General features: G+C 47.2%; 59 protein-coding genes and 1 pseudogene (1 of these 60 running past the window's edge). 29 read left to right on the top strand and 31 right to left on the bottom strand.

The window, feature by feature from the left end; genetic code table 11:
- The 9 genes from serC to M0R47_RS10105 form a co-directional block, all read right to left on the bottom strand.
- Positions 1-187, bottom strand: partial view of a 3-phosphoserine/phosphohydroxythreonine transaminase gene (gene serC, locus M0R47_RS10145; protein ID WP_292553966.1) — the 5' portion only. The gene continues 893 nt to the left of window position 1, outside the view; the window shows 187 of its 1,080 coding nt (coding positions 1-187); its start codon is at positions 185-187; its stop codon lies beyond the left edge, outside the window.
- Entirely contained in the window at positions 187-2,817 is a 2,631-nt protein-coding gene (gene gyrA, locus M0R47_RS10140) for a DNA gyrase subunit A (protein WP_292553965.1), read from the bottom strand. Before gyrA ends, serC begins: the two co-directional genes overlap by 1 nt.
- Positions 2,818-3,057: 240 nt before the next feature.
- A complete protein-coding gene (locus M0R47_RS10135) occupies positions 3,058-3,777 on the bottom strand; it encodes a dienelactone hydrolase family protein (RefSeq protein WP_292553962.1) in 720 nt (239 codons plus the stop codon).
- A gap of 11 nt (positions 3,778-3,788) precedes the next feature.
- On the bottom strand, positions 3,789-4,274 hold the full coding sequence (locus M0R47_RS10130; RefSeq protein WP_292553960.1) for a low molecular weight protein-tyrosine-phosphatase: 486 nt from the start codon (positions 4,272-4,274) through the stop codon (positions 3,789-3,791).
- Between the two features lie 109 nt (positions 4,275-4,383).
- Entirely contained in the window at positions 4,384-4,743 is a 360-nt protein-coding gene (locus tag M0R47_RS10125; RefSeq protein ID WP_292553957.1) for a hypothetical protein, read from the bottom strand.
- 22 nt (positions 4,744-4,765) lie between these two features.
- The gene (locus M0R47_RS10120; RefSeq protein WP_292553955.1) at positions 4,766-5,344 is read right to left on the bottom strand and encodes an HdeD family acid-resistance protein; all 579 of its coding nucleotides are present in this window, start codon (positions 5,342-5,344) and stop codon (positions 4,766-4,768) included.
- A 284-nt stretch (positions 5,345-5,628) separates the two neighbouring features.
- On the bottom strand, positions 5,629-7,821 hold the full coding sequence (locus M0R47_RS10115; protein ID WP_292553953.1) for a pentapeptide repeat-containing protein: 2,193 nt from the start codon (positions 7,819-7,821) through the stop codon (positions 5,629-5,631).
- Between the two features lie 568 nt (positions 7,822-8,389).
- The gene (locus M0R47_RS10110; protein ID WP_292553950.1) at positions 8,390-8,851 is read right to left on the bottom strand and encodes a hypothetical protein; all 462 of its coding nucleotides are present in this window, start codon (positions 8,849-8,851) and stop codon (positions 8,390-8,392) included.
- 228 nt (positions 8,852-9,079) lie between these two features.
- Entirely contained in the window at positions 9,080-9,619 is a 540-nt protein-coding gene (locus M0R47_RS10105; protein WP_292553948.1) for a hypothetical protein, read from the bottom strand.
- Positions 9,620-9,952: 333 nt separating this feature from the next.
- Between M0R47_RS10105 and M0R47_RS10100 the strand changes: the two genes are divergently transcribed.
- The 10 genes from M0R47_RS10100 to M0R47_RS10055 all read left to right on the top strand — a co-directional run bounded on the left by M0R47_RS10100 (position 9,953) and on the right by M0R47_RS10055 (position 19,670).
- The gene (locus tag M0R47_RS10100) at positions 9,953-11,590 is read left to right on the top strand and encodes a multicopper oxidase domain-containing protein (RefSeq protein ID WP_292553946.1); all 1,638 of its coding nucleotides are present in this window, start codon (positions 9,953-9,955) and stop codon (positions 11,588-11,590) included.
- On the top strand, positions 11,587-12,243 hold the full coding sequence (locus tag M0R47_RS10095; RefSeq protein ID WP_292553944.1) for a cupredoxin domain-containing protein: 657 nt from the start codon (positions 11,587-11,589) through the stop codon (positions 12,241-12,243). The genes M0R47_RS10100 and M0R47_RS10095 overlap by 4 nt, the downstream gene beginning before the upstream one ends.
- A 73-nt stretch (positions 12,244-12,316) precedes the next feature.
- On the top strand, positions 12,317-12,589 hold the full coding sequence (locus M0R47_RS10090) for a hypothetical protein (RefSeq protein ID WP_292553941.1): 273 nt from the start codon (positions 12,317-12,319) through the stop codon (positions 12,587-12,589).
- Between the two features lie 91 nt (positions 12,590-12,680).
- Complete coding sequence (locus M0R47_RS10085; RefSeq protein ID WP_292553938.1) at positions 12,681-13,661, top strand: exo-beta-1,3-glucanase; 981 nt, start codon at positions 12,681-12,683, stop codon at positions 13,659-13,661.
- Positions 13,662-13,980: 319 nt separating this feature from the next.
- Complete coding sequence (locus tag M0R47_RS10080) at positions 13,981-15,174, top strand: D-alanyl-D-alanine carboxypeptidase family protein (RefSeq protein ID WP_292553936.1); 1,194 nt, start codon at positions 13,981-13,983, stop codon at positions 15,172-15,174.
- A 532-nt stretch (positions 15,175-15,706) separates the two neighbouring features.
- The gene (locus tag M0R47_RS10075; RefSeq protein WP_292553935.1) at positions 15,707-16,327 is read left to right on the top strand and encodes a chemotaxis protein CheB; all 621 of its coding nucleotides are present in this window, start codon (positions 15,707-15,709) and stop codon (positions 16,325-16,327) included.
- A gap of 602 nt (positions 16,328-16,929) precedes the next feature.
- Complete coding sequence (locus M0R47_RS10070; protein ID WP_292553932.1) at positions 16,930-17,223, top strand: hypothetical protein; 294 nt, start codon at positions 16,930-16,932, stop codon at positions 17,221-17,223.
- A gap of 209 nt (positions 17,224-17,432) precedes the next feature.
- Entirely contained in the window at positions 17,433-18,764 is a 1,332-nt protein-coding gene (locus M0R47_RS10065; RefSeq protein WP_292553929.1) for a J domain-containing protein, read from the top strand.
- Positions 18,765-18,820: 56 nt separating this feature from the next.
- Positions 18,821-19,324 (top strand): siphovirus Gp157 family protein, encoded by a 504-nt coding sequence (locus M0R47_RS10060; RefSeq protein WP_292553926.1) that lies wholly within the window; start codon positions 18,821-18,823, stop codon positions 19,322-19,324.
- A gap of 103 nt (positions 19,325-19,427) precedes the next feature.
- Positions 19,428-19,670: a helix-turn-helix transcriptional regulator gene (locus tag M0R47_RS10055; protein ID WP_292553923.1), complete on the top strand. Its 243-nt coding sequence runs from the start codon at positions 19,428-19,430 to the stop codon at positions 19,668-19,670.
- A gap of 160 nt (positions 19,671-19,830) precedes the next feature.
- Here M0R47_RS10055 and M0R47_RS10050 read toward each other — a convergent pair whose 3' ends face one another.
- Entirely contained in the window at positions 19,831-20,406 is a 576-nt protein-coding gene (locus tag M0R47_RS10050; RefSeq protein ID WP_292553920.1) for an SRPBCC family protein, read from the bottom strand.
- Between the two features lie 146 nt (positions 20,407-20,552).
- Complete coding sequence (locus tag M0R47_RS10045) at positions 20,553-20,927, bottom strand: group 1 truncated hemoglobin (protein WP_292553918.1); 375 nt, start codon at positions 20,925-20,927, stop codon at positions 20,553-20,555.
- Positions 20,928-21,122: 195 nt separating this feature from the next.
- Here M0R47_RS10045 and M0R47_RS10040 point away from each other — a divergent pair, with 195 nt between their 5' ends.
- The 6 genes and pseudogenes from M0R47_RS10040 to pntB all read left to right on the top strand — a co-directional run bounded on the left by M0R47_RS10040 (position 21,123) and on the right by pntB (position 26,965).
- Positions 21,123-21,602 carry an Rrf2 family transcriptional regulator gene (locus tag M0R47_RS10040; protein ID WP_292553915.1) on the top strand — a complete coding sequence of 160 codons (480 nt, stop codon included), beginning with the start codon at positions 21,123-21,125 and terminating at the stop codon, positions 21,600-21,602.
- Positions 21,603-21,933: 331 nt separating this feature from the next.
- Positions 21,934-22,032: pseudogene (locus M0R47_RS10035) on the top strand (transposase); the annotation flags it as partial.
- Positions 22,033-22,176: 144 nt separating this feature from the next.
- A complete protein-coding gene (locus tag M0R47_RS10030; protein ID WP_292553913.1) occupies positions 22,177-22,749 on the top strand; it encodes a hypothetical protein in 573 nt (190 codons plus the stop codon).
- 181 nt (positions 22,750-22,930) lie between these two features.
- Positions 22,931-23,263: a hypothetical protein gene (locus tag M0R47_RS10025; protein ID WP_292553911.1), complete on the top strand. Its 333-nt coding sequence runs from the start codon at positions 22,931-22,933 to the stop codon at positions 23,261-23,263.
- A 735-nt stretch (positions 23,264-23,998) separates the two neighbouring features.
- The gene (locus tag M0R47_RS10020) at positions 23,999-25,564 is read left to right on the top strand and encodes a Re/Si-specific NAD(P)(+) transhydrogenase subunit alpha (protein ID WP_292553909.1); all 1,566 of its coding nucleotides are present in this window, start codon (positions 23,999-24,001) and stop codon (positions 25,562-25,564) included.
- 12 nt (positions 25,565-25,576) lie between these two features.
- Positions 25,577-26,965, top strand: coding sequence for a Re/Si-specific NAD(P)(+) transhydrogenase subunit beta (pntB, locus tag M0R47_RS10015; RefSeq protein ID WP_292553906.1), 1,389 nt, complete (start codon positions 25,577-25,579; stop codon positions 26,963-26,965).
- 50 nt (positions 26,966-27,015) lie between these two features.
- Here the strand turns inward: pntB and M0R47_RS10010 are convergent, their stop codons facing one another.
- From M0R47_RS10010 to M0R47_RS09995, 4 genes are all read right to left on the bottom strand, one after another.
- The gene (locus tag M0R47_RS10010) at positions 27,016-28,131 is read right to left on the bottom strand and encodes a sensor domain-containing diguanylate cyclase (RefSeq protein WP_292553904.1); all 1,116 of its coding nucleotides are present in this window, start codon (positions 28,129-28,131) and stop codon (positions 27,016-27,018) included.
- 196 nt (positions 28,132-28,327) lie between these two features.
- On the bottom strand, positions 28,328-28,882 hold the full coding sequence (locus tag M0R47_RS10005) for a MarR family winged helix-turn-helix transcriptional regulator (RefSeq protein WP_292553901.1): 555 nt from the start codon (positions 28,880-28,882) through the stop codon (positions 28,328-28,330).
- Between the two features lie 92 nt (positions 28,883-28,974).
- Positions 28,975-30,039 carry a hydantoinase/oxoprolinase family protein gene (locus M0R47_RS10000; protein WP_292553898.1) on the bottom strand — a complete coding sequence of 355 codons (1,065 nt, stop codon included), beginning with the start codon at positions 30,037-30,039 and terminating at the stop codon, positions 28,975-28,977.
- Positions 30,029-31,078: an ATP-grasp domain-containing protein gene (locus M0R47_RS09995; protein ID WP_292553988.1), complete on the bottom strand. Its 1,050-nt coding sequence runs from the start codon at positions 31,076-31,078 to the stop codon at positions 30,029-30,031. Before M0R47_RS09995 ends, M0R47_RS10000 begins: the two co-directional genes overlap by 11 nt.
- Positions 31,079-31,139: 61 nt before the next feature.
- Between M0R47_RS09995 and M0R47_RS09990 the strand changes: the two genes are divergently transcribed.
- The gene (locus tag M0R47_RS09990; protein WP_292553895.1) at positions 31,140-31,826 is read left to right on the top strand and encodes a HisA/HisF-related TIM barrel protein; all 687 of its coding nucleotides are present in this window, start codon (positions 31,140-31,142) and stop codon (positions 31,824-31,826) included.
- A gap of 101 nt (positions 31,827-31,927) precedes the next feature.
- On the opposite strand, the gene fae is transcribed toward M0R47_RS09990, so the two are convergent.
- The 9 genes from fae to M0R47_RS09945 form a co-directional block, all read right to left on the bottom strand.
- Entirely contained in the window at positions 31,928-32,437 is a 510-nt protein-coding gene (gene fae / locus M0R47_RS09985) for a formaldehyde-activating enzyme (protein ID WP_292553893.1), read from the bottom strand.
- A gap of 117 nt (positions 32,438-32,554) precedes the next feature.
- Positions 32,555-33,406 (bottom strand): triphosphoribosyl-dephospho-CoA synthase, encoded by an 852-nt coding sequence (locus tag M0R47_RS09980; protein ID WP_292553891.1) that lies wholly within the window; start codon positions 33,404-33,406, stop codon positions 32,555-32,557.
- Complete coding sequence (locus M0R47_RS09975) at positions 33,403-34,308, bottom strand: RimK family alpha-L-glutamate ligase (RefSeq protein ID WP_292553888.1); 906 nt, start codon at positions 34,306-34,308, stop codon at positions 33,403-33,405. Before M0R47_RS09975 ends, M0R47_RS09980 begins: the two co-directional genes overlap by 4 nt.
- Positions 34,309-34,310: 2 nt before the next feature.
- Positions 34,311-35,348, bottom strand: a complete 1,038-nt coding sequence (gene mch, locus M0R47_RS09970) for a methenyltetrahydromethanopterin cyclohydrolase (RefSeq protein WP_292553885.1) — start codon at positions 35,346-35,348, stop codon at positions 34,311-34,313.
- Positions 35,326-36,465, bottom strand: a complete 1,140-nt coding sequence (locus tag M0R47_RS09965; RefSeq protein ID WP_292553883.1) for an ATP-grasp domain-containing protein — start codon at positions 36,463-36,465, stop codon at positions 35,326-35,328. The genes mch and M0R47_RS09965 overlap by 23 nt, the downstream gene beginning before the upstream one ends.
- A gap of 11 nt (positions 36,466-36,476) precedes the next feature.
- Complete coding sequence (locus tag M0R47_RS09960; RefSeq protein ID WP_366513190.1) at positions 36,477-37,439, bottom strand: beta-ribofuranosylaminobenzene 5'-phosphate synthase family protein; 963 nt, start codon at positions 37,437-37,439, stop codon at positions 36,477-36,479.
- A 67-nt stretch (positions 37,440-37,506) separates the two neighbouring features.
- A complete protein-coding gene (locus M0R47_RS09955) occupies positions 37,507-38,169 on the bottom strand; it encodes an HAD family phosphatase (RefSeq protein ID WP_292553880.1) in 663 nt (220 codons plus the stop codon).
- A complete protein-coding gene (locus M0R47_RS09950; RefSeq protein ID WP_292553878.1) occupies positions 38,157-39,092 on the bottom strand; it encodes a nucleotidyltransferase domain-containing protein in 936 nt (311 codons plus the stop codon). Before M0R47_RS09950 ends, M0R47_RS09955 begins: the two co-directional genes overlap by 13 nt.
- 71 nt (positions 39,093-39,163) lie before the next feature.
- The gene (locus tag M0R47_RS09945) at positions 39,164-39,886 is read right to left on the bottom strand and encodes a DUF5765 domain-containing protein (RefSeq protein WP_292553875.1); all 723 of its coding nucleotides are present in this window, start codon (positions 39,884-39,886) and stop codon (positions 39,164-39,166) included.
- A gap of 502 nt (positions 39,887-40,388) precedes the next feature.
- On the opposite strand from M0R47_RS09945, the gene M0R47_RS09940 reads away from it, so the two are divergent.
- From M0R47_RS09940 to M0R47_RS09920, 5 genes are all read left to right on the top strand, one after another.
- Positions 40,389-42,053 carry a Na+/H+ antiporter gene (locus M0R47_RS09940; RefSeq protein ID WP_292553872.1) on the top strand — a complete coding sequence of 555 codons (1,665 nt, stop codon included), beginning with the start codon at positions 40,389-40,391 and terminating at the stop codon, positions 42,051-42,053.
- Positions 42,054-42,495: 442 nt separating this feature from the next.
- Positions 42,496-42,621, top strand: a complete 126-nt coding sequence (locus M0R47_RS09935; protein WP_292553869.1) for a hypothetical protein — start codon at positions 42,496-42,498, stop codon at positions 42,619-42,621.
- A complete protein-coding gene (locus M0R47_RS09930; RefSeq protein ID WP_292553867.1) occupies positions 42,614-43,291 on the top strand; it encodes a CbtA family protein in 678 nt (225 codons plus the stop codon). The genes M0R47_RS09935 and M0R47_RS09930 overlap by 8 nt, the downstream gene beginning before the upstream one ends.
- 2 nt (positions 43,292-43,293) lie before the next feature.
- Positions 43,294-43,596: a ferredoxin gene (locus tag M0R47_RS09925; protein ID WP_292553864.1), complete on the top strand. Its 303-nt coding sequence runs from the start codon at positions 43,294-43,296 to the stop codon at positions 43,594-43,596.
- A gap of 122 nt (positions 43,597-43,718) precedes the next feature.
- Entirely contained in the window at positions 43,719-45,047 is a 1,329-nt protein-coding gene (locus M0R47_RS09920; RefSeq protein WP_292553861.1) for a cobyrinate a,c-diamide synthase, read from the top strand.
- 42 nt (positions 45,048-45,089) lie between these two features.
- On the opposite strand, the gene M0R47_RS09915 is transcribed toward M0R47_RS09920, so the two are convergent.
- Positions 45,090-46,478, bottom strand: coding sequence for an OFA family MFS transporter (locus M0R47_RS09915; RefSeq protein WP_292553858.1), 1,389 nt, complete (start codon positions 46,476-46,478; stop codon positions 45,090-45,092).
- Between the two features lie 165 nt (positions 46,479-46,643).
- Here M0R47_RS09915 and M0R47_RS09910 point away from each other — a divergent pair, with 165 nt between their 5' ends.
- Positions 46,644-46,913 carry a DUF4160 domain-containing protein gene (locus tag M0R47_RS09910; protein ID WP_292553856.1) on the top strand — a complete coding sequence of 90 codons (270 nt, stop codon included), beginning with the start codon at positions 46,644-46,646 and terminating at the stop codon, positions 46,911-46,913.
- A gap of 8 nt (positions 46,914-46,921) precedes the next feature.
- Entirely contained in the window at positions 46,922-47,161 is a 240-nt protein-coding gene (locus M0R47_RS09905) for a DUF2442 domain-containing protein (protein ID WP_292553853.1), read from the top strand.
- Positions 47,162-47,167: 6 nt separating this feature from the next.
- Here the strand turns inward: M0R47_RS09905 and M0R47_RS09900 are convergent, their stop codons facing one another.
- The 6 genes from M0R47_RS09900 to M0R47_RS09875 all read right to left on the bottom strand — a co-directional run bounded on the left by M0R47_RS09900 (position 47,168) and on the right by M0R47_RS09875 (position 53,449).
- On the bottom strand, positions 47,168-49,228 hold the full coding sequence (locus M0R47_RS09900; protein WP_292553850.1) for a UvrD-helicase domain-containing protein: 2,061 nt from the start codon (positions 49,226-49,228) through the stop codon (positions 47,168-47,170).
- Positions 49,213-51,141, bottom strand: coding sequence for an ATP-dependent endonuclease (locus M0R47_RS09895; RefSeq protein ID WP_292553847.1), 1,929 nt, complete (start codon positions 51,139-51,141; stop codon positions 49,213-49,215). The genes M0R47_RS09900 and M0R47_RS09895 overlap by 16 nt, the downstream gene beginning before the upstream one ends.
- A 235-nt stretch (positions 51,142-51,376) precedes the next feature.
- The gene (locus M0R47_RS09890) at positions 51,377-51,688 is read right to left on the bottom strand and encodes a tautomerase family protein (protein ID WP_292553844.1); all 312 of its coding nucleotides are present in this window, start codon (positions 51,686-51,688) and stop codon (positions 51,377-51,379) included.
- Positions 51,689-51,775: 87 nt separating this feature from the next.
- Positions 51,776-52,174 (bottom strand): nuclear transport factor 2 family protein, encoded by a 399-nt coding sequence (locus tag M0R47_RS09885; RefSeq protein ID WP_292553841.1) that lies wholly within the window; start codon positions 52,172-52,174, stop codon positions 51,776-51,778.
- A 19-nt stretch (positions 52,175-52,193) separates the two neighbouring features.
- The gene (locus tag M0R47_RS09880) at positions 52,194-52,568 is read right to left on the bottom strand and encodes a VOC family protein (RefSeq protein ID WP_292553838.1); all 375 of its coding nucleotides are present in this window, start codon (positions 52,566-52,568) and stop codon (positions 52,194-52,196) included.
- A gap of 116 nt (positions 52,569-52,684) precedes the next feature.
- The gene (locus tag M0R47_RS09875; protein ID WP_292553835.1) at positions 52,685-53,449 is read right to left on the bottom strand and encodes a helix-turn-helix domain-containing protein; all 765 of its coding nucleotides are present in this window, start codon (positions 53,447-53,449) and stop codon (positions 52,685-52,687) included.
- Between the two features lie 86 nt (positions 53,450-53,535).
- Here M0R47_RS09875 and M0R47_RS09870 point away from each other — a divergent pair, with 86 nt between their 5' ends.
- From M0R47_RS09870 to M0R47_RS09850, 5 genes are all read left to right on the top strand, one after another.
- Positions 53,536-54,618 carry a DUF3047 domain-containing protein gene (locus tag M0R47_RS09870; protein WP_292553832.1) on the top strand — a complete coding sequence of 361 codons (1,083 nt, stop codon included), beginning with the start codon at positions 53,536-53,538 and terminating at the stop codon, positions 54,616-54,618.
- A 20-nt stretch (positions 54,619-54,638) separates the two neighbouring features.
- Positions 54,639-55,160, top strand: a complete 522-nt coding sequence (locus tag M0R47_RS09865) for a DUF2380 domain-containing protein (protein WP_292553829.1) — start codon at positions 54,639-54,641, stop codon at positions 55,158-55,160.
- A 49-nt stretch (positions 55,161-55,209) separates the two neighbouring features.
- Entirely contained in the window at positions 55,210-56,331 is a 1,122-nt protein-coding gene (locus M0R47_RS09860) for an aminotransferase class V-fold PLP-dependent enzyme (RefSeq protein ID WP_292553826.1), read from the top strand.
- A 288-nt stretch (positions 56,332-56,619) separates the two neighbouring features.
- Positions 56,620-57,264, top strand: coding sequence for a phospholipid-binding protein MlaC (locus M0R47_RS09855; RefSeq protein WP_292553823.1), 645 nt, complete (start codon positions 56,620-56,622; stop codon positions 57,262-57,264).
- Positions 57,264-57,671 (top strand): M48 family metalloprotease (locus M0R47_RS09850; RefSeq protein ID WP_292553820.1); only part of this gene is annotated, 408 nt, incomplete at its 3' end. The genes M0R47_RS09855 and M0R47_RS09850, both read left to right, overlap by 1 nt.

The raw sequence follows: 57,671 nt of genomic DNA, 5'->3' as shown, positions 1-57,671 counted from the left end.
CAGACAGCAGTTCTCTTAAATCGCTTTCCAGCTCTTCGGCAATGATTGAGAAATGCTTGCCGCGATGGCTCATTTCCATGACCGACATGCCGCTGTCCCGCCATTCCAGCATTTCCTGCTGCGCTTGCTTTAATACCGGTTCAGGAAATGCAGATGGCCCCGCGCTAAAATTATAAACTCTAGACATTACGATTCCTCACCCGGTTCACTATCGTCATTTGTTGTTTCTTCCGATACATCCAATTCTGATTCGGCGTCATCCAAAAGGTCATCGTCGGTATCGTCCACTCCTGCCAAGCCCTCGATACGGTCAACGCCGATCACTTTTTCATCCTTATCCGGCTTGATAATCGTCACGCCCTGAGTGTTTCGACCAACCACAGAGATGCCGTCGACCCGGGTACGGACCAAGGTGCCGCCGTCGGTAATCAGCATGATTTCGTCATGATCGTTGACCAGCACGGCACCAACCACAGCGCCGTTACGTGCGGAAGTCTGTATTGCGATCAGCCCCTGGCCGCCGCGTTTATGGCAGGTAAACTCTTCCAGCTTGGTGCGTTTGCCAAAGCCGTTCTCGGTGATATTCAGCACTGTGCCTTCGGTTGCAATAATTAGTGATATGACCTTTTGCCCTTCCTGCAAACGGATGCCGCGCACGCCGGACGCCGTTCTGCCCATCGAACGCACATCCTCCTCATTAAAGCAGACCGCTTTGCCGGTGCTGCTGAATAACAGCACGTTTTGATGGCCGTCGGTTACGGCAACGCCGACCAGCGTATCGTCTTCTCTTAAATCGATGGCGATTTTACCGTTAGTGCGTTGGCGCTCGAATTCTTTTAACGGGGTCTTCTTGACGGTACCCGCCGAAGTCGCCATAAAGATGAATTTATTGTCGCTAAATTCGCGTATCGGCAGCATCGCGCTGATTTTTTCGCCTTGCTCCAACGGCAGCAGGTTGACGAATGGCTTGCCTCTGGCCGCCCGGCTGGCAACCGGCAATTGGTAGACTTTTAGCCAGTACACCTTGCCCCGCGAAGAGAAACACAAAATAGTGTCGTGGGTATTGGCCACAATCAGCTTATCGACAAAATCCTGTTCCTTGGTTTGCGTCGCCGATTTGCCGCGGCCGCCGCGCCGTTGCGCCTTGTAATCGCTGAGCGGCTGGGACTTGACATAGCCTTCGTGCGACATGGTCACGACCATATCTTCTTCGGTTATCAGGTCTTCATCCGACAAATCGGAGTGGTTTTGTAAGATTTCGGTGCGCCGCTCGTCGGAATACTGTTCCTTGATCGCCACCAGTTCTTCCCTGATGATTTCCATCAGCCGAACGTCGCTGCCTAGAATAAACAAATATTCGTCAATCTGTTCCAGCAATTGCTTGTATTCGTTGACTATCTTGTCCTGCTCCAGACCGGTCAGGCGATGCAGGCGCAACTCAAGAATGGCCTGAGCCTGGGTTTCAGACAGGCGGTAAATGCCGTCATGAATGCCGAACTCTATGCCCAAATCATCCGGCCTGGAACGATCCGCATCAGCGCGATCCAACAGCGCCGCAACCAGCCCTGCATCCCAGTTTTTTTCCAACAAACCGACTTTAGCGTCAGCCGGTGTGGCGGCCGCCTTGATCAGCGCAATCATTTCGTCGATATTGGCTAATGCAACCGCGAGCCCTTCCAGGATATGTGCCCTTTCCCTGGCTTTGCGCAGGTTATAAATCGTTCTGCGGGTGACGATTTCACGCCGGTGGTTAATAAAGGCGCTGATGATCTCCCGAAGATTCATGCAATGCGGACGACCATCCAACAGCGCGACCATGTTAATGCCGAACACGGTCTGGAATTGAGTCTGTTTGTACAGGTTATTCAGCACCACTTCAGGCACTTCGCCGCGACGCAGTTCAATGACCATGCGCATGCCGTCCTTGTCCGACTCGTCGCGCAGTCCGGAAATGCCTTCAAGCTTGCCTTCCTTAACTAGCTCGGCAATTTTTTCCAGCAATCTGGCCTTGTTGACCTGATAAGGCAATTCAGTCGTGATAATCGCTTGACGGCTGCTGTCGCCGATGTCCTCGAAATGACAGCGCGCGCGCAAATAAATCTTGCCGCGTCCGGTGGTGTAAGCGTTATAGATGCCGGATGCGCCGTTGATAATGGCCGCGGTAGGAAAATCAGGCCCTGGAACATGAGCCATCAAGTCATGCACAGTCAGATCAGGCTGATCGATCATCGCCAGGCAGGCGCTGATCACTTCGGATAAGTTATGTGGAGGAATATTGGTTGCCATGCCCACCGCGATACCGGATGAGCCGTTAACTAGCAAAGTCGGCACTCGTGTCGGCAAGACTTTCGGCTCGGATTCCGATTCGTCATAGTTGGGCGCAAAATCGACGGTTTCCTTGTCCAGGTCGGCCAGCAATTCATGAGCGATTTTAGACATACGGACTTCGGTATAACGCATCGCCGCAGGCGAATCGCCGTCAACCGATCCGAAATTGCCCTGCCCGTCGATCAGCATATAGCGCATTGAAAAATTTTGCGCCATCCGTACCATCGTATCGTAAACCGCAGTATCGCCGTGAGGGTGATATTTACCGATCACGTCACCGACCACACGTGCCGATTTTTTATAAGGTTTGTTCCAGTCATTACCCAACTCGCTCATCGCATACAGCACACGGCGATGCACCGGCTTAAGGCCGTCTCTGACATCCGGAAGGGCTCGACCGACGATAACGCTCATGGCGTAATCGAGATAGGACTGCTTCATCTCGTCTTCGAGATTAACAGGTATTATTTCTTTAGCGAAGTTTGACATTGATCCCTATATACACAGTGTGCCGTTAATATAGACCGGCATGGTTTCGTGACTATGTATGAACACACTTTCCTGATTTTTTTTCGTTTAAGTGTAACCACATGGCATGAAATTAAGCTCTAGATTATAGCAAATTGTCTTAATAGTGTCGAAGCTGATAGTGTTTTAATCAGGTCAACTTGTTGGCAAGCGCAATCCACATTGCCAATATTAAAGCTTCTGAGCTTCTGACGCTTATTGTCAGGCGAATATTTCCGCCAAAAAGTTTTGCATCGCTATCCATGAGCGCCGGTCGGCAGAAGGCTGATAGACAGTGCCGAATGCCGGATCATTAGCAAGCGGATTGGTAAATGCATGCATGGTATGGCCGTACGTATGCAGCTGCCAATCTGCCCCTGCCTCGGTCATTTCCTGCTCAAAGGCAAGCACTTGTTCAGCCGGGTTCATCGGGTCATCCCGTCCATGCAAAACCAGAATTTTAGCCGTAATGGCGTTCCCCTGGGTGTTTCCAGGCGCATCCAGCAAGCCATGAAAACTGACTACGCCCTTGATATCAACGCCGGTTCTGGCCAGGTCAAGCGAGCACAAGCCGCCAAAACAAAAGCCGATTGAAGCGATTTTGCTGTCATCAACCCACGGCATCAATTTCACCGTAGCCAAAGTCGCTTTCATGCGCTGTTGCAGCATGGCCCGATCGGTCATAAAAGGCTGCATGAGCCTCATGTTTTCTTCCCGGTCCGAACCCAAAACCCCTTTGCCATACATATCAACCGCAAAGCCGACATAGCCAAGAGCGGCAAGTTTTTTGGCTTTTTCGGCCACAAAATCATCCCGGCCAACCCAGGTATGGTTGATTAAAACCGCCGCCCGGCGGCCTGACAGCGAGTCATCAAACGCAAAAAAAGCCTCCAGGACCACATCGCCATCCATGTAAGCTACGGTATTCGATACAATTGCCATGCTATTATCCTTTAGTTAATGCGGCCCGATTCCCGCAAGGCTTTTAAAAAGCCGGCGGACGCCTCTTCTACCATATCCAGCACCCTCTCAAATCCATATGAACCGCCATAATAAGGATCGGGCACCTGCCGTTCGTTTAGATGCGGCGCGTAATCGAGAAAGTATTTAATTTTAAGCTTGTGTTGCTCAGGGCAAGCATTGATCAGTATCGAATAGTTTTCATCATCCATTGCCAATACATAATCGAAATCCTCAAAATCGCCATGAACGACCTGTCTGGCCCGCAAGCTGGATAAATCAATGCCTCGTTCACGGGCTGCCGACTGTGCGCGCAAATCCGGCTCATTGCCGACATGGTAGGCATGAGTACCGGCTGAATCGATAGCAAAATGCGCATCCAACTCATTGTCTTTGACCAGCTTGGTAAAAACCCCTTCAGCCGTCGGTGAACGGCAAATGTTTCCCATGCAAACGAAAAGTACTTTTATTTTTTCCATATTGAATAAAACCTGTAAATTAACCGTGATGACGCATATTGTAACGCCTGAATTTGAAAAAATGGACAGCGTTTCATGATGATGTGAGCAATATACCTGCCAGCCGTAGTCAATCTTTTTTGCCGTCACTCACCGTCATCAGCGCTATCACTAATAAAACAATGGCCAGCACCGGCCAGAAATAAGGCGCCATGATAAAAACTCCCATCAATGCTATCAACATGGCGAACAGAAATACAAACACACCGACGCCTAAAAACAGCAGCGCCATCAGTACACAGGTGATGATCATGATCAACAAAAACGTGGGCCCGGCGGCAAAACGAACCAGCGGTTCTGCGACCGGCTCACCGTTGATCATAACGCTGAACTGTCCGGCGCCGGGATGAAAAAAATAGCTCAGGACGGCAATAACCGCGCCGACTATCAGCACCTTTACGATCAGTTTTTTATTGTGTTTTTGCTGCACAAGCGAACCACTTTAAAAAAGCTCAACCCGGTTTATGGTGCAGACTTATTTTAACCATCGACCAACCCAGAAAAACCATATTAATCCCTAAAAACAAACCTAACAGCCACTGCGCCGATTCAGACCAACTAATCCAGATGATAAGCGCAAAAAGCAAAGCTGTGACGCCACTGAACATAACCAACCCCCAGTTAGGCAACGGCCGCATTTTTAAGGCGATGGAAATTTTGGCAATACCCTCCAGAGCAAAGAACACCGTCAACAGCATTGTCAGCGTCACTGCCCCGGCTACCGGCCGGGTGATAAACAAATAGCCGATAATAATCTGCAAAACACCCATAAATAACCACCAGCCAAAGCCGGGCATACTGGAAAACATAAAGGTCCGAGCGACATGAACTATCCCGCCAAACAACAAAATCCAACCCAAAAATATAACTGTCGCCACCGTAAAAACCTGGGGAATCACAATGGCGCAAAGACCAAGGAAAATAAAGAAAATGCCCTCCCCCAGAAACAGCTGCCAATGCGTTTGCAGATAATTTTGCATTTGCTGCTGCATTTGTTGTATTTCAATATTGAAATCGTCTATTTTGGTCATGGTTTTTCTCCCGTCATATTTGAAAAATACCGCTCGCCTGGCCGGTAAACCTTCTTTAACGCTTAAATAATCCGGACGCTGATTGATCGATATCCCATGACCGTATCATGCACCAATACGGATTCCGGATAATAGCTATATTTTTAGCTAACTTTTACTCAATATCCCGGCGGCCCGATTGCCAGGTTGAGCATATATTCGCCAAATAGCAGCTTGCCCCAGGATCTCGCCATGATGTTTTTAGGTAAACTAACGCTCCACAGAAACCATTCGGCAATAGTGCCTCACTTACTTTTTTGTTGCTCCGCAGTTGCCCGTAGTTTTTGCCGGGTTGGTTCGAACAGTGCGCTTAAGCCTAAACAGGGGTTTGGGTCATCTAGCGCTTTTAGCAAGGCGACTGCCAAACCGAAATCCGGATCATTGCTCATAGACTTATTGATGCCGCGCCTTGCAATGCCAGGCGCAATCGCCACATCCGAACAAGCCAGCTCGACCAGTTTCGGGTGCAGCACATCATTACGGTAATCGTCCAGTTGCATCAGATTACGATATTCGCATTCCAGGATTGTTGGACTGTCGCTGTAACAGCTTGTTTGGCTACCCGGTTTTCCTAATGGCAATCCCGTACTGGAAGAGTTCATCCGTGCCTGATAGGCAATGAATTTTTCATTATCCAGTATCGGCTTGAGGGTTGAATCCAGTTTACGTTGTTTGTTCTCGTTCCAATCCGGCATTGAGCTATTACTAAAAAATACGCCATCGAAATTGGCGTGCGACCAGTCAACTCCCAGCAGCTCCACTTCGCGTAATTCCGCCCCCTGTAGCTCCGACAAAGTCAAATCCGAGCCCTGCAGTTTCGCATAACCCAAGTTTGCGCCTTGAAAATTCGTCTCGCGCAGGTTCGCGCCCTGCAATTTTGCCCCGCGAAGGTCTGCGGCCTGAAGCTTCGCCGCGTTCAGATTCGCACCCTGCAAATCCGCCCCGCGTAAATCAGCGCTCTGTAGTTTTGCCCACCCTAGGGCTGCGCCCTGCAGATTTGCCCCGCGCAAATCCGCATCCTGAAGGTCTGCCTCGATCAGGCCTGCACCCTGTAGCTGAGTCCCTCCCAAAATCGCACTCTGAAATTGTGTTTTATCCCAACCAACCACGCCTTGCAGCTTCGCTTTTAACAGGATCGCGCCCTGCAACTGAACGTAACGAAGATCGGCTTTAGGTAATACGGCCCCGTAAAAATTGGCAAAGCGCAGATCGCGATTTTGTAAATTAAGCCCGTCGAACTCCTTAAAGGCAGCGTCGCGCACTTGTTTATCGGGGTCTATTGCCCGGGTCAATAGCGATAAAGACACTCCTTTGGGCACTAGCCTGGCTTCTCTGAGGTTCAGGTTGCGTGGAAATAAATCCAAATTGAACCATGAACAGGGGCCGAGCATTACCTGAAGTATGGATGCGTCCAATTTTTCCGCCATTGCCAGTGATGCGCAAGAAACCACATCATGTCTATGGGCGGCGACGCTCAGCCATGACTCAGGCACTCGGCGGATCAACCAGTCCTCGAAATAGCGGGGAGTATGTTCGGGCTTATCCTCCTCCGGGGCGTAATAAGTCTGCACGGTAATACTGCCGGGTATGACCGCGATAATACTGGCGAAAACAATCACCGGAACAGAGAGCAGCAGGAATATCATGCCCTTAGGTTCTATCCCAGGCTGCAACATGGGGCGAATGACTATTTCATGCGCAGGCAGACTCAGCCGGCGCCGCCGAACCGATCGCTTCAGCCGATACCATCCGAGGCTACTCATATACCTGAGCCAAGCCGGCCAATAATCGACTAACCGAAAACCAAAGTTCCGCCACCATTCGCGCGCTCGGTCTTGAGGGGAAGCAATCAAAGGCCACAAGGTAATCAGCATGCCGGCATCAACCCAAACCGCGATTCGCTGCGACCAGGTAATGGCTTCGTCATGAAATGGCAGAAAGCGGATTTGTGCGGCAAGCAACATCAATAAAGGTAAAGCGATGACTGTAATGCCAACGACTAAGGATAGCAGCCAGCGGATCAGCAAGACCCTGGAACGCCCTGCGATGAGATGAGTGAACGGAAAAATGAACAAGCGGTCGCGAACTTGTTGCCCCGTCGGCGTATCAGGAAGATCGATATCCAGATTCCAAAGCTTGCTGGAAAGTAACTCCAATTGCATGAGCAGATTGAAATGGAGCAGGACGACCATCCACGGCACAAATGAATAAAAATTGGTAAGCGGCAGTTCCACATCCAGAATCGGCAATTTAACCGGGCTGATGCGCAGCAGGTCGTCATGCGTTGTGCCCCAAACGATGACACCGAGATAGGTGACAAACGCCAGAAATGCGACATGTAGCGCCGCTACCGTCTGAGACGCAGAGTTGGCCGCTTCCAGCAGTTTCTCAATATGCGCTGAGAGTTGGCTGGGGGTCTGTGATACCGGATTAGTCATAACAGTTGAACTGGCTATTGCGGATGCTAAATTTCATGAACTGTAAATTTGCTAATCCTTAATGAAGTTAAGCGGCTTGAGCTATGCGTCTACCAACATCTATCATTGGTTGGTGAAATCTCAGCAATGGAGGAGCAGGTCAAATATTTTGGGGATAGCGTGGCGGAGTGCTAACCGGGCGTGATTAAAAAGCCAAAAATGAAACCGCATAATGAAGCGAACTTGGCACTTTCGAGGTTTGTTCTCGAGCATCACTTCGCCGCAGCTCAAAAGCTCATCCAACATCTCTCGATTATTAGATAAATCTCAGTCACAGACTATAGAAAAACAGCATTTGTACCATTCGTAAAACCACCTACTTATAAAGTGAGTGAGTTACATTTGATTTACAGCTGATTTGCAATATTGATGAAGAATGAGCGGCTACACGGACAGTTCCTTTGCATTATAAATTTCTTTGATTGAGGGCACGCCAGCGGGTTTCATTCAATCAAAAAATAACTTCTCTTATGAAAAAAGTTGCCCGTTGAAGTTCGAGCAATAACCAAACCGCTTAATAATAAAACTATTAGAAGCTGTCAGCCTTTGCCCGTGCTTCTTTTGCTCCGGAAAAATCCTGTTGTATTTCTCTGGCGTGAGCTATCAATAGCCAGCAGTGCCTTTTCAGCGTGCTATTTGTAGAGGCCAATAATGCGGATTTTTTTGCCAAGTCTTCAGCTAAACGGGGCTTGGACTGTTGCAGCCTTAATACAGCCAATTTATAAAATAAGGTCGCGTTTCTTGGCTCGATTCTGATGGCTCGTTCGATAGACGCTGCCGCAGAATCAAGATCACCGGCTTTACTGTTTTGGTTAGCCGCTGAAACCAGAGCGCCTATTACCGGCGATAGCGGAACCGTAGACTCTATGGGGTGAAACGGCGTTAATTCCGAAGCGGCAGGAGGAGTGGGTAATGATGGTTCCAAAGCTTCTAATGTCGCAGGCTCCGTTGGCGTCGGTTCTTCAGGCAATACATCTGCAGGAGGAGCCAACGGTTCTGACTTTATTGCCGAGAAGTCTTTAAGAGGTTGCGTTTTAACAACCCCTTTGGATGCAGCCCCAGGCGGCTTGGCTCTTTTTTGCGAACCGGATGAAGGTTTTTGGCTCTTGGGCTGGCCGCCATAAACTGGAGCAGGAGGCTGTGAGCCATAGAATTCAGCACAACCGACAAGAAAAGATGGCAGCGTGCAAATTATAACTAATCGTTTGAATGACATTATTTAAAAAAGTTCTACATTGTCGGACAGGTCTTCTTCTTGGTGCGCTTTTTTAATCGACAGCGCTTCACTGACAGACTTGCCTTCCACGATAGCGTCGAACATCAGCTTTTCAGACTCCATAGTGTATCGGGAACGGATTTCGCTCTGAAACAGCAACCATTCCTTTGGATTATAAAGACGGTCAGGATTTTCTACCAGTTCCGATAAGCCTTTCAGGTTTAACGTGACATGCTGCAAGCATTGCTGCATCCGATCATAAAACTGGAACGCGATAATAGATGCCTGAATCTTGCCGGTTGTTTCCGCGCAGCAAGCTATTGCTTCGTTCCTTATTGGACAAGACTCAAGAGCCAGCAGATGAGAATTAATAGCCTGCATATGCTCAACGATAGAAGTAAACGATTCTGTTAGCGTATTAACTGACATATCCGCTTCACCCAGCATATCTTCTACCTGGATAGCCGATAAGATAAGCATTTTTGACGTTTCCTTTACTTGGGTCCAATCAAGATCAGGATCGCACGCGTTCGAATTAGACATGTTTTAATACCAAGTAGAGATTGTATAAATAAAGGCTGAAAAAGATTGGCGCTTCTTAGATATCACTAACAAAAGCCCACCTTTAAACATTAAAACCTAGCGGGATTATAGCAAGTTTAATGCCCTAAAGTGTGATTTAAATAACTGCAAACATAGGGCGGCGGCAGGCGCATAAACACCGGTTGTGTTTGCCTGATTCATCATCGTATGCAGATAAGCCTGTTTGTCGGATTTGAAAATGCACCTAGGCTTTAACTTGGCAGCCATTTACAATAGCCATACTTTGTAGAAATTTTTCGTTGTTTTATGTCCAAAAGATCCCTGCTTTTATTAATGCTATTAATCCCTGCATTAGTCGCCGTTGCCCTTTATTTTTCACCGACGTTGTCACAGAAAGCCGATATTACGCCACCTGAGACCGTTTTCAACCGATCGGAAGAAACAACCGTCGCGGTAGAAAAGCCCTGCTCCAATGAGCATCCGGAATGGCGGCAGGCGCAAGTTATCGATGGCGTAAAAATTAATGAAGCGCTTTCATGCGAGCCGGATAATCCTTACGACATTGCCGTTGCGGTTAAAGGCGCCAACAATGTGTCGATGCAGACCCTGATGCAAACCCATCTGGCTCAGGATGCCTTGACCATGACCGATGACCTGGATAATGACGGCGATCCCGACGTCATTCACATCAAGCTCGAAGTCGTGGAGCTGAACGGCGCAAGCCCTGACGGCGATTTCCTAATCAATACTTACGACATTGCCCCCGGCATCCAGCCGGGGCTTTGGGTTTTTGCCCCCAAATCCAGCGGCATGGCGCTTAAGAATTTCAACTCGCTGGTCGCCAACCCGCTGCTGCGTGCACCATCGCCGGTGATTCGGGTTGAACAGGGCGACAAGGTTTATATTACACTGGAAAACACCCATTATTTGCCTCATACCATCCATCTTCACGGCGTCGATCATGCCTGGGAAACCGCTGCCGGCGACGATAATGACGGCATGGAGGAACATCCGGTGTTCCCCGGCAAAAGCCACACCTATGAAATCCAGCCCCGGCATGCCGGAACCATGTTTTATCATTGCCATGTGCAAACCGCCCAGCATTACATGATGGGCTTGAACGGCATGTTTATCGTCGAAGAAAACCGGCCTGACAACTGGGTGCAAACCTTTAATATCGGCGCAGGACAAGTAAGACATCCCTCTGTCGAGGTGCAAAAATCCTACGATCAGGAATATGACTTATATTATCAATCCGTCGATAAAAAACTGGCGCAAATCATCCAGAACGCCAATGATCCGAGGCTGATCGCGCACCGCATGAGCCGCGAATACAACATGACCGAATCGTTTGAAAACTACTTCATGCTGAACGGCCATTCCTTCCCTTACACGCTGAGGGATGCGGTAATCGCCGCCAATGAAAATGAAGATATAAAGCTGCATGTCGCCAACTCCCAGCGTTCTTTGGTGGCATTGCATATCCACGGACACAAGGCCACTATCACGGCTTATGACGGCGTTGAACAACCGGCAGGGACGCAGCTAACGCGTGACGTGTTCGACATCGCCCCGGCGCAACGGCTTGATCTGCGTCTGCGCACCCAAAACAATGGCTTGGACAGTTATGGTCCCGGCCTGTGGATGTTTCATGACCATGTACCGACCGGCACCACCACTGACGGCATGGAGCCCGGCGGCAACATGGCAATCCTGGCCTACAAGCCGCTGCTTGACGAGCAAGGCATGCCGAAAATGCATCAGGCGCTGCTCGACCAGGTATTCAACAAAGACTACTACGCAAAAAAACAAGCGGTCTGGGGTGAAGGCGATTTTGCGCCGTTACTCGGAGAAGCCGGATTAATTGCCCCCGATTATGTTCAAATCATCATTTTCGGCTTGGCGGCCGGTTTATCCATAGGCCTGGTTATTCTTGTCGTGCTGGTTTACAAACGGAAACAAAAGCGATGAAATTATTAGCGACACTCCTGATAATGCTGGGCCTGCACGCCTCTCCGGCGCTGGCCGACGAACCCATGACCATGATGCATCACGGCAGTATGATGATGGATGAAAAAGGCATGATCATGAATGCCAACAGCGACAATCTGCCCAAGGACTGCCCGAAGATTTCCGGCGATGTGAATATCACCATTCGTGCCGGTCAGAAACACGCATTAAAGTTTCCGGGCAAAATGTTCGCTTTCGACAATCAGGAATGGGATGTTAAGCCCTGCTCCCGGGTCAACATCACCTTCATCAATGACGACCAGATACGCCATCAACTCATGATTCACGGCCTGCCGGGCTATATTTACCCTCAGGGCATGTTTCATTTAGAACTTTACGGGCAAGGCGAATTGAAGGCTTCATTGATCGTGCCCAGCCAGAAAAAAACCTACCTGGTGCACTGCGAATTGGCGCAACATATGGAAAAAGGCATGAAGGCGCAGTTAAAAGTCGATGGCGGCGATATCGATTTACCCAGCATTCCGGGCATCAGCAAACCGGTTAAAGCCGATGTGTATCCGGTAGATTGGAATCAAACGGCTTGGGCTGTACTGGTTATTTGCGCATTGATAGGCAGCGTTGTTCCGTTTTTTGTCATAAAGAATAAATTGTAGATTGATTAATGCGCCCGCACTCGTCGTTATACGCAAGCCTGATCAATATCGTCATTTTGGTATAGGCGCTGGAATGACTGCCTTGGATGTAGGCCGGAATAAGTTCGCCCGGCGCCAGCCAGGGCGGATGTTTCCGGCGAAACTGTGCGGCAAGCCGGAAACGCCACCTGGGCTACGCTTCGGCGGCCTTATTCCGGCCTACGTCGAGATGTGTATAAAGACGAGCACAGTGCGCGGAAACGAGAGCAAAATCGCAAGTTTTAAAGCAAGCTTTGAACTCCGGCATTCACATTTCATGGAGTCCAAAGCTTGCTTTGGCCGCTTCAAAAATGGGGTTACGATGTAAAAAATCCGAGTAATTCCCAAACGGATTTACAAACCCCGTCCGGCATAAGTAATACTTACCTGAGTCGCATGATTTTACTTTAGAGGGTTTTATGAAACAGCTACTGTCATTCATTGCAATCTCCTTAATGCTGGTTATCTGCCAAAACGCATCGGCACGTGAAAAACCCGCTAAACCGACTAAAAAAGACGCATTGCAGTGCGCCGCCTTTAGCCCTTACGTCGGTAAACTCAATCCCGATTACGGCGCCCATCCGTCCAAGGAATTAATTGACGAACTGCTGGATAAGTTAGTCAAACAAACCCCGTTCCGCTGCATCATGACCTATGGCGTCATGAATGGACTGGAACATACCTTTGCCGCCGCCGAGGCCCGGCATCTTAAGGTCATTGCGATCATCTGGCTGGATGACGACATTGCGGTCAATTCGAAGTCCATCACGGCGGGCATTGTAGCGGCAAAAGCCTATCCCAAAACCATCATCAAACTAAGCTGCGGCTCCGAAGTCAGGACTCGTCACAACTATGCCTTTGACGGCGAAATCAGCCGTTGCATCAGCGCCTTGCACGAAGCGGGCGTATCCCAACCGATCACCACCATAGATACCTGGTGGGAATGGTGCAACCGGGTTACACCCTGCCACCAAACCAATTTCGGCGCCCAAGTCGATTGGATAGGGATCAATGTTTTTCCGTGGTGGGAAAACAAACATTCCGGCATTTTTCCCTGCACTAAGGCCAAAAAAGCGGCTGATTTTCATATTGCACGGATTGAAGACATACGCCGCACCTATCCCGGCAAAGAAGTGGTTCTGACTGAATTCGGCTGGCCGAATGGCCCCGAAGGCGGCATTGAAATCAATAAGCTTACCCAGCAGCAATGCGATGTTGCAGACAAGAAAAACCAGGCACTGGTTGTTAAATCAACTTTCAAGAAACTGGCTGAAAAAGGCTGGTCAGGTGTGGTCTTCGAGGCTTTCTCAGAAAACTGGAAACCTAGCGATGAAGGTGACGTCGGAAAGCACTGGGGAATGTGCCAAGGAGAACCGCCTTATACTTGTATAAATTTTTAGCGCTCGGATGCTCCAAATGCAGCGAAGCGCATTAATATCAAACATCTATCGCAAACGATGCGTCCCAAGCATTGGCGCATCCTTGCACCAGATCGCAAAAATCTAAAATCCGATTATTCATTACCATCAGCGCAGTTTATAATCTGCGCCTAAGACTCTTACTGTGCATAGGACGCGCTTTGTTTCCTGCCTCTCCTTGCATTAAATCTTCACCTTTAAATTACGTGGCACGACCGTCCTGCTCGGACACTCATGGTCAAACGAATGACGCCGGCGCTCGTGCTTTTTGATTATCTATCCTTTTTGAGAACAGTTGTACATGACTAAAGCTAAACTATTGCTACTTATTTTAAATGCCGTATGGCTGTTTGCAGTGTCCGGGGCCAGTTATGGCCGTCACACAGCCATTATTATTGATGCCGACACCGGCAACGTCCTGCATGAAGTAGAAGCAACCCAGTCATGGTATCCCGCCTCGTTGACCAAACTAATGACGCTGTATATGACATTCGATGCGCTGAAATCAGGTCAAATTCAGCTGCACGATACCTTAATCGCATCGACTCATGCCTCCCAGCAGCCCAACAGCAAACTGGGCTTACGACGCGGCGAACGTTTAACCGTCGAAGACGCTATTTTGGCGATTATCACCCGATCGGCGAATGACGCATCTGTGGTACTTGCCGAACACCTGGGCGGCACCGAAGAAAACTTTGCCGCCAATATGACAGCAAAAGCGCATTCATTGGGCATGTACAACTCCCATTTCATGAATGCGACCGGCCTTCCCAACAACTGGCAAGTCACCACGTCCCGCGACATGGCAGTGCTGGCTTGGAAGGCGCAGCGCAATTTCCCCGAGTATTATCATTATTTTGGAGCGCACAGCTTTAATTTTAAAGGCACAGAGCTGCGCGGCATCAATAAGTTCACAGCCAAGTACCCCGGTGCCGAAGGCATGAAAACCGGATTTACCTGCGGCTCCGGTTTCAACCTGATCGGCGCGGCCCATCAAAACGGCAAACACCTGATCGGCGTAGTCATGGGCGGCATGACCAGCCAGGAGCGCTACCAGCTAATGATGCAAAAAATGGATGCCGGTTTCGCTAACCTAGCCAGCGCCGACCCGACAAGAAACATCAACACCATGCCTACAGTCTCGGCAGGCAGTCCGCCCTATCAGCTTGATTGCGGCAACGGCGGCGCCCCTACACATTCAATACCCGCCTCTCATCAGGCTAGTTATGCGCCTAAACGCCGGCATATCAGCCGAGTCAAAACCAATCATTCCAGACGCATTGCCGCGGCTCGACCTAAAACTGCCGCTCAGGTTAAGGCCAGCATCAAATCCAATAACAAGAATAAGATTTTGGCAGCAGCTGTCAAACAGGCCAAAGTCGGCGTAGCTCCTGTCAGCAAGCTCCCGGCTAAAAGCAAAAATTTTCATAAGATAAAAACCGAAATTAAAGTGGCCGGAAAAACAAAAACCACGCAAAAAGTTGCTGTCCATTAAGTTAACAGTGCGCGGTGAGTGTAACTGCTCACCGCATTTCACAAGTTAGCGATGCAACTCCATCTCTTTTCGGCAGACATATTCATAACTGCCTTATCCAGGCTGGGTTGTCGGAAGGCCAAACATCATCGATAACAATGCTAAATCAGCCACAATCTTGCCATAGCAAAATAGATTAATGCTGATCAGGTTAATTATTTAATACCAACATAAATAACTAGCCAAATATTCTGCTGATTCATCTCTTAATTTCCTTTCCAATCAAGTTCACCTTTTTTCTGGCACTGTCCTCTTTTTTCTATCTGCAAAGCCAAATAACAGCGATGCCGGCTGCTTCAAACTATAAATACCATTTACAAATGTCTTGTGTACGTTAAACCACAGAAATTTTTTTCTATGGTAATAAAATAAAAAAATCGCTGATCAAAATTAATTTCAGAACGACCCTGACAATTTGATTAAAAGAAGGCTGCATCTATCTTTCATTCTGGGGAACGATAGAAGCTTCTGATGCTAGGACGACGTGATCGAAATGACCTCAACCGAAAAGAATGATGATCTATCTATTGTCTGCTTTGGAGCTTCAGCAGGTGGTTTAGAAACTTATCTGAGAATTCTTTCGCTGCTGCCACCGGAAACCGGCCTAGTCTTTGTCATTATTCATCATCAACCTTCCGATTGGAAATCGCTTCTGCCAGAAATTATTCCGCGCTATACCTCTATGCCGGTTATGCTCGTGGAAGATGGAGAGATTGCAAGAGCGGACCACGTCTATATAGGACCTCCAGGAATGCAGGTTTATATGGCTGGTGACAGTTTCAGGCTTGCTCCTCTTTGGAAACAGTCAGGGTGGCCGGAAAATATTTCTGTTTTTTTGCATTCCTTGGCAAGTAATCAATCCAAGCATGCTATCGCAGTGATTCTGTCGGGGCTGGATTCGGACGGAGCCGCTGCCCTCAAGCCTATTAAGGACGCTGGAGGAATAGTCATTGCCCAGGATTTTCACACCGCAAAACAACCGGCAATGCCGATAAGCGCCGTGAACACCGGCTGTGTTGATTTTTTGTTATCGCCAACTGAAATAGCCGAAAAATTGAAAACCATTGCTGAAGAACGTAATCGCGCAAAGAGCCCGGAAGGCAACCTTAATTGAAACTAAATGCGTAAGTTTAGGCCCCTACCGATCACAGTTACCCGTCTACAGACCCAGAGCCGACACGAGATTAGGCAATTTTTAATTATTTTTAGCAGTCTGCGAAAGACAGATAGTCACAGCCCAAGGCGCTCTCTGTTTAAAACTCCAAATTATCCAGATAGGTCAACTTACTTCGGCCCTGCCCTGCTTTATCAAAAGCTTCCCGAGACGGCTTCTTAGTTTGATGTGACCCCATTCTTTAAAAAAGGCATGTAACCTAACGTAGTGCAAGGCCTATTTTGCTGCTTTGATTCATCAATTTTTATCGGCTGAGCTTTTTTCCAGCAAAATTCGAGCGATTCATTGTAAAACTCTAGCGTTTAAAAACCGGCCATCTATTTTATTTAAGCTATTGTATAAAAATGCTATTTTGTTATAATATGAATATATTCATATTGAATGTGACTTTTGTTCTTCCGCTAGTTCAAGGTGAATAAATAAATGGCGGGGACAATTTTATCCGGTCAGTTGATTTGTAATGCAGGCAAGTTACAAGGCAAAAACCGGCTTAAAAATATGAATATATTCATATGCTGTGTTTAAGTCCCTTTGGAGGCTTTATGTTCGTTCATATCGTTGATAAACAACGTCACGCGGTCAATGTAGTGAAAACCGCTCTTTTATCGGCCGGTATTACCGGGCGCGCTGTCTGCGTGCAAGTTTACAACCGGCGCGATCAATACCGAGAAGGTGAAAACTACTCGGTTTTTGTATCCGCACCTACCGGGGCCAACATTGAACCCTTTTTTGTGACGGGGAAAACTCTCGTGGAAGCGGTTAAGAATACGATTTGTTCGGTCAAAGCCGGAAAAAACAACGCTACAACGGACGTGTCCGAAATAGCACCGTTCTAAAGCATTTTAGTGTGAACCGGGGCAAGCTGCCCTACTCACATTTCCCGGATTTGCACATCAGGAATATTCAACTTATGTCATCTCAACAAACGAATCAAGCTAAGCCCCTTTTCTTGCCAACCCCCCGGTGCTCCGGAGCATTTAACCCACTGTCGGGCTTGTAGCCGCTTGCCCTGCCTTTTATTTCATTTGTACATTAGGTATTTGTCATGTATTCGACAGAACAATTAGTTGGCCGGGAAACACCGGTTAAAGATCAAGACACACAACTGGCGGTTATTTCCGCCAATCCGCTGGATCTTCCGGCGACCACTTTTCAAGAAGGTTTAGATCGCCGCAAGCAAAATCGGGCTGCGTTAATGGCTTGGATTCGCGACGCATTGGTTGATGGTTCCGACTTTGGTAAAGTCCATACGGTCGGTCGCTCAAAATGCCAGGCCGGCAAGAATTGCCAAAACCCAAACCATTTCAGTAAAGCCAGTCTATTTAAACCGGGCGCTGAAAAAATATGCGGCATGTTAGGCGTTACCGTACGTTATCCGTCTCTGCCGGAATATGAAAAAGCCGCGCTTACCGGCACAAATCTAAATCAAATCATCATCCGCTGCGAAATCGTTGACGGCTCCGGCCGGGTAGTGGCCGACGGTGTTGGGGCTCGGATTGTTTCTCAAGACAATGGAGACATTAACAAAAGTCTGAAAATGGCGGAAAAATCCGCTCATATTGATGCAACGTTAAGAATGGCCGGTCTTTCTGAAGTATTTACCCAGGATATTGAGGATATGGTTCAACGCCGCGAAGCCGAAAGCATCCAGCGAGCCGAGTCCGAACTCAATACCGGCTTTGACGGTATTAGTAAGACTCAGCATCAGCAGCTTGAAACCAAAATTAAAGAGCTCGGACTTGATCGAGCCCGGGTTAAAGAGTGGATGGCTAAAGCGTCGCACAACCGCTTCACCAGCTTTTTAGAGCTCACTCAGGACTTTTATCAAATCCTTTACACCAAGCTTGACCAATTTGCGGAAAGTGACTCGATGAGCGTTAAAGAGGCCTTATCGGTTTTGGGTCTTACTGCCTTTGCAGACCAGGATGCAATCAAAACGGCGTACCGTAAAGCGTGCATGAGATACCGACCCAACAAGAATCCGGCGGGAACGGTAATGATGAAAGCTGTCAATGCGGCTCATCGCTTAGTGAAAGAAACCGCCTACAACGGTGCCGAGCATCCAATCCAGGAAGCGGTCAGCAGCGATTTTGGCGATATGCTAAACAGCGCAATAAACGCAGTTATTAGCCTGGACGGCGTCAATATCAGGATTTACGGTGCTTTAGCTTGGCTGTCCGGCAACACCAAGCAGCATAAAGAAGCGATAAAAGCCGCAGGTTATCGGTGGGACAACAAGAAAGCCGCCTGGTGTTTTCGCCTAAGCGACCATGAAAACCCAAGTAAAGGTGATTGGGATATCGAGAAAGCGGGAGATGCCTACGACGGCATAACTGCAAACAGAGAGCCACGCTATAAAGCTGCTGTGGAACTCTAAGTCCACATCAAGAGCGGCGGTTCCAATCGCCGCTCGACCCAATTGAGAAAATCATCATGAATAGATTATCCCTATACGAGTTGAGCACAAACTACCTGCAAGCATTGGACTTTCTGACCGACCCGGAAATGGATTTACCGATTGAAGCGGTTAATGACACCTTGGAAGCTTTAGGCGGGGAACTGGAAGACAAAGCAATCAACGTTGCCAAATTTTTCCGCAATATGGAAGCCACCGCCGCTGCAATCAAGAGTGCCGAAGCAGACATGGCTAAACGCCGGAAAGCTCTGGAAAACCGGGTACAATGGCTGAAAAACTACATAAAAGAAAATATGGAGTTCTGCGGCATCAGCGACATTGAATGTCCTCATTTTAAGCTTTCAGTCCAAAAAAACCCGGCCGTTGTTAACATCCTGGATGAAAACGCAATCCCGGCACAATTCAAGAAAGAAGTCATCAGCTGGAAAATTGATAAAAATGCGATCAAGGATGCTATCAAAGCCGGTAATATCGTGCCCGGCACGGAAATGGTCAGCGGCACACGCCTAGCCGTAAAATAAGATATTGAGCAAAAAAAGAGCCGCTGCAGCGGCTCTTTTTTTGCTCAAATTATAAATTCATTCATATAATAGCCGCTAAATTTCACTCATGAACGAGTACCTAATGCAAATAGGCGACATTGTAAAATGTAGACGGCTTGATCTTAGCTTGATTCAAAAAGAGCTTGAATCCCGGTCTGGCGTGACCCAATCGATGATTAGCAAAATCGAAAACGGCAGCGCCGAAAATGTTTCCATTGACGTACTCAGGAAATTGGCTAGAGCTTTAAACTGCTCGCTAGTTGATTTACTGCCGGAGGCAGACAAAAATATCAGCAATACAGGCTCTTTTAACGCTAAAGAGTAATAAGCCCGGACAGATAGCTAATAAAGTGGAAAAACTGGACTTTTTTTACCCGATTGGCTACACAGGCAACGGTTGTTACAACCCTAAATCCGCTAGAAATTTGAGGTAACGGGAAATTCGTCCGGCTTTTGATTTATGCAACAAAACCATAGTGACTTGACTAACAGTCATTCAAGATCACCATCTTTTCTAGCTCTTGCGCGAACTTAAACGCGTCCTCAGAAAATTTTTGTTGCGCTAACCATGTACCGAATATTGGCGGAATCCAATATTTTGGTGTTAGATCGAGATCGAATAACAACCGAGTACCACCATTTACTGAAAACAGGCGCCAGCGGCCATTTCCCTGCCGGAAATCACCCTGGTTCGGTATTATGGTTATAGAAATTTCGCCGTCGGGTAGAAACTGGACATCCTGGATCCAGTCGAAGTCCTGGCAGATGGCCAGAACGCAAAATTCCGATCTGACTCCCATTCTAACCCCATCACCAATGTGTCCCACGAACTCAACCTGTTTGAAAATCGAGTTGAAGCGAGTAAAGTTTTTATAATTCATGAGAAGAGAGTGGACTTTCGCAACGGGAGCTTGAACAATGGTTTCCATGTGCATCATGTATCGCCCGTCCTGCCTTGTCACCGAACTGTTTAGCACATTAGCACTTTGAGCTGTCAATGGGAGAAACAAAAGTCCAACAATTGATATACATACCATGATCATTTTTCGTGTGATATACATAATCATACTCCTTAAAAACGTAGTTCTTCATGTATCCAGCCCCCGCCTTGCGGCAGACGGCGGACATGGATGTGAAGATGATCATCTTCATGCTGCACGCTGGCGGGCGAATAACGGATATTGCCCCCTATTTCAAAAATGAAGAATTAACGTCCCAGCACGTCGTTGCGTGTACTTTCGGCGATGGCGGCAACCTGATTGATCAGTTCTTCTTTTACACCCAATTCGCGGAGAGTCGCCGCAAGGTGTTCAATTACCGCATCGACATGCGTATCGTTCAAGCCTCGCTCGACCAAATGGGCATGCCCCGTGCGCATATCGAGACCGCTGTAATTATGCGGCCCGCCGAAAGCCATGGTCAGGAATGATTTTTGTTTTGCTGCCTGTTTCTCCATGTCCACATCTTCAAAAAAAGAACTGATGCGGCTATCGCTCAACACCTTACGGTAAAAGACATCAACAGAGGCGTTAACAGCAGCTTCTCCGCCCAATTTCTCATACAAGGATTTTTGTTGTGACATATTTTTCTCCAGCTAATTAAAAAGGCGTTTAAAATACATCTTAAAGGCGCCTCTTTCCTGAGGGGGAACGGTGAAGCGCGACAATAAGATGTATTTGATATGCATCTTATTGTCCGATTATAAAATAGTCAAGCCTTATCTCTTAGTTCTTTAATGTCTAGCTTAAAGACGGGTTAATCTTAAGGAGTATTTAACATGCAGCTTACACAATTCACTGATTATTCACTGCGCGTGCTGATTTATCTTGCCCGATTACCGGAACCCGGTCTGGCGACAATTTCAGAGATTGCCGAGTATCATCAAATTTCCCGCAACCATCTGGTTAAGGTGGCAAATAGTCTGGCCAATCAAGGCTTCATCATAACGACCCGTGGCAAGGGTGGCGGTATTCAGCTGGGCAGACCCGCCTATACCATAGGCGTCGGGGAAGTGATACGACAGACTGAAGTCAACATGGATCTGGTAGAGTGCTTTAACGTGCCATCCAATCAGTGCCGACTCATCCGCGACTGTTTCCTGAAGGCCATGTTTTATGAGGCTCAGCGCGCATTCCTGGCGGTGATGGATAAATACTCGCTGGCCGATGCAGCCCGCTTCGGCGTCAAGATCGACTTGCCAACGCAATCCGGCGTTAAAGCGTCGTCGCTTGCCCATGACGAGTCAGATAACCATTAAACAGTTTTCAGTTCATTCAAAGACCCGTGCTTTTTCCACATTTTCCCGCAGAAAAAGGCCCCTGCTATTTTAGGATCGACCGTTGTAGTCAGATTGCCTTTTCCACTCCCTCATTGATGAAACTAAAACACTGGCTATCCGGTCGGTCGTCCAATTGCCCGTGAAACAAACCAAGCTTCGAAGGCGGGTGTTGACACTGATAAACTGGCTCATCAGCTATTTTTAGTTGCTTGCGGATAGTGTGCTGGAATAACTTAAATTCTATCATCAAGTGAATGCCAGACTGAGCAACGATGAAAAAACGCATCGGAACGCTGTTTATTGCTGAATAGGAAAGAGCCAAAAGACGCTCAAAGGCGGCTTCGGCGAGTTGCCGATCAAGATTCCTCGCGATCGCCACGGCAGTTTTGAACCGCAAACCATTGCCAAATACCCTTCAGTCGTTATAAAAGTTCTTGTGGCTTTACCGTAAGTCACTGAAGTAATACTAATATGAAATATGCGCTTGCTTTATCTCACTAATACCATGTATAAATAATATCGATTCAATACTTCTTTTTGATGGAGAATAATCATGAAATCTATTAGTAAAACATCATTGCTTGCATCAGCCATTGGCCTAACCTTAGCCGGTGGCGTGGCACTCGCTGAAACCGGCGGGTATTTGTCGCTTAAAGAGGTTGAAGTGGAATGGGAAGCCAAAGCCGACAAAAAATTACTGGAAGTGGAAATCAAAACCGACAAGGATATTCCAATGGACGGGAAATCCGGTGCCTTCGGTTATGCGGTATTAACGGACGGCGGCAACAACGTACTGGTCTTGACCACTCACCTGCCTATCGACGACAGCTCCCATGAAGCAACTCCTTCCGGGTTTCATACCCATGTCCTGGACTTGAAAAATCCGACCGAAGCCTGTCCGGGCGCCAATTTTGAAGTAGACCTGGAAAATTCCGGCAAGAACACCGCTTTTGACGCCGACTACAAATGGAAAATCGACAATAATAAAGCGTCCATTGAAAAAGTCCCCGTCTCCGACTTAGGCGATGCGGGTGTAGAATCGGTTGTATCATTCACGCTGAAACCCATACTGGATGCAAACAAGAAAGCAACCAATCTTTGTGTGTCAGTCTTAGACAAGATTTAAAGCATCTGTGCGGCACAGCACTGACAAAGTATTGTGCCGCACAGATAATGCCTTGGTTCCATCACATGCGCGATAATAAACATTAAAAAATCTAAAGCTCTTTCGAAACTTGCTTCCGATCCCTGACAACAGAAAAACTGCCCCAAAACCCCAACCAACTTAACAGAACTGAGAGACTACTATGAACAAAAAAATCATAATGATCGCAATGGCCTTGGCTCTTCCTTTAACAGTGGCGGCCATGCCCGGCACCGATAAAGAGAATGATGAAGGGTCTCACTATGGCAATAGAATGGAGCGTATGACCAAGGAACTGAATTTAAATGAAGAGCAAAAAACTAAAATGAACGCGTTATTCAAGGAACAGCACGAGAAATACAAAACTATTCATGAAGAAACCCGTGCACGTCTGAAGGAAATCCTGACGCCTGAGCAAATGACAAAAATGGATGACATGAAAAAACGTCATCATGAACAACGGCAACACAAAAAGAGTATCGAAAAACAGAATTAATGTTGCACTAACGGCGACGCTCGTCCTGGTCCATGGAAGGATCATTTATAAGACAGGCCTCGTCTTATCCGTATTAGTTTGGACTTAATCTGATGTTGCTCTTGTATTAAGAACGCTACTGGTGAGATAGAAGCAACCAATAGAGTCAATCCCTAAGGTTATAACCATCAGATTCATAGACGGCCTGAGTGGTGGCTGGCCGACACTGAGCCCTTGGTTTCTAACTATGAGATCCGTTTGCCGATTGTGGCTTGAACCATCCCTAGAATACCTACGGTTTTTGGCCCATCGTCTTTTCCTCATGCGTCCATTTTTATCGGGCCATTACAGTTGTTGCATTGGCCAGATCAAAATCGTTCCAAACTCCGTTGCCAAAATACCCATGCACTCCTTGACAGAAGCAATGCAGTCCATAACAACATACAAGAGACTATGCGAGCGTTCGCAGCAGGCCACTTCCAGAAGACCGGGTTATTCATAAAATTGCCGCCGCATGTAAGCCAACGCTGAATTTTTTGTAAGCCTCATAACTCGGATACGCTTTTATCCGTTGAATTCTATGCTGGGGTAAAAGCGGCCCATTCCTTAACCATACATACTTTCTGAAGACTCAGCCGCCTCCATCACGTTTTTTATTGAAAAACCCCGCCTAATCTCCTATGCTCCCTGCTGAGGTTATGGCTGAGGTTAAAGCCTTTGTCCACTATGCTTTAAACTACTCGCATTGGAGACTGTATGAAGATTGGTATACCGAAAGAGATCCACCCAGGTGAAAAACGCGTGGCTACTACGCCCGAGGCCGCTGAACAAATTATAAAACTGGGTTTTTCCATCCTGGTCGAAAGCGGCGCGGGGCTTAACGCAAATATTTCCGATGAGGCCTATAAAGAAGTGGGCGTCGAAATTATTGATAATGCCAAGACATTGTGGGACAAGGCAGACATTGTCATGAAAGTTCGCGCCCCCGAGCAGCATCCTGAACTGGCGCTGGACGAGATCGACCTGTTGCCCGAAGGCGGTCGTTTAATCAGTTTTATCTGGCCTGCGCAAAATGAACAATTAATGCAGAAACTAGCGGCCAAAAACGCGACGGTATTGGCGATGGACAGCGTACCGCGTATGTCCAGGGCGCAAAAACTGGACGCGCTCAGTTCCATGGCCAATATTGCCGGTTATCGGGCCGTTATTGAAGCGGCGCAGCATTTCGGCCGTTTTTTTACCGGGCAGATTACTGCCGCCGGAAAAATCCCTCCCGCTAAAGTGCTGGTCATCGGCGCCGGTGTTGCAGGTCTTGCTGCCATCGGTACGGCTAAGGGCATGGGCGCTATCGTCAGGGCTTTCGATACCCGGCCTGAGGTTAAAGAACAAATCGAGAGCATGGATGCCGAGTTTTTGATGCTGGATTTTGAAGAAGAAGGTTCCGGTACCGGCGGTTATGCCAAAACCATGTCCAAAGAATTTATTGAAGCGGAAATGGCCTTGTTTGCCAGGCAAGCGATGGAAGTGGACATCATTATCACCACTGCGCTGATTCCCGGCAAACCGGCGCCCAAGCTGATCACTGAAGGCATGGTCAAATCCATGAAACCGGGCAGCATTATTGTCGATCTGGCAGCCGAACAAGGCGGCAACTGCGCGTTGACCGAGAAAGATAGGGTTGTCGTCAAACACGACGTGACGATTATCGGTTACAGCAATTTACCCAGCCGTCTGGCTAACCAATCGAGCCAGCTTTATGCGACCAACCTCCGGCATTTGTTAACGGAACTTTGCCCAGAAAAAAACGGCACGATTAACGTCAATATGGACGACGAGGTAATACGCGGCACTACGGTTATCAGGGAGGGCAAAATCACCTGGCCGCCGCCACCGCCCAAACTTTCCGCCGCCCCCGCCCCGCAAACCGAGGCACCGGCTTATGCATCGGTACAAGAACAACAAAAAAAATCAGTTATTCCGGATTCGGTTAAGCAATTTATACCGTTAGTTCTCGGCGGGTTGGCGCTGTTCGGCATCGGCTCGGTCGCTCCTGAGTCGTTCATGACGCACTTTACTGTGTTTGTTTTGGCATGTTTCATCGGTTATCAAGTGATCTGGAATGTCACCGCGTCGCTGCACACCCCGCTTATGAGTGTAACAAACGCTATCAGCGGCATTATTATAATCGGCGCTTTGGTGCAGGTTTCGACTCCGGATTCTGTCATCAGTATCCTTGCGGGATTAGCGATACTCATTGCATCTATCAATATTGCCGGTGGCTTTTTAGTCACTCGCCGTATGTTAGAAATGTTCAGAAAATAACAGGAGAATATGATGTCCCATAGTTTAGTCACGATGTCTTACATCGTCGCCACCATTCTGTTCATTTTTAGCCTGAGCGGCTTAAGCAATCAAGAGACAGCACGACGTGGCAATTATTACGGCATGTTGGGCATGGCGATTGCGATTATCGCTACCGCCTTAAGCGCCTCGGTTACTTCCTACTCCATTTTGATCGTTGCCTTGCTAATCGGCGGCGCTATCGGCGCAAGAGCCGCATTAAAAGTTGAAATGACGCAGATGCCGGAGCTGGTCGCCATCATGCACAGCCTGGTAGGTATGGCTGCGGTGCTGGTTGGATACGCCAACTTCATGGATACGTCTTCAACACTGACCGGCGTTGAAAAAACCATCCATGAAGTTGAAATTTATGTCGGCATTCTTATCGGGGCGGTTACCTTCTCTGGGTCGGTGATTGCTTTTTGTAAGCTCAGCGAACGCATCAGCGGCAAGCCGATGTTATTGCCTGGCCGTCACTGGTTAAATTTAGGTCTGCTGATTGCAGCCGTCACTCTGGGTTATGTATTTTTACAACAAACCGAAACCGGCGGCGGCTTATTGCCTCTCTGGATTATGACTGCGATTGCTCTGCTGTTCGGCATACACATGGTTATGGCAATCGGCGGCGCTGATATGCCGGTGGTGGTATCCATGCTCAACAGCTATTCAGGATGGGCGGCTGCGGCAACCGGTTTTATGTTGAGCAACGATTTGTTGATTGTGACCGGCGCATTGGTCGGCAGCAGTGGCGCGATCCTGAGTTACATCATGTGCCGTGCGATGAACCGCAATTTTATCAGCGTAATTGCCGGCGGCTTTGGTACCTCAGGCGGCGAAGCCGCCGTGGTTGAAGGCGAAGTAACGCCGATCAATGCTGAAGAGACCGCGCAATTATTACTGGACGCAAAAAGCATTATGATCATTCCGGGTTACGGCATGGCGGTTGCGCAGGCTCAGCATACCGTTAATGAAATCACCAAGCTGTTGCGAGATAAAGGCAAGAAAGTAGGTTTCGGCATCCATCCGGTTGCAGGAAGAATGCCCGGTCACATGAACGTGCTGCTGGCCGAAGCCAAAGTGCCTTACGATATCGTTTATGAAATGGACGAAATCAATGAAGATTGGGATCATGTTGACGTGTCCATCGTGATTGGCGCTAACGACATTGTCAATCCGTCAGCGCTGGATGACCCGAACAGCCCAATTGCCGGTATGCCGGTACTGGAATGCTGGAAAGGAGAATCCACTGTCGTACTTAAGCGCAGCATGGCGTCAGGCTATGCCGGTGTGGGTAATCCATTGTTCGTGCTGGAAAACACCCGTATGTTGTTCGGCGACGCCAATGCGACCATGCAGGCGGTATTGAAAGCGTTGAAGGGGTAAACAACCGCGAGTTGGAGAAGCTTGTGCTTCTCCAACATTTCATCCTTTAGTTAGACTTTTAAAACTTGTTTATCTGACACAATCCCGCCATTTTCGACGCGATTACGGCCATTATGCTTGGCTTTGTATAAGGCGGAATCCGCTGATTTAATAAGTCTTGCAACAATCCCGTCATCCATTGAAATGGATTTACCATCCGGCACAAAAGTTGACACGCCTATAGAAACAGTGACCGAGATGGAAATGTCATTAACTGCGATAACCAGCATCTGTATGGCTTTGCGTACTCGTTCCGCTGTTTCCAGAGCCCTGATTTCGTCGGTATTGGACAATAAAGCGACAAACTCTTCCCCGCCGTAACGGACAAATACGTCATGGTCTCTGAGCTGATGTCTCACGGTAGCAGCTACTAAAGACAGCACCAGGTCGCCGCCCTGATGCCCATGCTGGTCATTAACCGACTTAAAAAAATCTATATCAAAGAACTGGCAGGATAACGGCTCGGCATTGCGTTGACTGCGTTTTAATTCTTCACCGATGCGCTGTTCAAAAAAGCGCCTGTTATTGACTCCTGTTAAGACGTCAAGATAACTAACCCGTTTTATTTCTTCGACATGAAGATTGTTTTCCAGACAAACACTGACTACAGAACTGAGATGCTCAATGAAATCCGTACCCATATTATCGGCAAATCTATCAGTCTGATAACTGCCCAAATTTAACGTTCCCAGATATTTGTCCCGTCGAGTTAAGGGGATAATAGCAATGCTGGCTGGCTGTTTTTCAATATGCGCGAAAAAATCGGCACAGTGAGGGGGTTCAAGAGCGCCAATATAGGGCTGAGCGGCCGTTGATTTTAAAGATTCTTTACTGTCTAACAGCATTAAACCTTTTTTTGAGAGGTATGGGTAACCGTTATCCTTAAGAGTTCTTGCGATTTCACCGGTTTCGTCGATCAAGCATAAGGTGATCACGTCAAGATCAAAATAATTTTTAGCCTCTTCAAGCAGATGATCAATGATGTCCGATAAGGCGTTGAGCTTTAGCAACCTTATTTCAAACGCCTGGAACTTACGCAAAGTAGCGCTGTTCTGCTGAACGCGCTCAAGCATGGCTTCCAAATGGCTTTGCAGCACGACTAAATCGGTGGTTAGATCTTTTTCCAAGTGATTCTCTAAATAAATTAAAGCGGCCTTATAAGCCTAGCAGTTGGAAAAAAAGCCAATGTGTCCTACTGCACAGTTCTTTGAGAGCTTACCCGTTTATATCGTTGTCCGGATTCTATCCATTTTTTCTTGCCGCGAGTAGTCAAGCAAACTTTCGTTGACCGGTACGAGCAATTGTTTATCGTGTTATACAAGCTCAACAAACAGTATGCTCCTGACATATTTTCTCACTATCGGATTGGCTAAGCTGTTCTTTAGTTAAGTCGCAAAAAAAACCATCCGAAGTTCTGGTGAAATATTTACAGGTTTTACAAAGCCCAAAAGATTGCGATTTATTGGCTTTTTGCAGGGCAGTCAAGGCATTAACAAAAACATTTTCCTGGCTGTCATCTTTATTGAATATTGCCGATGCCTGGCTGTACAAATCAGTCGGGCGGGCTTTGTTCAAGATGACGTCGCCTTCTGCCAGAAGACTAAGATGTACCATGCGACGGTCATTTACATCGGCGGTTTTCTTTATATAGCCTTTTTTCTCCAGCAACTGTAAAGTTTGGGAGACGGTACCGCGGGTCATGCCCAGGTAATTAGTCAGCGCAGCCGGAGTGTCGCTATAGCGGTTGCAGCGAGACAAATAATCCATTACCTGCAAATGAACCGGTTGCAAGCCTAATTCTGTACACTTTTTACGTTCTTCAGACCGGATCAGCGCAGACATCCGCTCGATCAGATCAAATACATCAATTTTTTCCATAGAGCCTGTAAACATTTATTAATGTTGACAAAAAGAATAGTTTATCACAATTGCTTTAGATATCGAATCGATATTATTGTGCAGATATTTGTTCACTTACTTGCTCCGCATCTGGACTCATTCGTTGCCGCTAAATAGGCTATAGCGGCGGCAGGAGCGCAGTCCGCGGCAGTCATTTCCGATTGAAAAACAGTTGCAGGAAATAAATCGGAAAAATCCAGGTAGGGACGACCCAAATTCAAGGCAATCTGTTTAACCAGAAACCGCCCCACCCCGGCACCGATTAATGGACTGTCTTGCGCAAGCTCATGTTGGGATAACCGGATTTCGCAGCCGTACTGTATTTGCTGCATTTGCCGGTCTCTGATGTTTTCGGCAAATAGTTGCCAACGAGGCAATTCATCAGCATAAAAATCACACCCTATCATCCGGGATAACCGTCTGGCACTGGCTAAAACGGTTTTTTCCGCGCCATCCGCTGTGTCGGTTTGATCATGCATGTCATTGAGTTCGCCGGTAATCCGATACACATCGGCCATAGTGGCAAAATACTCGGCCATCAGGCCGATTTGTTGGCCTTGATCCAGCGCTGTTTGCGTAACAGCCATTACAGCGGTTCTGACGATACCGGTATAAATCAATTCTTGAGATATTAAACGCTGGTAGTCGGTATAACCGTCCGCCAGTACGTGCCCGTCATTGAGCAGGAGTATATCCGTGGTTGTGCTACCGCAATCGACAAAAAGCCCGTTGCCGACTTTTTGCGCGGCAAATGAGGCACTCGCCAACCAATTGGCCGAGGCGATGGATGGGTAATATTTAGCGTCAATCGCCGAGTGTTTCAGAAAACCTTCATCACCGGCAAAAACCAGCATTTCAGTACCAGGCAGTAGCTCGGTCATGGCCTGGATGATTTGCTTAACGCCATGATCACGGTTTTCAAACAAATCGACCAGTTCGCCGGTCATGGTCATGGCATGCAGCCCATTTGAACCTGACACTTCCAGCATAATGGCGTTCACGGCATTTTGCAGTTGATCCAGCCCTTTCCATAACGGACACGGTTGCTGATAAACGGCAATAATCTCACCGGCGCTGATGACCGCCGCTTTGACGTGAGCGCCGCCTATGTCCCAGCCTATAATATTAGCTTGCATGAGTTGCCTGTTTTGCTTGAACGGTAATGGGCCTACTGTAAGCCGGATTGATCATTGGTTCGCCATGCAGCAACTGCAAAACAGCCTCGGCAATATTAATGCCTAAGGCATCGTGTATACCCACAAATGAAGTGGTCAGGCGAGGATTTATTTCAAGCACCCATATCTCGGCAACTGCTCCCTGCACTGCTCTACCTCCTGCATCTATGCAGTCGTTATCGTTCTCTATTAAGTCTATGCCGACATAACCCCATAGCTCAGGCAGGGCTTGGGCTATCTTATCAATCAATGGCTGATACAGGCCAAGGTCTGGATGATGATTCACCACGATGTCTGTTAAATGATATTGCTGATTAATGAACTCAAATCGCTGTAAATTGGCACACATTAACCAACCGCTGCCTTGCTTGAACAAGCACGATAAACTGGTTTTCGCGCCTTGAAGATGCGGCTGAATGATGTATTGACCTTTTCGCATAGCCATCCGCTCAAAATCCAATGGGCTTGCGAGAACATAACTGTTCTCGCAGCCCACGCCATCAACCGGCTTAACCATCCATTCGCCAGGTGCATAGGTGCTTTGAAACGTGCAGGTAGGAACGGTGGCTATATGATTCCGGTTGAGCAATTCATAAGTCTTGAGTTTATTGCCGGCAATTGCCACGGCTGTTGCCGGCGATGTCAGCAATATCTTGCCTAATGATTCGACCGCTTGACACAGGGCTTGTAGAATACCGTCAAACTCCGGCGCAATCGGCCATACCAAATCGCATTGCTTAACTAGGCGCGCAAATTCTTCTGTAATATCGTGTTCCGGCCCGATAGTGACAACATGTATGCCGGTTATGCCGGCTAAGTTGTTAAGTCGCCAGTCCAACGTAACCATAACTTCGAAACGGTTTAACCGGGTTTGGTTTAATCTGTCCAGATTATCGAGCAAGGCATTACGCATCAAACTCCCTTCCTTTACCAGGGAATCCGGCAACTCCTGCTTATTCAAGCCGCCGCCAGTGATATACTCGAACACCAGAATTTTCACAATACTCAAAGAACAGCTATAAAATAGAACGTTACATTATATCACCAGCACATCCTGCTTCATGAAAATAATCCCGGTAATAGACTTAAAAAACGGCGTTGTCGTTCACGCCCGGCAAGGCAATCGCGAGCGCTACGAACCCATTAATACCGACTTGTGCAAGTCGTCTGATATTTTTCAGGTTATTGAGGCGTTTCTGGATGTTTATGCATTTGATACTTTTTATATTGCGGACCTGGATGCCATTACTCATCAAGGCAGTCATGACCTGTTAATAGCTGACGTGCTGAGTCATTATCCGCAAATAACGTTCTGGATAGACAAGGGGTATCAAAAATATGACGAGAATGCACAGTCTGCCAGCAACACTCTGCCTGTCTTGGGAAGTGAGTCTTATCGAAATGATACTATTGCAGAAATTAAAGCCTATAAGAAAAACTTTATTCTGTCGCTGGATTATTCAAAGGCTAATGCTTTGGGTGCGGACCATCTTTTTTCCGATCCCAGTTTCTGGCCGGGAAACATTATCATCATGACATTGGATCGTGTAGGCAGTAACCATGGCCCTGACCTGAACAAACTGACTAAGTTTTGCAGGCAATATCCGGACAAAAAATTTATCGCTGCGGGCGGCATAAGAAATAAGCGGGATTGCGTGCTTTTAAGCAAGGCCGGAATTCATCAAGCGCTTGTCGCCAGCGCATTGCACTCACGAGCCATTAAACCGGAAGATATTACTGGGTTTTAGGCAAAGCTTGCACTCCTGTTTATCCTTTGCCTATAAATTCTAGGCAAAAAAATACCCCATCAAATGGGGTATTTTTATCATTCTTGGTAACTAAATAAAACTTAGTTAGCAGCGAATGGATGTACAGCAGTACCTTTAGCAGCAACAACTTCAGAAGCAGTAGGAGTACCTGCAACAGCGCGTTTCAGAGCTTCTTTAGTAGCTTCGTAGTTGTATTGTTGGATTTTAGCATCGTCTTCTGCAGCCCAGTGAATGAATACACCGACTGATACGAATAAATCATCAGCTTCAGCAGCAGGGATTGTGCCGTCTTCTACACAATCAGCAACAGCCATAGCAACACCGCGTTGTGCTGGGCCAAACATTTGAACAGCTTGTTTTGCGCCTTTGATTGTTACTTTGTTGAACATAACAGTTGAAGGTTTTACCATCAAGTTAGGAGCAACAACAGCCAACAAGCTAGAAAAGCCGTCTTTGTTGTTTGTCAAACAGTTTGCGAATGCAGTTTCAGCAGCTGAACCACGTGGTCCAACCATCAAATCGATGTGAGCAACTTCGTTGCCTTCACCAACTAAAGATTCGCCAACGCATAATTTATTAATTTTAGCCATGCTTATTATCCCCTGTGAAGAAAAAAATGAAAAAATTGAATCTACTATCGACATTATTAATGTCCCCTTATTTGTTTTTAACAAATTCCATTTGAAGCCCTATTAGTAACACTCTTGTTACTGATTAAGATCCTCTAAAAATGCCGTTAATACTGTGGCCACAATCATATCAGCTGTAGTACCCGGATTTATACCATAAAGCTTAAGCTCCTGATCCAGGCAAAAAAGCAACGGCTTTATTTGCTCAGGATTATCAGTTTTGGACATCTCCTCACTGAGCCGAGCCATTCTGCTAGCTACCATCTCAGAATACTGATTTCCGTACTTCCTTTCGATATGGCTATCGGGAAATTGACTCAGCATGTCAGCATACACCGCCACTGCAGCCCAATTCCGGTCACTCCATCGATTAAGTCCGGTATTATACCTTAAAAGTAGGAAATTAAAAATTTCCTGATAATCAGTTACGTATTGGAGCGCAATGCGGTCTTTCGCGCTGGCTATTTTCATCGCCTCAAGCAATGTAACCGACGCTTTTTCATGGACATCCTGTTCATCAGAACTACCCAGTCCACCTGGGGACGCTAAGGTAATGGCCTTGAAAACCCAATCGGCGTCTTCTAGCGTTGTTTCTCTAAGAACCTTGCTTACCGCCTGTCTTAACGTTAATCCTTGATTTTTATGGCTGATTGCCTGAATCAATGGCGCACAAAGCAAAATAATGCCTAAATTGGTATTGCAACCTACCGCCTCGCGCGTTGCCTTGACGGCATAGTAAATTTTTTCGCCCAAGGAATACTCAGGATTACAAAGGGGTTCCGCGCTGACTTTGGCACTGGTTCTGAAGTCGGCCACCGTCATTTCATGTCCATCCGCATAAACACTGACATTACCGGGTTTGAATGCCTGCACGTCAACCTCGCAGGCTTGCCGGTAAAGCTCGCCAAGGTGCTCTGGCGAAATCGTCATGCTGCGACAGTTTTTTTGTTCATCTTGCGGGCGATTAAATCGTCCACCATCAGCCCGGCAATATTAACGTCACAAACGCTTTCCAGCCCTTTCCAGGCCGGGATGCTGTTAACTTCAATGATCGTGCAGCGCCCGTCCCGGTCCCGGATAATATCGACTCCGGCATAGTCCATTGCCAATGCGGCCGTCGCTTTAACGGCCATATCGACCATTTCAGGTTCTAAACCAATCAGCTCGCAAGAGGCGCCACGAGCAACATTATTCAGCCAGAATGTTCCGCGTCTTCGCATTGCCGCAACCGCCCGGCCGTTAATCACAAAAACGCGGTGATCGGAAAAACCTTCGCCATGGCAATGAACAAAACGTTGCAAGTAATAAACGCCGTGACTGCTGGTCAGCCAGAATAAATCAGTCGATTTTTCTATCCGACGTATGCCTTCGCCTTGCGAGCCGAACAACGGCTTGCTAATCAGTAAATTACCCTGTTTTAGTTCAGTTTCGGCAATCCTTAACGCTTCTTTATGATCACGCAGCACCCATGTCATCGGCGTCGGCAGCCCCGCATTGTGCAGTAAAAAACTGGTCATGGCCTTATCGACGCTGCGTTCTACCGCGTGCCCGTCATTGTAAACAGGAATTCCCATCGCCTTTAATGCGTGCAAAAAATCCAGATACAACACGACTTCCTCAAGCGAACCGCCGGGCACGCCGCGTACAAAAGCCGCGTCCGGAAGTTCATATTCGAAACCAGGAATAAAGATCGGTTGTTGGCCGGCTTCGATTGCAAACCGGCATTCCGTCAACGAAACATAGTCACAACTGTAGCCGCGACTGGCAAAGGCCAAGCTTAATTGCTTGCCATGCCAGCCGGGATCATCGGTAAAAATTGCTATACGACCCACGCCTACGCTCTCGGCAACTGCTCCTGAGTTGCTCTATCTCCTGCATCCTTGCAGTCGTACGCTCCAAACGATTGATCCAGCAAGGCATTATCCAGCTTGCCCGCACGGAAACTTTTACCGGACTCAACCGCAGTCACAATAACGCTGGCTGGACTGAACAGCATCGCATCGATCTTAAAGAAATCGTATTCATACTGTTTGAAGATATCCGCAAAAGGCTTGCCGTAATCCTTAGATGTTGAGCTGGGCAGTTCCTTAGCCAGTTTTTCAGCTTCTTCATCGCTGCCTTTCACGAAAATATGCACTTGGCCTGCGAACAGGATGGCGTCATTGGTGCGACCCATGGCTTTGACAAAATTCGGGTGCGGAGGGCAGATCGGTGCGCTGCCACTGCCGTCGATGATGTTCTCTAGTGGGAAATGCAAGGCATGAGCCTTGTGCATGGCCACCTCAAGCACGCGCGCAACCACTTGCACGCCACCGGCCAGACTGCTGGTCGGGGTAACGATAATGGTCAGTTTTGAAGGATCAATCTTACAGGCTGCGGCGACTTTTTCGACGATTTCAACTGGCGGCACTGCATCGTTTTCAATGACTAAGACAGTGGAATCATTACTGTCCTGATAGTCTAATTCCTTGTACAACTCTTCAACAGGCTCCTGCTTGCCGTCCTTTGTCTTGGTTGCCATAGCGCGAGCGGGGCCTGAACCAAGTGCATAATATTTCTCATGAGACAAACTCCAGCCCGCATATTGACTGCCCAAACAACCCAGAACCGGATTGCCGGTATGCACAGTCACAGACAGCGGCCAGTTGGTTGTATAAGGACTGTGGCTGATGGTTACAGTACCCATGCCGCCAAGACAAATTTCAGCAATAATACGACCCGCCTCGATGCCGCCGGGCACTTTAATGCCCGCATCAATGATGGTGCAGCCATTGGCTAACTTTTCCACACCTAAACGTAATTTATCCGCATTATCGAGTAAATGCTGAACCAAGGGCTGGGTCAATTTGTTAACGCTGGCTGTATATTCCATGACGGTCAAAACCTTTTAGTTTACTAATGATAAGTTGTTGTTTAGCCCGCAGCTGTTCCGCTACCGACTGTGAGTTTTTTTGGTGCGCAATAATACTGCAAATCGGCTGTCCTGCGCGACACATATCGCCGGGTTTAGGCAAATCCATGCACCAAGGCGGCCATTCGAATGGGCTTGGAATGATTAAATCCTGCTCGGCATAAACGACTTGATAGCCGATCTGTGGGGGCGACTTCAGCCGCCTTAAAGCCAGAGATTGGGCGGCTGAAGTCGCCCCCACAGTCCCCTCACAGGCTTGAATATGCCGTACCAGCAAATCTTCATCATATAACTGCATACTGGCAGAAGGCCGAGGATTGATTTCCAGAACATAACTACATCCATCCGCATGAATAAAATCCAGCGAATTTAAGCCTCTTAGTCCAAATGCCGGAACCGTCTGCTTTAGCCAGTCCGCTACCTGCGCTTTGTGTTCCTCCGGCAGATCAGTGCAATTGACCACGCCTGAAAAAACAAATTCCTGAGTCTCGCTTAAACGAATCGGCCACTGGCTATTAAAACCGACGACTTGCGCCTGCTGCCCGTCAGCCAGAAACAGCACTGAATGTGGCACTCCGGCTTGAAACCTTTGCCAGTAAACCGGCACCTTTGCCTTATCATTGGCATGGTAATGTTTTATTCCGATACCGCCCTGCCCCTGCATAGGCTTAATCAGCCAATCATCTGTACAAGCTGGCGCGCTAAAAGCAGCTTCCGGATACGGAATACTTAAATCATCCAGTGTTGAAAAAAACGCCGGTTTATCCAGCTGTCTTGCAAAGACCTCAGGATGGTTTCCCAACACAATCAATCGACTATATAGATAACGCAGACTTTCCGGAAAACATTCAAAACCACTGCCGTAAATGACATGCTTTACCACATAACTTTGAATAAAATAATCTACAGCAGGTGCCAAGTCTTGTTCTGCTAACGATGCGATCTGCTGGAAATCTTCCGCATAACATTGGGTGTCCAGATCAGCAAACAGATCAATGACCAAGAGCTTTAAACCTGTGCTTTTCGCAGCCTGCGCCAGCATGCGCGCTGAACCTGCGACTATCAGTAGCGTTTCCACGTTACATCACATTAACCGACAAAAACTTCCCCGCCGCTGTTTCGCGCACTGGCGACAACAAAACTTAACTTATCGAAATGTGCAAACTCTTGCCTTGCCTGATCGGCGATTGTTTCAGCCAATTGAACCCCATCAATGGCGCAAAACCCGGTCGGCCCCCATGAAGTCTGGCCGATACCTACAGCGCCTTGCCGTTCCAGCCATTGCATGGCCGCCGCCACTTCGGGACTGGTAAAAACGCCGCCTTGGGCCGAAGAGAAATGTTCTCCAACCGAGCGTTGCAACTGAGTAATCACATCACCGAAGCTAACGATATCGTTTTCAGCCACTGCAGGCAGTCCCTGCATCAACAATAAATAGCATAGCCGCGCAGCTTCCTGCCGGGGAAAAGGCGGCAGCTCTTCAAAAGCCTGTATTTCCTGCTGACCGTGCAAGCCTTGGCCTCGTTCATCGAACACCAGAATAAACCGCCACTCGTCCGGCACATCCATATGAGCCAAGACCGGCGGGGTAATGGTTTTTTCGCCACGGCCGCCATCGACAACCAGGCCACCCTGCTCGAAAACACCGATACCGATGCCGGAACGCAAGCCCCGGTCAGCCACGGCGGCGATTTCCCGCACGCTAAGCCCCAACCCGTAAAATTCATTAAGCGCCGCACCGATCGCCAGCGACATTTGCGTGCCGGAACCCAAGCCTACATGTTCCGGAATTGCGGTTTCAATGGTGATGCTGAGCTTGTCGGGTACATGCAGCGCTTCGCACAACTTGGACATGCATTTCTCGGCCCGTTGTGCGGCTGGGCCGGTAATGGCGAACTGCTCCGCACGGGTGACTGACAGACGAGTGCTGATTTCATTAAGCGCAACGCCGATACTGCCGAAATGTCGGCCTAATGATCCGCTTAAATCAATAAACCCCATGTGCAGTCTGGCGGGAGCAATGACTGAGACTTTAGAATGTTGAACTATCAAGGATTATGGCTATGTTTGTGCTGCAAAAAATATTGGAAGTATACATGATCGGCCTATTGGCTGCGAACTAAGCGTGGATCATGCTTGTCAATTGCTCCAGATCGCTGACCATCAAATCGCACAGTTCAATTGCCAGCGGATCGATTTGCGCTGTCGACGGCACCAGCACCGTAACAGCCCCCGCTCGGGACGCCGCCACGATACCGGCAAGCGAATCTTCAATCACCAAGCACCGACTGATGTCTGATTGCATCAACTCGGCAGCCTTTAAAAAAATATCCGGTTCCGGCTTGCCGTTCCGAACCTGCTCACGGGTGACGACAATTGAAAAAAGCTCTTCGATTCCGGCCAGCTGAAGACATTCCAGCGCATTTTCCGCCGGGCTGTTGGTCGCCATGCAATAGGGTATTTTTTGCCGGATCAGCAGCTCCAGCAACCCAAAAAAACCGTGCTTGATTTTTATGCCGTGAACATCGACATATTCACGCCAAAAATCGCTACTTAGGCGGTTAAAGGTTTGCAGATTAAATTCGGCCCCGCAATGTTCAGCCAGTTTCAGTTCCACATCCTTGTAATGACACCCTGACAGCGACAGACAAAAATCATCTGAAAACTCATAGCCCATCGCATCTGCGGCCTGCTGCCAAGCGACAATATAGGTGCTCTCGGTATCCAGGACCAAGCCGTCCATATCGAAGATAACCGCATCAAAATCAGCTAACTTAAGCAATGAACAACCTTAATATATTCCCCATGCGCTTCACGGCTGGAACCAACCACGATGCGTTTAACACCTTGCTCCGATTGCTCCAGCACGCCTGATACCTCGATCATTTCCCCGGTAACAGCCTGCCCGGTATAAGTCGCCGTAAAGCAGACAATAGAGCTGATCCGGTGATGGTCTATTTTAAATTCAGCGGGATAATCGAACGCATGAGCATCGTCAATTACCTTGCAGCGCAAAGTAATTGCCTCGCATTTTTGGTACACAACGGACTCAGGACTTGCGCCATGATCGATAAAACTCAAATCAAATTTCCGCCCGTTAATCACGGCCTTGTTGCATTTACGCTGCTCATGCCAGACATAATCATCAAAGCTTAAATCGCATGACCGGCGCTGGTAAGACTGCTGCCAATCATGATCATTCAGGGCTTGCAAATCGCCCAGTTTGATAAGCTTGCGGGCAATTGCCCTGCATTGGTGAAAAACATCCCGGCCATAACAAACCAGATCGATATCCGAACCTGAATTTTGCACGCCGATCAGCAAAGAACCGGTAATGCCGATCTGCGCCAAATCCAGGCCGTGTTGTTCAAGCAATTGACACAACCGGAACAAATCCTGCTCGACAATATCATGTTGCGCCGCTTGCATAAGCTGCTGCAACCTGTGTTTGGGCTGATGATGCTTGACGATCCGGCCTGTCGCGACCGCATGCAAATGCGCATCTAGAACCGGAGAATAATGCAGATACTCTGCATACCGTTGTTGCAGCAGATGATTGGCCTGTTCAGTGCCAACCTTTTTCCATCCGGAAGAGTCACGCACGTAGCGCAAAAAGCACAGTACCTTGCCATCTTCCAGCCCCTGCTCAACCACAGCAAAAATAAGCCCTTCCGCAGTTTCAATAAAATCTTTGGCAAAAAACATAATTAGGAAACGAGTCGGGCTATTTTTGTAAAACGCATGAAATCCAGGCAGACTGGCAGGGCGCATAATGCCTAATAGGCAAATTCGCGCTCATCTGTTGCGGCCGGTGCCGTAAAGAACTTTTTAAAGTACGGCATAAAGCTGATCGTAATCGGTATCGAATAAAAGCAATACATCGCCGCCGCTTCGCCGGTCGACACTCCAAACATCCACTGCGGCATAAACAACGTCATGATCGCCATGACAAAATGATACGAAGCGATACGCCAGTTATCTTTCCAGACAAATCCGCTGATCGCCAAACCGAATAACGAACCCCACGTAACCAGCAAACCATACGCACTGCCGATGTGGTAGCCGATATGATATTTGCCCATGAACAGGCACGAGACCATATTGCCTATAAAATTCGGGGCAATTTCAAACAATTGTTTTTCTTTAGGCAGAAAACTGAAAACCAGAAATGAAGAGCTGAGCATTACGCCGATGATGGTCGCCTTTTTCAGCGCTGTTTTGTCGGATGAATAAGTCGCCAACGCGGGCATAATGGCTAGTGCCTGCAAACTTATATGATACACCGACAGCTCGCTTAGAAGTTGATTCGTACCATAACCGCACTGATCTGCGACCGGATAAGCAAAATACTGAATGAATTCCATCAAGGCAAAATGAAAAATGGCGTAAGACCTGGCAACCCGAACCCACAACGGCTCATTTTTATCCAGAAAAGTAACACCCGATGCAGCCAGTCCAGCCAGACCCAGCCCCAGAGACATATCAGCACTAAAACACATAAATTATTCCCTAACTCATTATTTGTTAAAAATCGCCGCAAAAATTACCTTTAGTTTTTTGCAGTAGTTTTTTATTTTACCGTCTTGAATGAGCCATGACCACCCGCAGTCTGACTCATCAGTAATTATTTACTGATGAAGCGTTGCATGCATTCATGTATGGCGATTCCGATGCGCAAGTGGTACATTTCATAAATGTCTCTATATTGATGCAAAACGCCGACAAACTCGAAGCAAAAACCTCTTGTTTATATCGCCCCAAAGGCGGTACCCGCTGTTATCCCTATGAAAAATTAATCATTCCAGAAAATAAATAAGGCAATCCCGAAAATACAATATTCGGGCAATCCCTCTTTAACATAGCGGTAAAAGTGTAAATCGATTATTGAGACAGCTGTTTGTCGCCCGACGGGCTTATCATGATATCAGCCACATAATTTTACCCGCAGATAAGGTGCGCTTTAAGGCTTTTGAATATCTTCGACAAAATTTAGGAGAATATATGACCGGTCTTCACCTGCTTCAAATAATCATTCTGCTATTAATCGCCGTACTCGCTTTGACGACAATCGCGCGCAAGCTTGCCATTCCTTATCCGATTCTGCTGGTGGTCGGCGGTTTGGTCTTGAGTTTTGTACCCGGCCTACCCACGGTTCGTCTTGACCCGGATCTCATCTTCCTGGTTTTTCTACCCCCCCTTCTGTGGTTTGCCGCCTATTTCACGTCTTGGCGGGACTTTCGCGCAAACGCTTCTCCGATCACATTATTGGCGGTAGGATTGGTGCTGGCCACAACCGCAGCGGTTGCGAGTGTCGCCCACGCAGTGTTGCCCGGACTTGGATGGGCTGGAGCCATTGTTTTGGGAGCCATTGTCTCCCCTTCAGATGCTGTCTCGGCTACTGCGACCGTGAAGCAACTTCACTTTCCTCGCCGGGAAGTTACCATATTGGAGGGCGAAAGTCTGGTCAATGATGCAACCGCCCTGGTACTTTACCGCTCAGCGCTTGTCGCTGTAGTCAGAGGAACCTTTGATCCAAGTAACACTGTTATGGACTTTTTCCTTGCTGCAACCATGGGCATTGCTGTCGGAGTTATCGTCAGCGTCGTAAGCTGCTGGGTTTTACGGCTGACCGAAGACAGTTTTAGTGAAATCGCCATTACACTATTGGTTCCCTACATTGCCTGGGTTCTGGCCGAGCAGGCTCATGCCTCTGCTGTACTGGCTTGCGTAGCTGGAGGTCTTTATATCCGCCAACATTTCAGTGCAATCGTTGCACCCACTACCCGAATCCAGGCCAAGGCGGTGTGGGACGTTCTCGTATTCATACTCAACGGCGTTATTTTCATTCTCATCGGCCTGCAACTTGACACCCTTCGTGAAGCGATACCGGCCGACCAGTTGGGCGCACTCACTGTGAACGGCCTGCTGGTATGTGCGACAGCTATCGCTGTGCGCATGGTATGGGTTCCTGTCTCGGCCTGGGTGCCTCGGCTCTTAAGCCGCTCGCTACGGGCACGCGACCCGATGCCGCCCTGGCCTAATCTGCTTATTCTCGGCTGGTGCGGCATGCGCGGCATTGTATCGCTCGCTGCCGCAATGGCTCTGCCGCTGACCACCGCCGCCGGGACTCCTTTTCCTTTTCGCGCGGAAATAATCCTGATGGCCTTCATGGTCATTTTGGTCACACTGGTATTGCAAGGCTTGTCATTTCCGGCGCTGATCCGTATCTTGAATTTAGCTGACGACAAGAGCATTGAATATGAAGAGAGACAGGCTCGGGAACGCGCAGCAACGGCAGCCCTGACGCTTCTTGATGCCATGACCGATGAAGACTGGACGGTTCCTGATCATGTCGAACAACTGCGTATTCACTACAGCCGTCGCTTGCAACGCAATGTCAATTCTGAAGCCCCCGACACGGAAGGCATGAAAGAAGTAACCGAAGCATTCAGGCGTTTGCGGCACGAGACCCTAACGGCCGAGCGATTGGCCGTGATTAATCTTCGGAACGAAGACGTAATCAGCGACGAGGTCCTGCATCATCTTGAACATGAGCTCGATGTCGAGGCACTGCGGATCGGCATCGGAGAACTGCGCGTCTCGTATGTGCAAAGCACTAAAAAAACCACCAGAAAAATCACTAAGAAGCCCTCCAAAAAGTCGTAGAAATTACCCGATCAAAGATAACCCCCTCTCTCAATGACAATTTCAAAATCCCCCCGATGGAATGAGCTACACGCTACGCATAACTGCCGGAATGGCTGATTCTTGTTGGCTTTTAATCAGTGAATGTACTAATTTTGTTTAACTTAAGTGTTCATGTACCATCATCGACAGGGTTAAATTAAAACGTCGGCAAGTTCGCTTAAGGGCAAACAACGCCCACACGCTAAACAAGTTAAAAGATGGGTAAATGCACTGTTTGATGCACGGAAGGTATTAATCTCCACTCCAATGAGTCCGGTGACCAGCCTGAAACGATAACCCAACTTGCGTGCCGAAGGAGCAAATGGATTGACCTTTCGCGCCGTCCTGCATTTTCTCCCTCTATACAGATTACCCCGGCGATATTCCCGGCTTTGCTGTTTCTTTATCCAGGAGAAAACCAATGTCATCAACATTTGTTTTACATGATAACTCTCAAACGCAAGCCGGATATCAAGCCTTAAAAGATAAAATCCTGTTCGCTATACCGGACGACATTCCGCCGGTTTTCCGTATCATTTATGTTTAATACGGCTACCATAAGAGAACTTGTTACTGCGGCTCTCCGGGCGGGCGTACTGGCGGGCTTGTTGTTAACGGCCGCTCAACAAATCCGGGTTATCCCGAATTTATTTCACACTGAAGTGTACGAAGGAAGCGCCCCCGCTACGATTATCGCCAACCTGGGAAACGGCCACGCAGCTCATGACTGGCAACCTGAATACTTGGAACGGACATTTTTTAATATAATAGCCAATATCAGTCTGGGCATGGGCTTTGCCTTGCTGCTTGGCTCAATCATGTGTTTATGCGGACGCCCCGGCAGTTGGCGCACTGGGCTGCTGTGGGGGCTGGCAGGCTATATTACCTTTTTCGCCGCCCCTTCTTTGGGATTGCCGCTGGAAATTCCGAGCACTGAAGCGGCCAAGCTGGCAGATCGGCAAAGCTGGTGGCTGATAGCGGTGCTTGCTACCGGTTTCGGACTGTCGCTGCCGGCTTTTGCCAAAACCTGGACCAACAAGTTTTTCGGTGCTGTGTTACTGGCAGCTCCCCATTTAATAAACACGCCGCAGCCGGAAGTTCATAGCAGTGCGGCACCTGCCGAATTAACGCAATTTTTTATAGTCGCCACTGTTTTTGCCAACGCTGTCTTTTGGCTGGCCCTTGGCGGTTTAATGGGACATTTTTACAAAAAATAATCATGAGAACCCACGAAAAACATGTACTGATGTGCACAGACCTGCGCTGTTCCGAAAACGCCGCAGAAGCGTTTCAGCAACTGGGCCGGAAAATCGATGCCCGCCCTCAACTCAAAGTTAAGCGCACTCGCTCAAACTGTTTCGCTGTCTGTAAAAACGGCCCGATCCTGGTTGTCTACCCTGAAGGCGTCTGGTATTCCTGTACCGACGAGTCAGTGCTGGAGCGTATCGTCAGCGAGCATCTGGAAAATAACATCGAAGTCAGCGAACACATTATCCACCGCCTGGGCATCGGCGATGTCTGACGAAGGCAGGGATACAGTAAGAACAACTCAGGAAGCAGTGACGCATTAAGCGATATAATTTATTGCCTGCACCCCAATCCGTAAGGGGGCGCTATTACTAATTTAACCGAAATTATCTGGAAATGAACACCAACAAAGAACCCGCAGAGCAAGCAAATCCGCTTTCACCTAAATGCCCCGCTCTATTCATCGCTGCGCCCGGCTCCAATCACGGCAAGACCACCATTACCGCCGCACTGGCCCGTTATCATGTCGAGCAAGGACGCAAAGTCCGGGTCTTCAAAAGCGGTCCCGATTTCCTCGACCCGATGATACTTGAGCGCGCTTGCGGCCAGCCTGTACACCAGCTTGATCTTTGGATGACGGGCGAAGCCGAATGTCGGCGCTTGCTGCACGAAGCCGCACTGGAAGCCGACTTAATACTTATCGAAGGCGTCATGGGCTTGTTCGATGGCGATCCATGCAGCGCCGATATAGCCGAGCTGTTCTCGGTGCCGGTACTGGCCGTGATTGACGCATCAGGAGCAGCACAAACGGTGGGAGCCATTGCCTACGGACTTGCCAACTATCGGCCTGGACTGTTGTTCGCCGGTGTTTTAGCCAATAACGTCGGCAGCCCGCATCATTCCGACCTGATCAAACAAGGCATGCCGCCCGGCCTAGAGTACTTTGGCGGAATATCCCGCGACAGCCTGTTCAAGCTGCCGGAACGGCATTTGGGCCTGGTCCAGGCTGAAGAAGTGCTTGATCTCGACTCGCGCATGTCAGCCGCCGCAACGGCCATTGCCGCGACCGGATTGGCGAACTTGCCGGAAGCGGTCGAGTTTACCGCGCCCGGTCATCAAGCGCCGCCTCGACTGTTATCGGGTGTTCGCATCGGCGTTGCCCGCGACACGGCCTTTTCTTTTATCTATGCCGCCCATCTGGATCTATTGCGGAATATGGGCGCCACTTTGGCTTTCTTTTCGCCGCTTGCCGATGCCGCGCTGCCTGATGTGGACAGCATTTACCTGCCGGGCGGCTATCCCGAACTGTATTTGCAAACGCTACAGGATAATCTGGCGATGAAGGTTTCATTGCAAACGCATTTTCAACAAGGCAAGCCGATTTATGCCGAATGCGGCGGCATGCTGTATTTGCTGGAATCGTTAACCGATAAAACCGGAAATCGGGGCGACATGGCCGGATTGTTACCCGGACACGCCGTCATGCAAACCCGCCTGAAGGGCTTGGGATTTCAATCTGCGCCGATGCCCGGCGGCGTGCTGCGCAGCCACACTTTCCATTATTCCCAAGTCGAATCGCCGCTTACGCCTGCCGCATTCGGCCAGCGTGAACTTAACACTTCGGCAGGCGAAGCCATTTATCAGCTAAACAAATTAACGGCCAGCTATCTGCATTGTTATTTCCCTTCAAATCCCGCTGCCGCGGCGCACTTGTTTTTGCCTTAAACGGTGCGAATTAAAGGTGTTGAGTTTTTATAACCAACACCTTTACGCAGCCTCGTAGTCATCATCCACTTCATCATGCTGGATATGATGTTTTTCATCGACAGCCCGGATGGCCAAATTGCAGAAAAAACCGACCACTAACAGGCCGGCCATGATCTGCATAGTCATATTATAGGCATCGGCTTTAGGCACGCCCTGCGCGATCTGGCTTTCGCGGAGGTAATTGACCAGCACAGGCCCTGCAACTCCGGCCGTGGCCCAGGCAGTCAGCAAGCGGCCGTGAATGGCGCCGACGTATTTGGTGCCGAAAATGTCAGCCAAATAAGCCGGTATGGTCGAGAAACCGCCGCCGTACATACTCATAATGACCGCATAGCAACCCACAAACAGCCAGACATTATTCATCCGTCCGGTATAAGGCACTATCGAATAAAGGATGCAGCCCAGCATGAAGAAGGTGAAGTAGGTGCTTTTCCGGCCTAAATAATCCGACAGCGTCGACCAGAAAAAGCGCCCGCCCATATTGAAGAAGCTGAGCATGCCGACAAACGCGGCGGCTTTTTCGGGCGTGATTTGATCCTTAAACATCTCCTGGCTCATCGCCGAAGCCTGGCCCAGCACGCCGATTCCGGCCGTCACATTCAAACATAACACCAGCCACAGCAGATAAAACTGCGGCGTTTTAAGCACCTGCTCGACGTGCACATGCTTGTCGGTTATCAGCTTGCTTTTGCGCGTGTCCGGCTGGAAATTTTCCGGCAACCAGCCCTCTTCCGGCAAACGGATAGTGAAAGCGCCGATCATCATAAAAATCAGGTAAATACAGCCCATGGTCATGAACGTTTCGATAACGCCGATCGATGCAGGCGTCGCAAAATGCTTCATTAAAAACACGCTTAACGGCGCACCAATCATTGCGCCGCCGCCAAAACCCATGATTGCCAAGCCGGTCGCCATGCCGCGCCGGTCCGGAAACCATTTGATCAGCGTCGAAACCGGCGACACATAACCCAGCCCCAGACCGATACCGCCCAATACGCCGTAGCCCAAACACAGCAGCCAAATTTGATGCAACTCCACGCCGAGCGCCGCAATAAAAAAACCGCAGCTAAAGCAAAGCGCCGAACAGAACATCGTCACGCGCGGCCCGACAACCTCCAGCCATTTTCCGGCAAATGCCGCCGACAACCCTAAGAACATGATCGCCAAACTGAATATCCAGCCCAATTCGGTCAACTTCCAGTCTTCCGGCAATGATTCGGTCACACCAAGAACCTTGGTTAACGGCAGATTAAAAACACTGAATGCGTAAACCTGGCCGATGCACAAATGCACCGCCAGCGCGGCGGGAGCCACCAGCCAGCGGTTAAAATCCGGTTTTGCAATAATTCTGTCTTTAGATAAAAAGGATGAAGCCAACCACGTCGACATAAAAACTTTGTTCCTGTTGTTTAGTAAGTAATAACTGAGACTGATCATTATAAAATAACAGAACATGGATGGCACTGACTGGGCGGGCTAAAGAGAGAGCGCCGAAGCGTGAAGCAATAAAAATTTGTTATACTTACTTGGTCCCAAATTTACCGAGTACTCTTTATGCCCACCATTAGCATGTTTTACGGCATCGTTATTTGTCTTTATTTCTATGATGATGATCGACATAAATTGCCTCATATCCATGCAAAATACCAAGGTCAGGAAGCATCATTCTCCATTACTGATGGAGAAATCTTAAGTGGAACAATTCCGATGGCAAAAATTCGATTGGTTCAGGCATGGATTGAAATTCATCGCGAATCCTTGCTTGCGGATTGGGATCTGGCCGTTAATGGTCAAGCCCCGTTTCCTATCGATCCTTTACGTTAGGCGTAGTCATGGAAGCAGTTATTCGTGTAATACCTCGCGAAGATTATTCCCTGGAGCTCTGGTTCAATACCGGAGATCACCGCTTGTTCGATGCAAGGCCCTATCTGAATCGCGGCGTATTTACGCGCTTGCAAGACATTTCCTTATTTAAACAAGCGTTTGTGGCATTGGATACCGTATGTTGGCCGGGCGACTTGGATATTGCACCGGAAACGCTCTATGACAGATCAGTTCCTTTGACTGACTAGCGAAAATCAGTCATAGCTAGTTCCAAGCACATAACCCGACCTCTCTGATAATTCTAACTCGATACGTCTTGAATCAAAATGCTCAAAAGCATCTGTGAAAAGCTTCTCCTCTTCATCAGAAATAAGCCTTACACACCGAAGATTAAATCTAGCTCTTGAACAAGCGACATACAACAACTGCAAGTTTTTCTCCTTTTTCTTAAGATTTTCTTCATCAGGATCAAAAGCTGTACGAAAGTCGTATTCATTCCAAAAATACTCATCAAGAACTACTAACACATTATCAATTCCAGTGCCTTTGGTCTTATGCATTGTTATGTATGGTGTTTGTTCATCCTCGTATTTGAAAAAGTTAAGCACTTCTGCAAATGTAACCCTATCTGAGAAAAGGGCTTCAAGAAATTGTTTTTGTTTTACGTTTCGCTCTTGTTCCTTAAAATCATCCTCATCAATTCCAGGATTCTTTTTTTGCATTTTCGTCAATGTATGGCCATCATTAAAATAGTCCTCTTCGAATTTGGCAAAATCAGCATCTTGGCTAATTTCCTCTAAGAATTTTTCAACTCTATGCTTATATGTCACAAACGATTCTGATTTTTTCAAAAGGTTTAATGTAAAAGCAGTCTCGACTGTATTAACGGCCCCTCTGTCTGAATCAATGATCTTCTGAATATTAGTGCTGATATTTATCTTATCTGCAACCGTCTTAATTGATAACCCAGAATTTTTTAACTTTGAAAGAATAAAGTTATATTTTTTAGTTTCATAAGCATTACATAGCTCAAATAAATCTAACAGTTGCAGTTTAGTTAATATTTTTTCAATTTCTTCTCTTGGCTCTCTATACCTATCTGAAAAAACTTTATATAGATTAGGAAAACCAGCTTTTACAGAAACCGCTTTATTACTTAACAATAATGTTTTAGAGTCGCCACTAAAATAAGTTTTGTCGATTAAGTCATTAAGCGAATTTATATACATCTCCTTATCAGTATCAGTATACGAACTCTTCGAACTAGGTTTTTTATCACAAACTGCATATAAAAATTCAACTTGCCCTTGTCTTTCCTCTAGCGGCTCTTCTTCTCCATTTCTGATTTTTAGTGCTAGTTCTTGATTTAAACCATCATTTCTAAGCAGATTGATAAACTTGATAACTTGTGGAGAACATCTATAGTTATCTTCTTTTTCTATTCTTGTTAATATGCCAGTTCTAACATAATCTTCTACATTACCTATGCCATTTCCATAAATTGACTGCATAGAATCACCGAACAAACCGATCACAGGTTTGTTTTTTTCAGGTAATTTCACTAAAAACAAATCCACTATTTGTTTATCTGTATCCTGATACTCATCAATAAAAATATAGTCAAACTTATCATTCAGAACCTTTCCTAAAAGCGGATATTTATTAATTAATAAAGACGCGATATCTATCAAACCATCATGTCCAAACGTAAGATCTTTAAAGTTATTAAAACGTGTTTCATTATATTCTATAGACTTAAATCCCTTGCTTAGTATCTCTTCTTCTATTTTATTATTAATAACTGAAATTCTCTCATTCAGATCGCTGTTAAATTCTTCTGGCTTGGTATCGTAAACTCTTTTACCCTCAACCTTATCTATACGTTTTCCAAATAATAAAAAATATTTATCTGAATATTTCTCGTAAATCTTTTTATATTTTTCATGCTCTTTACTTTTTTGCTCTTTTTCATCGACGTAATTTGACAGATCAAGTCTTTCCATGAAATCGACTTTAAAAAGCTCATAGATAACTTGATGAATATTTTTTTTATAATCTTTGATTAAAGTATTTAAAAAAGAGTGAATAGTACTAACGACATGTTCGCCATCGATCCTAGATTTAATCTCGTCGACTGCTTTATTAGTATGAGTGATACAGGCAATTTTTCTATTAGGATGTTCCGTTGAAATAAAATCAATTAACTGCTTCAATGTTTCAGTTTTACCGCAACCTGCACCACCTTGAAGAACAAAGTCATGGCCATTCAAGAGACAATCTTTAATTTTATCTAACGCATTTAATTCACTAGCCATGAAAATGCCTCCCTAATATAACGCGGCATTTCCCAATCTAAATCATCATTTGTTAAAGCTTGGTATAACAATGAGGAAGCAAAGGAAGATTTACTATCCACTATACTATTCGTCAAATCGAATGTATTCATCGTTTCATTTTGAAGATCTTTTTTATTCTTCAATCCATGCACCTTATCACCAAGAGGCTTTAATTTCTCCCTATTGATGTGCAAAAAAGCATCTTCAAAACTTCTTGCGTGATAACCATCTTCATCAAGCTGATAAGCTACTTTAACAATACCTCCCTCAATAGTTAATTCACCTTTTGTCAATTTCATATACCATTCAGGAAATTCTGGAGCATCTTTTTCAGGAGCTTTATAAAAATGCTTTAGTGTATAGTTGCTTGTGTTGTCTGAATCGCTTACAGGCATTGCAGAGTTTGTTACTTTTTTTGTTGAATCAATATCAGTAATAATAAGTGTTTTAATACCCAAAAAATCAAGAAATGGCGCAAAAACTTTAGCATTTGCACCGACTTCTAATATTGAAATATGCTGAGATGCTAATGCTTCGGCAGGCTTAAACTTTTCGTCGAATTGTTTTATGAAGTATGGAAGCAAAATCTTTTCCGTTGTCCCCTCAATAAAAATTATTTTGTCGGCAAAAAATAGCTCAGAAGATTGAAGTGTCAAGTACTGCACTAAAAATTTAAAATGCTCTTCTTCCGTGTATGCTTTTCTTAATTCATTATAAAAGTTCTTGATTAAAATATTTTGATCGTCAGTTTTCAACAAATATCGAATATCTTTAAAATCACATTTCGAAACTATATGGGATGAATGTGTTGTAATTAAAGTTTGTAAATTTTCTGGATCTTTAATTATTTTCTTTATTTGCTCTGCAAACACATACTGCATTTGCGGATGAGTGTGAGCCTCCGGCTCTTCAATAAATAAAAGATTGATCGGTTTATTATCTTTTATAATATTGTATTTCTTAATTTCTATATCTAATAGTAAATAGATGATATTCATATAACCCAAGCCGTTTAGGTGTTCAGGTAATACGTGACCATCGTTTCCATAAACAACTTGGGAAGAACTTGAAACCAATTCGTTAGATTGAATATTCGAAATGACTTTGAGATTCTGTAAGCTTAAAAAGTCCTTGGCATTTTTTAGAAAATCATCGAATACAGTTGCATATTGTTTTTCTAAATTTATGTCCATATCAATCATCATTTGATTGATTGAGGAAAAGTCACTTTCGGAAGACTTGCTGTTATCGTTATAGAACTTAGTAGTCAATGAAGATAATGCTTGTTTATCTCTAATTGATCCCTCTGAGCTAGCGACATTACGTTTGGCATGTATTATCTGCAAATTGATAACTTCTTTGAGCGCAGTCAAATCTTTTTTAACTAAGTTAGTCCGGTCATGCCAGTCTAAGTCACTTTCATCTTGAAAAACATAGAGTTCATTTTTTGTATATTTGCTGATGTTTTTACAAATATATCTTTCTTTATCCGGCTCTGATTTATCTGAAATACTTTTTAATAATTTTGACTTATCAATCCTGCATTCAAAAAGCACATTTACGGTATCTACCGATGGATCTAAATCTAAAATAAATTCTGACAAATAACTTAAATCGTCATTCGCATCGTATTTAATTTCAACAATCATTTGGATCGTTAGATCACTATCTGGAGTGGTTTCTGTAATGTTTAGGATTTTTTGACGCTGGCATAAAGGATAATCATCTAAATTAAACTTATCATTCCCTTGAAAAAACTTTTGAAAGATAACTATGAATGAAGTTTTACCACTATTGTTTTTCCCGATTAAAAGTGATAATCCTTTTTTTACATCTAAGGTTGTATCTCGTAATAGCCTGAAATTTTTTATATTTATTTTATTAATATACACTTAAGATCCTTATAGAATATTGTCTTTTTTTCGCATCATATGATGTGATGGCATATAGTGATATATCCCATTTACAAATCGCCACCGGCCAAGACCGTCTTACACTACTCTAAGCCGATCTCAGCTATAACTTTATTTTCCTCTATTCTTTAAAATCTGTATGTCGGCCTAGACTTACAAATGAGTGCCGATTGATACCTCCAACGAAAGAGACAAATTAATTGCAACTGATTTTTTAGATATTTATTTTGCAATTCAACTTAACCTCATCGCCATGCATGCCACGAAAGCCCCAGTTTTCAGCCGGACTTTCGATGATACAGATTTCAACGACCTGATGATCAATACCAATCTTATTTTTGATCCTGTCGAACAGCAGCCGGAACAATTTCTTCTTGGTTTCAATCGACCAGCCTGTAATCATCGCAATCTTGATAATGGTGTGAGCTTCGGTGCGGCCTGCCGGGCAAAACATATCTTCTTTCGCCATCGGAAAGAAACGATGCGCGCGTTTATCGGCGGAAACTGCAAAGCTTCCATCACGCATTCGTGGACTACGTCCGATAGCCACTCACGAATCGGGATAAGGTTTTATCTAATGCTGTAAATTTTGATTTGGGCCAGATGGGTTCTATCAGTCCGGAAATGAAGAAAACTGGTCGGCCACGACCCACCAACGGCCGTCTTCCTTGACCAGGAAAAACATGTCGCGCCCGCCCAAATTCATGGTTTGCCCATTCATGTCGAACGCGATGTCGTAATAATACGCAACTACTGCGGCATCGCCATAAACATGGATTATCGGATCGATCTCCTGCCAACGATGAATACGCGCAACCTCAGCAAATCCTTTCCAGCCGGCAATACAGTCCGCGCCGCCTTCGCGGCGCAAACGATCGGTAGCGGTAATCGCCACCATGTCGCGGTGAAAATAATGCACCAGATCGTCCGGGTTGCCTTGGGTCCAGGCATCGTTCAACGCGCGAACGGTTGCCCAGACTTCTTGTTGTACCGGATCGTCGAAACGGATCATAACCGGCGAATTACTTTAATCACTGGGCGATATAAAACACGCACAGCTTGTTGCCGTCTAAATCACGAAAATAAGCGCCGTAAAAACCAGTATCGCCGCGCGGGCCGGGCTCACCTTCGTCGGTTGCGCCCAATTCCAGCGCTTTTGCGTATACATTGTGCACTTTCTCCTGGCTACCGCCATAAAGCGAGACCATGACGCCGTTGCCGACTGTCGCCGGCTTCTCGTCGAAGGGCTTGATGATGCTCAAAGCTGTTTGCGCAGGCCCGGTTCCCCACGCGATGTACATCTCAGTGTCTCTAACGCGTTGCGCCCCAAATTCGGCGAGCAAGCCATCGTAAAAAGACGCAGCGCGCTCGAAGTTGTTGGTGCCGAGAGTGATATATCCGATCATAAAATTTTCCTATAATTTTTTAAACAATGGTGAAATGGAGCTACAGCAAGGCAAACAATAAAACTATTTGCGCAATTTACAGGATTTAACCGGCGGCTAACAGATGCAATCAGCGTTTAAACATCAAAACGATTGATACCGCGAAACACATACGCCGGGTTGATACCAAAAGTCTCGCGAAAGCTGTGGCTGAAATGGGTCGCATCGGAAAAGCCGGCATCCAGCGCGGCAATAGTCAGATTATCGGTGACGCTTAAACTATCCAAAGCTAGAAACAGACGCTTCCATGTCCTGAAGCGCCGGTAAGGGACATCGGTCTGCTGCTTGAACAAATGCAAAAAACGGGACGGCGATAGATCGGCCCTATCGGCCAGATATTGTTGCGAGAAATTGCAATCCGGCTCATCGCAAATCAAGTCGATTGCAGCCTGTACGCGTGGATCAACTACCAAATTCAGCTCGCCGTCGTAGCGCAGCAAGTCGTCCAGGCAGCTTTCGATAACGGCTTTGTCGGGATTGAACTCATAAATCCAGCGCAATTGCTCGATCACTTCCTCATCCTGAAATAATGCCGGCAATTGCCCCGTGCATGAAAACCGGCGCTTGAAATACAGAAAATCGGAACTGTCGCGTTCGATAAACAACTTGCCGTGGATGCCGCCCTCAAAATCAAGCTCATGCCGGGTACCGGCGGGAACTATCGCACAGCGGCAGCTTTGCCATGTACCATTACCGACCTTTATCCTGAAAGGCCGATAGATGCCCACATGCAAGGTCACCGTTGCATAAGCGTGCGCATCCAGATGCACCGACGGGCCGAAATAAAGTGACCGCCCTCGCCAGATGAACAAGCGCATATAAGCGGGATAAAGTTTTAACATAGCAAGTTCATACAAGATTTAATTGCAATAGCCTGATTATAATCCGTCCAGCTGGTTTTTATGAACGTTACCAACAAGGGCATACTATGAATATTATTGAGTTTAAATCAGGCTTTAACAATTTACTGGGCAGTGTTGCAAAAGGCGTTATTTACGAGCATCACTTCTTTGAAATTCCGTCCGAACAAAAACCCTGGATAGATACCGGCCTTGACGTTGTACCCGGCGATAATTTCACTTCATTCGCCGCCGGGCAAACCCGGTTTAAAGACCTGCCCATCACCTTGGAACCCAATTTCCAGCTGTGGTTTCGTATCGGCCGGGATGGCGAGATATTCCGCGGCACCCGCGATAGCCATAGCTTTACCGCAGAGCAATCGGGACGGCTTTATCTGGCCAGTTATTTTCCGGGAGAATGGCTCAGCAAAACCGGCGATCTGGTAACCCCGGATGAAGTGTACGATAGGGTCACAGGCAATTTGGCCGTGCTGCTGATTCGCTGGCAGGTCGATACGCTGGATGGCTTGAAAAGCCTTGCCGAATACGATGACGTGAATAACCTGATCGCCATGGAAATCGACCGGCTGGTTTCTCCCGTTATTAAGCCGGAAGGCTGGGATTACTTGTGGTTCGTAGGCCCCGCTGAAATTTACCAACCCTGTGCAGCGCCGGCAAAAAAATCGGCAATCTGCTGTCATACCCACAGTGACGTCGGCTTGTTGCAAAAACCGGTTGCCCTGCCCTTTAAACCGGATACCCGCCTGCGCTGGTCGTGGAAGATGGATGCCCTACCCTCCGCCGTGCGGGAAGACACTCTGCCCACCCACGACTATTTAAGCATCGCGGTCGAGTTCGATAACGGCCAGGACATTACCTATTACTGGAGCGCCGAACTGCCGCCGGAAACGTCCTATCGCTGCCCGATACCGACCTGGGCCGACCGCGAGACGCATGTCGTGATCCGCTCAGGCTCACAGGGCTTGGGCGAATGGTTTAATGAAGATCGCGACGTTTATCAGGACTATATTAATGCGATAGGCGGAGCGATACCGGGCAACATCGTTAAAGTCTGGCTGATTGCGGTCAGCCTGTTTCAGCGTGAGGAAGGCGTATGCCAGTATGCGGACATCAGCTTCCTGAGCGATAACCGTGTAGTGCCTGTGCAATAGCTTTAACCGGAGCGAATAACATGAAACTTATTGGCTTAATATTTTGGTTTTACCTGGTTTTTAGTCACCCCGTTAATGCCGCTCCCCGCATTGCCGTATTAAACTTTGAGTTACTTGACGTCACTTTGTTACCGAATGCGCCGGAGGAATTAACCCGCACAGCATCAATGAAACCCTTGCTTGAGCAGGCTATCAGTCGACTTGGCAATTATGAAATTGTTCAAATCAGCATCAATGACCAGAATACCGCAACGGCTGGCGTGGGCTATTTGTTCAACTTCAATGACATTGCCGCCAAGCTAGGCAAGCAATCCGGCGCAGACTGGGTGGTGGTTGGACAGCACAGCAAACACAGCTTTTTGTATTCCTATGTGATGGCGCATTTGATCAATGTAAAAAACCAAAATCTCGCCGGAGACTTTCCTACTGAACTCAAAGGCACTCATCCAAAAGTCACTGAAAGAGGCATCAACGCGCTTGCAAAAAAGTTGACGGCCCGTATTATGCAGCTTGCCGATTCATCGCTTAAACATGCCCCCTAGACAGTTTGTGAGCTTGGGAGGGTCATCCTAACCATCTTTGATTGATACCATGAAACATCCTGAATTCCCGTTGACCGACGAATTAATTTATCTTAACCATGCCGCTGTCGGCCCCTGGCCTAAAAGAACCGGCGAGGCGGTGATCAGGTTTGCAGAGCAAAATACCCGCTACGGCTCGCACTTCTACCTGGACTGGCTGAACAAGGAAGCCGAACTGCGTAGCCAATTGCAGGCTTTGCTAAACGCCCCTTCTGCTGACGATATTGCGCTGGTTAAAAACACCTCGGAAGCCTTGTCCTTTGTCGCCTACGGCTTAACGTGGCAGCCCGGCGACAATATCGTGTCCAGCAATGAGGAATTCCCGTCCAACCGACTGCCGTGGGAATCCCTGGCCGATCAGGGCGTGGAGTTTCGCCAGGCCGACCTGCACAGCGCGGATACGCCCGAGGATGCTTTATTTGCCTTGGTCGATGACAGCACGCGCTTGTTGACTATCAGCTCCATACAGTTTGCCTCGGGCCTGCGTATGGACCTGGAAAGGATCGGCGATTTTTGCAAGCGGCGCGGCATCCTGTTTTGCGTTGACGCAATCCAGAGCTTGGGCGCGGTGCAATTTGACGTGCAGGCTTGCCAGGCGGATTTTGTGATGGCGGATGGCCATAAGTGGATGTTCGGCCCCGAAGGCCTGGGCGTTTTTTACACCACGCCTGAAGCCAGAGACAAGCTGAAGCTGACCCAGTACGGCTGGCATATGATGAAAGACACCCATAATTACGAAAACCAGCCGTGGGAAGTTCACCCCACCGCCCGCCGATTCGAATGCGGCAGCCCCAACATGCTGGGCATCCATGCTCTTTCCGCCAGTTTGTCTTTGTTGCTTGAAACCGGCATGGCCGCAGTCGAAACGCAGGTTTTAGAAAAATCCGATTATGTAATAGATGCGATTGCTAAAAACGCGCAATTGATTTTATTGACGTCCAGGCAAAGCCGGCTGAAATCCGGCATTGTTACCTTCAAGCACCGGACGATTGAAAACGAGGTGTTATACAAACATTTGCAGAAAAGCGGCGTAGTTTGCGCCTTGCGAGGTGGAGGCATAAGATTTTCTCCTCATTTTTATAATACCTTTGAGGAAATCGACCGGGCGTTTAAGTTAATTGGTTCGCTATAGCAAACAATACTGGTATTTCTTGATGCTTAACAGTTCATTCATCCAGCCAGTGACTTGTCAATACGCAATCGATCCAACTTGCGTTTTATGAAAACTGTCGACATGATGATAAATGAAAGTCGTAAGACAATAGACAAACCTAAGAAAGCGCTGAATAAATCGATTTTGCTCATGGCTTGGCAAAGCTAACAACAAAAAATCAAATGCTTACCGTTCATTCCGAGCCTGTCAAAGGATTTAATCAGCGCCTCCCTAAGTAATCCAGTCACTTTAACCCACATGCGTATTATGCGAAACCGGACTCAGCAATACCTGATTATTAATTTATTTTTTGCGCTATTACTTGGTTTAATACCTATCAACAAAGTAGCGGCCGATGATTTGCAACCCCCGCAGCAAATCATACAAAGTGTTTCGGAGCAATTACAGACGAAGCTACAGGACAAAATATTCACCCAGAACTTTGCTCAAGTTACGCAATACGTTAGGAGCGTTGTTACCGTACATACGGATTTCGACAAGATCGCACCGTTAGTTTTGGGGAAGTATTGGAAAACAGCGACGTCTGAAGAACAGGAGCGGTTTAAACGCGAGTTTCAGACGCTGATCATAAGAACCTATTCCAGAGCATTTGTGGAATATAACGATTGGACTATACGCTTTTTGCCGCTTGATATGTCCAATGAGAGTACAAAAGTCGTGGTAAAAACAGAGGTTCTTCAGCCCAGCCTTCAACCGGTCAACGTAAATTACCGAATGTACCTGAGTAAAGGCGAATGGAAAGTCTACGATATTATGATTGACGGTGTCAGCCTGGTAACCAATTATCGCTCGACCTTTAATGAAGAAATTAAAGCCAAAGGCTCATTAGGCGCGGTTATTGATAATCTTGCCAAACGTAATGCCGAGGCGCTTGCAGCAAAAGGCTCCTAATGACCGCTTTTAGCCACAAACTAAAAAACCTCATCCACACCTTGGTGCTTTTTCTTTGTATGGGCGCCATCTTGTCATTATTAGGTTTTATTATAGCCGGGATCGAGGGCATTTTATGGGCGGCGGGTTTAGGTGTTCTGATACTGGCCATTAGTCCCAACATCTCGCCGTCTTTTATTTTTTCCCTGTATCAAGGCAAATTACTGTCGGCGCATGATGCCCCCGGCCTTTATCAGATAACACAGGAATTGTCTAACCGCGCCGAACTACCCGCCCCGCCCGAGCTTTACTACTTGCCCACTCAGCTAATGAATGCTTTCTCTGTGGGTACATCGAAAAACTCAGGTATCGGCCTGAGTGATTCGCTGCTCGCTACACTGACCATGCGGGAGATTACCGCGGTATTG

Origin of the sequence: Methylobacter sp. (assembly GCF_023227905.1) — a bacterium.
Classification (GTDB): domain Bacteria; phylum Pseudomonadota; class Gammaproteobacteria; order Methylococcales; family Methylomonadaceae; genus Methylobacter_A.
This window is presented reverse-complemented; position numbering and strand designations above follow the sequence as displayed.

Excerpts from the sequence above, each read along its gene's own strand:
- M0R47_RS10050 (WP_292553920.1), bottom strand. The coding sequence starts at position 20,406 with ATGTATATCACACGAAAAATGATCATGGTATGTATATCAATTGTTGGA.
- M0R47_RS09890 (WP_292553844.1), bottom strand. The coding sequence starts at position 51,688 with ATGCGTGATGGAAGCTTTGCAGTTTCCGCCGATAAACGCGCGCATCGT.
- M0R47_RS09885 (WP_292553841.1), bottom strand. The coding sequence starts at position 52,174 with ATGATCCGTTTCGACGATCCGGTACAACAAGAAGTCTGGGCAACCGTT.
- M0R47_RS10135 (WP_292553962.1), bottom strand. The coding sequence starts at position 3,777 with ATGGCAATTGTATCGAATACCGTAGCTTACATGGATGGCGATGTGGTC.
- M0R47_RS10100 (WP_292553946.1), top strand. The coding sequence starts at position 9,953 with ATGCTATTAATCCCTGCATTAGTCGCCGTTGCCCTTTATTTTTCACCG.
- M0R47_RS09905 (WP_292553853.1), top strand. The coding sequence starts at position 46,922 with ATGGAAGCAGTTATTCGTGTAATACCTCGCGAAGATTATTCCCTGGAG.
- M0R47_RS10120 (WP_292553955.1), bottom strand. The coding sequence starts at position 5,344 with ATGACCAAAATAGACGATTTCAATATTGAAATACAACAAATGCAGCAG.
- M0R47_RS10040 (WP_292553915.1), top strand. The coding sequence starts at position 21,123 with ATGCAGCTTACACAATTCACTGATTATTCACTGCGCGTGCTGATTTAT.
- M0R47_RS10025 (WP_292553911.1), top strand. The coding sequence starts at position 22,931 with ATGAACAAAAAAATCATAATGATCGCAATGGCCTTGGCTCTTCCTTTA.
- M0R47_RS10105 (WP_292553948.1), bottom strand. The coding sequence starts at position 9,619 with ATGTCTAATTCGAACGCGTGCGATCCTGATCTTGATTGGACCCAAGTA.
- fae (WP_292553893.1), bottom strand. The coding sequence starts at position 32,437 with ATGGCTAAAATTAATAAATTATGCGTTGGCGAATCTTTAGTTGGTGAA.
- M0R47_RS09925 (WP_292553864.1), top strand. The coding sequence starts at position 43,294 with ATGAGAACCCACGAAAAACATGTACTGATGTGCACAGACCTGCGCTGT.
- pntB (WP_292553906.1), top strand. The coding sequence starts at position 25,577 with ATGTCCCATAGTTTAGTCACGATGTCTTACATCGTCGCCACCATTCTG.
- M0R47_RS09870 (WP_292553832.1), top strand. The coding sequence starts at position 53,536 with ATGAATATTATTGAGTTTAAATCAGGCTTTAACAATTTACTGGGCAGT.
- M0R47_RS09945 (WP_292553875.1), bottom strand. The coding sequence starts at position 39,886 with ATGTGTTTTAGTGCTGATATGTCTCTGGGGCTGGGTCTGGCTGGACTG.
- M0R47_RS09910 (WP_292553856.1), top strand. The coding sequence starts at position 46,644 with ATGCCCACCATTAGCATGTTTTACGGCATCGTTATTTGTCTTTATTTC.
- M0R47_RS09900 (WP_292553850.1), bottom strand. The coding sequence starts at position 49,228 with ATGGCTAGTGAATTAAATGCGTTAGATAAAATTAAAGATTGTCTCTTG.
- M0R47_RS10130 (WP_292553960.1), bottom strand. The coding sequence starts at position 4,274 with ATGGAAAAAATAAAAGTACTTTTCGTTTGCATGGGAAACATTTGCCGT.
- M0R47_RS10020 (WP_292553909.1), top strand. The coding sequence starts at position 23,999 with ATGAAGATTGGTATACCGAAAGAGATCCACCCAGGTGAAAAACGCGTG.
- M0R47_RS09860 (WP_292553826.1), top strand. The coding sequence starts at position 55,210 with ATGAAACATCCTGAATTCCCGTTGACCGACGAATTAATTTATCTTAAC.
- M0R47_RS09990 (WP_292553895.1), top strand. The coding sequence starts at position 31,140 with ATGAAAATAATCCCGGTAATAGACTTAAAAAACGGCGTTGTCGTTCAC.
- M0R47_RS10090 (WP_292553941.1), top strand. The coding sequence starts at position 12,317 with ATGACTGCCTTGGATGTAGGCCGGAATAAGTTCGCCCGGCGCCAGCCA.
- M0R47_RS10055 (WP_292553923.1), top strand. The coding sequence starts at position 19,428 with ATGCAAATAGGCGACATTGTAAAATGTAGACGGCTTGATCTTAGCTTG.
- mch (WP_292553885.1), bottom strand. The coding sequence starts at position 35,348 with ATGGAATATACAGCCAGCGTTAACAAATTGACCCAGCCCTTGGTTCAG.
- M0R47_RS10115 (WP_292553953.1), bottom strand. The coding sequence starts at position 7,821 with ATGACTAATCCGGTATCACAGACCCCCAGCCAACTCTCAGCGCATATT.
- M0R47_RS09980 (WP_292553891.1), bottom strand. The coding sequence starts at position 33,406 with ATGACGATTTCGCCAGAGCACCTTGGCGAGCTTTACCGGCAAGCCTGC.
- M0R47_RS09855 (WP_292553823.1), top strand. The coding sequence starts at position 56,620 with ATGCGAAACCGGACTCAGCAATACCTGATTATTAATTTATTTTTTGCG.
- M0R47_RS10075 (WP_292553935.1), top strand. The coding sequence starts at position 15,707 with ATGACCTCAACCGAAAAGAATGATGATCTATCTATTGTCTGCTTTGGA.
- M0R47_RS10005 (WP_292553901.1), bottom strand. The coding sequence starts at position 28,882 with ATGGAAAAAATTGATGTATTTGATCTGATCGAGCGGATGTCTGCGCTG.
- M0R47_RS10000 (WP_292553898.1), bottom strand. The coding sequence starts at position 30,039 with ATGCAAGCTAATATTATAGGCTGGGACATAGGCGGCGCTCACGTCAAA.
- M0R47_RS10030 (WP_292553913.1), top strand. The coding sequence starts at position 22,177 with ATGAAATCTATTAGTAAAACATCATTGCTTGCATCAGCCATTGGCCTA.
- M0R47_RS09950 (WP_292553878.1), bottom strand. The coding sequence starts at position 39,092 with ATGTTTTTTGCCAAAGATTTTATTGAAACTGCGGAAGGGCTTATTTTT.
- M0R47_RS09940 (WP_292553872.1), top strand. The coding sequence starts at position 40,389 with ATGACCGGTCTTCACCTGCTTCAAATAATCATTCTGCTATTAATCGCC.
- M0R47_RS09915 (WP_292553858.1), bottom strand. The coding sequence starts at position 46,478 with ATGTCGACGTGGTTGGCTTCATCCTTTTTATCTAAAGACAGAATTATT.
- M0R47_RS10085 (WP_292553938.1), top strand. The coding sequence starts at position 12,681 with ATGAAACAGCTACTGTCATTCATTGCAATCTCCTTAATGCTGGTTATC.
- M0R47_RS09935 (WP_292553869.1), top strand. The coding sequence starts at position 42,496 with ATGTCATCAACATTTGTTTTACATGATAACTCTCAAACGCAAGCCGGA.
- M0R47_RS10095 (WP_292553944.1), top strand. The coding sequence starts at position 11,587 with ATGAAATTATTAGCGACACTCCTGATAATGCTGGGCCTGCACGCCTCT.
- M0R47_RS10065 (WP_292553929.1), top strand. The coding sequence starts at position 17,433 with ATGTATTCGACAGAACAATTAGTTGGCCGGGAAACACCGGTTAAAGAT.
- M0R47_RS09880 (WP_292553838.1), bottom strand. The coding sequence starts at position 52,568 with ATGATCGGATATATCACTCTCGGCACCAACAACTTCGAGCGCGCTGCG.
- M0R47_RS10080 (WP_292553936.1), top strand. The coding sequence starts at position 13,981 with ATGACTAAAGCTAAACTATTGCTACTTATTTTAAATGCCGTATGGCTG.
- gyrA (WP_292553965.1), bottom strand. The coding sequence starts at position 2,817 with ATGTCAAACTTCGCTAAAGAAATAATACCTGTTAATCTCGAAGACGAG.
- M0R47_RS09865 (WP_292553829.1), top strand. The coding sequence starts at position 54,639 with ATGAAACTTATTGGCTTAATATTTTGGTTTTACCTGGTTTTTAGTCAC.
- M0R47_RS09930 (WP_292553867.1), top strand. The coding sequence starts at position 42,614 with ATGTTTAATACGGCTACCATAAGAGAACTTGTTACTGCGGCTCTCCGG.
- M0R47_RS09875 (WP_292553835.1), bottom strand. The coding sequence starts at position 53,449 with ATGTTAAAACTTTATCCCGCTTATATGCGCTTGTTCATCTGGCGAGGG.
- M0R47_RS10070 (WP_292553932.1), top strand. The coding sequence starts at position 16,930 with ATGTTCGTTCATATCGTTGATAAACAACGTCACGCGGTCAATGTAGTG.
- M0R47_RS09920 (WP_292553861.1), top strand. The coding sequence starts at position 43,719 with ATGAACACCAACAAAGAACCCGCAGAGCAAGCAAATCCGCTTTCACCT.
- M0R47_RS10060 (WP_292553926.1), top strand. The coding sequence starts at position 18,821 with ATGAATAGATTATCCCTATACGAGTTGAGCACAAACTACCTGCAAGCA.
- M0R47_RS10045 (WP_292553918.1), bottom strand. The coding sequence starts at position 20,927 with ATGTCACAACAAAAATCCTTGTATGAGAAATTGGGCGGAGAAGCTGCT.